This window comes from Roseovarius litoreus (assembly GCF_900142765.1).
GTDB classification, from domain to species: domain Bacteria; phylum Pseudomonadota; class Alphaproteobacteria; order Rhodobacterales; family Rhodobacteraceae; genus Roseovarius; species Roseovarius litoreus.
In genome coordinates, this window is record NZ_FRCB01000011.1 from 1 (window position 1) to 55,177 (window position 55,177).

The window sequence follows — 55,177 nt, forward strand, 5'->3', positions numbered from 1 at the left end:
GCGCATCAAGCGGTTTCGGGCGCAGGAAGGCCGCGAACCCAACCCTCATTCGGCCGATCCGTTGGAGAAGCGCCTTGCGGAAGCCCATGCCTATATCAAAACCAAAAAAGCCGAACGCCAGCGGGCGACTCATTCGGGAGCCTGAGACATATGCCGCGCTACCGATCTCTCGATGAAATCTTCGACGAGCCGGATGAATTTGGGCTGCTCGAGATCAAGGAGCGGAACCGCGGCGAGGCGGCAACGCCGGATGCTCGAAACGCCGAGATCGTCTCGCAGGTGAATGTATTTTACGAGTCGAATGGCCGAATTCCGGACGACAACAGCTTAGACCTTGAGGAAATGAAGCTCGGGACGATCTGGCGATCGATCCGGACCAGTCCAACGGCTGCGATGATGGAGGCTGATCGGAATCGGCTTCTTGGACATGGCCATCCAGTGACACGGACCGCAACCATTGCCGATGCAGAGGCTCTGCCTATGCCTGAGCCCGATTGGCGCGAAGACGTTGCCGACGAGGAAGTACCGACAAGTCTTGACGACATCTTCGGCGATGATGACTTGGACGTGCACGACGCGGTTCTGAACATACGAAATGTGACGCCAGCGTCAGAGCGCCAGTTGCCTGACCACCGGGCCGACATGTTCCCGTGTCCGGATTTCGAACACTTCGAAGGCGGCTTTGCCGAGATGCAGTCGAAGCTCGAGTCCGGAGATCGAAAGGTTCTCCCGGTTCAGGACAATGTAGAGATCACGGTCTACGAAGGCGATTTCTTCATCCATCGTGGTCTTCTGGTCTATGTCGCCGAAAAAACGGAACTGTCGCGCAGAAGCGGCAAACCAGATCACCGTTTGCGGATCATCTTCTCCAATGGCATGGAGAATGATCCTCTGTCGTCGTCATTTCGCAAAGCGCTCGCAGCAGATAAGACCGCACGGATTGTCGAAAGGGCTGGGTTTGGCCGGCTCGATCCAGAATGGGATCAGGATAGCATGGCGGTCACCGGCACAGTGTATGTGGCGCGAAGCCTGTCCAGAGTCCCGGAAATCGCAGAAGTATCAAAGATCCTGCACAAGGTCGGTGTGACCAGTCAGGATGTCCGGCGGCGCATCGCTGATGCGAAAAACGACCCAACTTTCCTGCTCGCGCCTGTCGAAATTGTCGCCACCTATGAGTTACACAATCTGGAACGCATGAAGGTCGAGGATCTTTTGCATCGCTTTTTTGATGTCGCGCGGCCGCAGGGTCTTGTGATCACCGACCGGTTCGGCAAGGCGGTCCATCCTCGAGAATGGTTCTACGTGCTTCCTGAGCATGTGAGCCAAGCCGTTCAGCTCATTCAAGAACGCAGGTTGCATGAGTACAGGTACGACAGTCAACGCCAGTTGATCGTCAAGGTGGAGCCGGGCAATTAGACGTGCTTCTCTATTGAAACAGGTTCGTTCGGAGTAGGGCGCGTGATCCGAGCTCAGAAGAAGGTGACCTCCCGCAGGCCTTGAAACGCGCCTTCTTTGAACGCGCCAGCTTTATGCAGCCGCGGGAAATCTGGAAGCCTGTCTACCTCGACTAACGGAAGCAAAATGTCAGCGCTGAACCATGGCATTTTTGCGGACCTACTTTCGTCATACATCTTCGAAAGTGCCCTGCCGACCGCATAAGCGCCGGCCAAGTCAATTTTGGAAACGCGTGTCCGATTTATAGGAAGCAGGCTCCCAGTTGTCGATTTACCACCGACATTGAAATAGATCAGGTCATGGCCCCACCCGAGGCGTATGATATGTGTCCGGTCGGACCGTTGGATTGAAACTCTCGGAAATAGGTCCCTGACCCAAACCTTATGTTCATCGCACCAGTCGAGGGCTTCCTTCAACATCGCTACGCTGCCTAGGTCTTTCTTCCAGATCGGACATGAGTGCTGAAACCCGGCGAATTTGACCCGCTTCTCACTTCTGATGTCGTTAGCAACGAAATCGCCTTCGCGTGTGACCTTTGGAGACCACATTTGCTCTTCGAGCGCGGCTGCGTCCTCCAAACCTATGTGCATGTCATCAATCGCAACTTTGGTATTCGCAGAAATGGCTCTGTGTCGTGCTTCAAGCAGTGTGATGGGCGGTAACGGTTTCCTCAGGTGTTGGTCGAGGATCGAAGGCCCATTGGGTCGAACGATATCGTCAGGAACATCCACTGGCCTGTCTGTTTTCACGTCGTGGTCGACCAGCCAACGGTACGGTGCGCCAAGGTCCATAGGATCATCATTCATGAGCGAAAGATGTGGCAGCCCCTTTTTCAGGAACGCCATGATTTCCCGCGTATCCTGACGTTCCGCGCCCATGAGCCGCCCTTGAAAGGTTTGCCGATCTGAATTGCTTTGGCGGGCTTTCAGTGCGTTTTCTATGCGCTCACGTTCGATATCGCTCAGCTGGCGTCGTAGATACGCGATAGAAACATCGACGTCACCGTAGTCGTCTCGCTCCTCAAGCGCGCTGCCGAATAGCTTCAAGGTGATGCGCTGCAGGCGATCGGAATCGCCGTTGATGACCTTGGCCCGGGCGAGAAGTTCAGAAATGATGGTCTGAACCTTATCGCGCCCGATACGCTTTCGCTTGGGTTCCAGTGCGAGGCGAGTCCCATTCGGCGTTAGCTGCCAATAAAACAAACTGTCAAAGATGTCGGCAGGCTCCAAGTACCCAGCCTCGGCCATCTGGCGCAAGATGAGGTCAGCATGATGGGCATCGCAATCCAGGGTCCGTATTGCCTCTTCAAGCCCGACAGATCTTCCATTGATTGCTGAGCGCAGGACTGCTTGGACCAGCTCCAATGGTACCGTTTTTACTGGCGAATGCTTATGGGACCCTCGCTCATTCATTGTTCAACGGCGTCGCAGAAAAAAACCTCATCAACGCCTCCCCAACCTTCCCAAACGAGCCAGCTGCGCCATCATTTGCGATCCGGTTCCGGTGGATGGACTGCCCCCTGCAGGTGTCACATTTGCCATTCCCGGCCGTTGCGGCATTTGTTGGGCCCCAAAGAACTGCCGTGCTCTGAGTGCTGCATATTCGGCTCCACTGGCACCACCAACAAGATACCGATTGTAAGCCTGCTGATTGCCCATCGCAGCGCGCGCAAAGCTGTAGCTTCCTGCCAAGCCCCCAGACAGCGCTGGCATCATAATGTTCCCTGAGATCGCGCGAACGATGAACGGCGTGGCGATGATGAAGCCCTTGGCCATGAGGACCATCATGAAGAAGGGGATGAGCGCGCCTATATTTGAGGCCCCTTCCGGGTCGCCGAGTTCACCAATGAGGGCGGATGATACACCTGTGATTGTTGCGAATACGCCAGCCACGACGATTGGGTAGAGCGCAAAGGAGACCAGTGCTGACAGCCAGCGCGCGAAGTAATCCTTGGTCACTTCGAAAAGGGAGAGGAAGATCATCACGGGTGCGATGCCAATGAGCAGCGCGATCATCAAACGCGACGCGACCAAGATAAATGCAGCGAGCCCTCCCAAGATCGACAACATCAACACGCCAACAATGTCGAGCATCGCGCCGGCCATCCAGTTGAGCTCAGACCCGGCCGCGTTAAGGTATTCTCCAAGCTCGGCGATGAGCCGGTCAAATTCTTCTGCAAATGTCCCCGATGGACCTGGAACGCCACCACCGACGGAGGCGACCAGCGCGCCCGCAATACTGTCGATCCCCGCGAGGATTGCGGACGAGAATGCGTTAAACTGCACCCAATTGGTTGCAAATATCCCGATGAGACCAATCTTGACCGCAAGCCAGAATGCCGTTCGCCCGTCCATCGCTTTGTACTGATAGATCATGTTCAGGAAAACGAGGATCACCACCAGCGTTGTTCCAAGAACGAGAAGCGTTCCCACCGTGGCAGCAACAGACCCGAACTGTGTCTCGGCGGCGGTGTTGAGATAGCCTTGGGAGGTTTCAACGAAGTAGGTGACGACACTCATCGCGGGGCTGCCTTACCAATTACCTACGGCGTCGCAGATGGCCTTGGCGGCAGTTCGGGCGGCATTGGCGCGGCGGTTGTAGACGTCCGAGGCTTCGAGCATCTCCCATCGTTCGGCACTGGCATAGTGATCGCGGAAGGTGGCCTCGGCCTCGTCCCAGGCTGGAAAGCGGATTTCGCAGTCACAACGGCGGGTCTCGACGACCCGCTCGAGGTTCTGGGCGCGGTAGATATCCTGGACCAACACGCGCTGATAGGCTTGGCGCAGGGGGATCGCCTGCATCCAGACGGGCTCGGCGGGCCGGTCCGGACAGACGTCAAAGCTGCGATCGAGGGTTGGCACTAGGTTGCGCTCGGCAACGGCGAAGGCAGGCGTCAGGCTTAGGGCCAGCGCGGCCAAGGTGAGGTGCTGCGCCTGCCTCATGCCGTGGCTCCAGCAGGTGTGGTTTCGCGCTTCAGGAAAACGGTGTGCCCGATATTGGCGAATTCCGAGGAGCTGATCGACACGACTTCCCAGCCTTCCGCACCTTTGGCATTCAGGCTGGCCTGCATGTCGGAAAGGCTGGTTTTGCGGGTCATTGGAAAGCTGAGGATGTCATATTCAAAGGTCTTCATTGGGAAGCTCCGATCTCTGTTGCGCCGGGGAGGTAGAATTCGGTGATGCCGCGTTTGCCGTCGTGGCGACCGGCCTGGATGATCACGTCAATGGAGTTCTCGATGTACTGGATCATGTCGGCATAGGTCATTGGGATCTCGGTCTTGAGCGCGGCGATGGCGAGACGCTGTACGGCAAGTTGCGGGGTTTCGGCATGCAGCGTGGTCATGGATCCGCCATGGCCGGTGTTGATCGCCTCGAGGAAGGTCATGGCTTCCTTTCCGCGCACCTCGCCCAGAATGATCCGGTCGGGGCGCATGCGCAGCGTGGCAGTGAGCAGCACATCGGCGGTCTGAAACTCCGCATCGCGATTGGCGATCAGGGTCACAGCATTCGGCTGGGTCGGTAGAAGCTCGGCGGCTTCCTCGATGGTGACAATGCGTTCCTCTGATGGCACGTGAGACAGGATCTTCCGCGCGGCGACGGTCTTGCCGGTGGAGGTGCCGCCCGAGACGATCATGTTGAGCTTATTGTCGACGCAGAAGGCCAGGGCATCGTCGATGACACCAGACGCCACGACCTCGCGCAGTTCGCGGGTTTTCTCGAGACGGAGTTCTTCGAGTTTGCGCTCTTTGCCATAGAGGAAATCAAGCGCGATCCCATCGAGCGGCAGGCTCGAGAAGAACCGCAGGCTGATCGACATGGCAGAGAGCACGGCAGGCGGGGTGATGACTTGGGCCCGGATCGGTCGCCCCTTGTAGGTGATCGAGACCGAGACGATGGGGCGGTCCTTGCTCATTGTTGTGTTGGCGGAAGAGGCGATCTGGTTGCCGAGGTCCTTCACTTCTGTTGCGGTCAACGCCTGATCCAGCTTCCGCATGAAGTGATCGCCCTGGAATTCTCCCCAGCAGCTGCCATCGGGATTGATGCAGATCTCGATGACATCGTCGCGGGCGGCGGCGTCGATCCGGTCGAGCGAGGTCTGGAGATAGCTCAGCGACATGGGCTCAGAATATCTCCAGATCGCGGTCGACCATCACCGTGACGCGGGCGCCCTGGTCGACATAAATGACGGGACCGATGGAGAGGTAGTCTCCGATCACAGAGTCCGTGGCATCGGCAAGATCGTCGCCCACGTCTTCGAGCACGTCCGCCGTGGTCTCGTCCTGAACATTTGCTGCAGCGGCGCTTGGCGCGGCGGAGATCAGCGAAATCAGCGCCGCCGAGCCGAAGCGCTCATCGAAGCGGGTATCGACAAAGCCGGTGACACCTGAGCGGCCCAGTTCATCTCCCCCGAAGGAGCTGATCTGGATGGTTTGATTGTCGGGCAGGATGATCCGGTCCCAGGCGATGGTGACCCGGCGCTGCGCGATATCGACGCCGGAGCGATAACGCCCGATAAGACGGGACCCGCGCGGGATCAGGAGGCGCGCGCCATCGAAACTGAACACGTCTTCGGAAACAACGGCCCGGGTCTGGCCGGGCAGGGAGCTGTCGAGCGCGGTTTCCATGACGGCCTGGATCATGGTGCCCTGGATGATCGTGTTGGAGGGATTGGCGATGACTTCTGCCTGTGTCACCGAAGTGGGCAGCGCGCCGTTCAGAACGAAATCCGTCACTTCGCCAAAGGTCCGCTCGGTCAGAGCCGTCTCATTTGCGCCAGAGGTGCCGCCAAAGGCGATGGTGGGCGAGGTGATGCGGCGTTCCTGAAACGCGCGCTCCTCAGCAGCGCGGCGTTCAAGTTCCGCGAGCCGTCGTGCTTCTTCCTCGCGGCGCAGCCGTTCTTCTTCCCGCGCGCGCAACTCGTCCTCGGTGGGCCCGGTGGGTGCGGGAAGTGGGCGGTTGGCCTCGAGCTGCGCAAGTTCGAGGTCCATGCGGAGTTGCTCCATCTCGCGATCGCGCGCCGTTAGCTCATCGCGAAACTGCTGCTGCGCGGCTTCCGATGCGGCTTGCAGGGCGGCGATTTGGGCTGTCAGCGCATCGATCGCTTCTGCGGCAACCGTGTCTTCCTCGACGACCGGCTCGGGCGCATTGCGCAACTCTTCGATCTGGGCCTGAAGAGCTGCGAGTTGCGCCAGAAGCTCGGCATTTGGTTCGACCGGTTCCGGCGCGACCAGAACCACCTCGGGCTCGGGCGGGGGCAAGGTCTCGATGGCGCCGAACCCGTCGCCTTCGTTCTGGAACACGTCCGGCGTGGCCGTGGGAAGGGCTTCCTCTTCCTCGGGTTGGGACATGAGATAGAGCAACGCACCGCCCGCGCCGATCACGAGGACGACGACCAAAGCGAGCAGCGGTGAGCGCCGTGGGGCAGGGGGCGAACCAGCGCCCTTGCCTTGTTCTAGAGCAGCGAGGCGTTTCTCGAGGTCTGCGTTTCCAGTATCGCTCATGATCCCATCCCCGCAGGCGGTGTGGCCTCGATACAGACCACCTCGTCCCCGATCCGCAGCACCCATTGCCTGTTCACCCCGGAGACCCGGATCACGCCGTCCTCGGTGGCTTGCGTGTTGACCGTCCGCTCGCGGCCATTCGCGTAGCGAAAGATTGCGGGGACGGGCGCGTTCCGCGGGAATTCGAAATACGTGAAGGTCCCGTCATCCCAGACGCGGGTCGGGGTGAACTCGGTACGTGCGCTGGCACCGTAGTTGTAGTTTGGCGCGTGGGCCGCGATGGCACGCGTGGGCCGTACATTGTCTTCGGGATAGCGGAACTGCACCACGTAGAAGGTCGGGCTGCGGGTCTCCTGGACGTTGAAGTAGTAGCTGCGGCGGTTGGTATAGACGGTCACGTTGGTATGGACGCCGCGTGCAACGGGCTTGATCGCGAAGGCCTGCCCGCCCGGCACGCCGTCGATCTCGAAGCCCTCCGTGTCGCCCGCTATGATCGAGCGGATGCTTTCGCCCTCGCCGAACTCGATGGTGGTCACATGGGTGAGCGACACGCTGAGGCGGTAGACCTGACCTTCTTGATATGTTGCCAGCCGCACCCGATTGTCATTGGGCCCGCCACGCGGGATGGCTTCGGCGAAAGCAAGGCCGGGCAACAGGGCAATCAGCAATATGAAAAGTCGAGCAGGGAACAAATTCAATTCTCCAATCTGTCGGAGCGGACGGAATATTCGAGGACCGTGAAGCCGAAGGGGTTGGTCCAGACCTCATCGATGGAGCGGCGGGTCTCGGGGCGGAACTCGAAGAGAAGCGTGGCAGTGAAGAGGCCTGTCTGAACGCCATTGATAGACGTCAGGCGCTTGCGCAGGCGGACCGTGGCGCGGTTGGTGCCGATCCGGTTGATGCTGAGGATTTCCACGTCGAGCCGGGCATTGGGGCCATAGACGGTCGGCGGGTAATTCTCGTTGGCGCTGTTCCAGATTTGGCGCAGCCCGCTCTCGGCGGCCCCGTCCGAGCGGCGCAGAACGCTGCGTATGCGCAGATCGTTGTCCAGCTGGTTATAGACCTCCCGATCGGTCACATAGCGGAAGACCTCCGCCTCGATAATCGCCTGGTTGGCCGTGACAGACGTCGCGCCCACCGAGGCCTCGGGCAGGGCAAAGCCGGTAGCGGGATCATAGGGGACAACGACGGGCGGGGGGTCGACATCGAGGATTGTGACAGCCGCGGCGCTCAGGCAGCCGATGACGCCGAAGACAAGGCCTATCAGGCCAAGGCGCTGCCAGAGCCGTTCGCGGCGCAGCGCACCATAGACCAGCTCTTCTTCGATGATTTCCTGTTCACTCGCCACCTGTCACAACCCTTGATCAGTCTGCCCGCAACTCGGGCAGCGTGAAGTCCATAAACCGCTGTTCCTCGGCGATGGTGGCGGCATCGATCACACCGCCGGTGCCGTCACCCACGGTTTGCACCGCTTCGAGCTGCCACATGGCGACGAGCGCGATCGCCAGTTCCGCCGTGATGCGCGTGTTGAGATCGATGCTTTCCTTAAGTTCGTCCATGTCATCGATCAGCCCGACGAGCCGGTCGATGCGCTCCAGCGATTGCCCTGCGTCTTCATAGCTGTTCTGGGCCGCGGCCGAGACGAGCGCGCCGGTCGTGGCTTGTGTTGCCACGCGGTTGGCCCCGGGATTGCCGCTGGTGGCCATTTCCGAGAGGGTGTCATCGTCAAATCCGAGATCGGCCAGCACCCGATCCATCTGGGTTTCGATCTCGCCCGCGCCTGACCCGGACAGGCCGGAAAAGTCCCCTGTCTTGATGGCTTCGATGGTGGCGAGGATGTCGCCGAACTCCTGATCGAGCAGGCCGTTCAATTCATCTTCCATCTCGGTGCGGATAATCTCGGGAAGCTCGGCAAGGCGGGTGAGCGCTTCGTAGGTTCTTTGCAGCTCCGCGAGTTGGTTCGTGAGTGTGGCGAGCTGTTCGCGGAGCTGCGTCAGCTGCTCGTTCTGCAGGATCTCGTCTTCGATCATCTGCCGGAGCTGCTGGATATTTTGCGCGATGTTCTGCGTGTCGACGACGGGCACGCCTTGTGCGAGGGCAGGGGAGAGAGTGCCGAGCTGCAGACCAACGCCGAGTGTCGTGGCCAAAGCCGTTCTCATGAATAAGTGTCCCATCAGTCTATCTCCCTGATCGTGAATTCCATGAACGCGCCCTCGGCCATACGGGCACTGGCCTGAGCCAACTCTTCGGCGGAGAGCACGCGAGTGCGGGCGGCCTGTAGCCGCATGCGGGCCGCGACGAGGCGCACGAGTTCGGCGCGGGCATAGGTGTTGAGCGCGATGCTCTCCTGTACATCCTCGGTTTCAGAGATCTGCTCGACGATGTCCGCGATGCGCAGGGCGGCCTGCCGGATCGCGGCGGGCGAGTTGTTGCCATAGAACGCCGCACCGTGCCCGGTGATCGAGAGGTTCGCATTGGCGAGAAGCGCCGGATCGATCGTGCCGAGCGCTTCGATCCCGCCGATGCGGCTCAGATAGAGATTGTAGCGTTCGGGGATGACCTGGACGTAGTGCTGGGTCTCGGCGAAGGGCGGTACGCCCCCATATTCGAAGACACGGCCGGGTCCGGCGTTATAGGCGGCGAGCGCGTTGATGATGTCGCCGTCGAATGTGTTGAGCTGGGTCGCGAGGTAACGCGCGCCGCCATGCACCTGCAGATAGGGGCTGTCATAGTATTCCGGGTTGATGCCAAGATCGCTGGCGGTGCCAGGCATGATCTGGGTGAGGCCGAAGGCGCCGACCGGCGAGCGAGCACCGATGGTGAAACGGCTTTCCTGCCAGATGAGCGCCTGCAGCAGAGCCCGCCATTGAACCGGCGAAAGACCCGCGCGGCCCACGCCTGCAAAGCCGCTCGTCTCTTGAGCGACGCGGATGATGAGCTGCTCGATGTTCTCGGAAGCGTCTCCGAACATCTGCGCTCCGCCGGGATTTGGATCGATCTCACCCGTGCCATAGACCGCCTCTACGGAGCGGTCCGGATCGCCGCTGCCGCTTTCCAGCCCCGAGACCATGGCGGGCAGGCCCTGACCGCCGAAGCTCGACTGGGCATCGAGGATGCGTTGGAGGGTTTCCAGCTGCTCCCGTTCGATCTCGGCAATGAGCTCGCGCACGGAAAGCTTGTCGGCTTGAGTGGCGAGGTCAGCCTCGCGATCACCAGTTTCGACGATGTCCCGTGCGGTCAGCCCGCTGTCATTGGTCGGCACACCTTGAGACGAGGCCAGACCGGGCAGCAGGCAAAGCGCCACGATATGAGGCAGACTAGACTTCAATGTCGCCCTCCGGCGCGCCGAGCGGTACGAAGTGGCAATCCTGGGCTGTCGCTGCCGTCGAGGCGAGAAAGGAAAAGCAATTGGCCTGCGGCTCCCGATACTGGGTGCAGGAGGCCAGCGCGCCGAGCGCAGCCAAAGCGATAAGAATACGGATCATGAAAGCCTCCAGAAGTCCGGGCGGTCGCGGTAATCGGCGCCGACAAGCGCTTCTCCCTTTTCCATGCCGCCAAGGATCGTGAGATTGGGCCCGAGAGCACTGAGATCGGCATCGACGACGATTGAGCCCTGATCGTCGCGGATCAGCGCCAAACGGCTGTTGCTGCCCGTGTTGAGAAGGACGTCGAGCTCCTTCTCCGTGAGGTTCAGCATGGCGTAGTCCGAGGCACTGGCGCGGATATTGGGCAGCAGGATCTGCGTCGGCACCGCCTCGACGATGGTCTTGCCGGTCCGGGTGCGCTCAAGCTGGCTGGCATATTGCGTCATCATCACCGCGACGGTGTTCTGCTTGCGCGCTGTCACCAGCCAGTTCGACAGCCGCTCGGCGAAATACGCGTTGTCGAGCGCCTTCCAGGCCTCGTCGATCACGATGATGGTGGGGCGGCGGTCCTCGATCTCGCGCTCGACCCGGCGGAAAAGATAGGACAGGACCGCCATCCGTTCCTTGTCGGCCTCGCTGTCGAGAATGCCGGTCAGATCGAAGCCCACGACATCGCCTTTGAGCGAGAACGTGTCCTCAAGGCTCTGCCCGAAGATCCAGCCATAGCGGCCGTCTTCGGTCCACTCGAGCAGGCGCTGGTGCAGATCGCCGCCATCATCGGTGGACACAAAAAGCGATGCGAAATCCCGCCAGTTCCGCAGGGCCGGGTTTGTGGCCTGCGCGTTCTGGCGCACGACTTCCTGGATGCGGTTGGTCTGCGCGGGCGTCAGGGGCTTGTCGGCGCGGTAGAGCAGGGTTGTGAGCCAATCCGAGAGCCAGGCGGTGCCGCGCGCATCGGTCTCGGTCCAGAGCGGGTTGAGGCCCGTGGGCTGGCCGGCGTTCAGGGACGCGTAGCGCCCGCCATTGGCGCGCACCGCCATCTCCATACCGAGACGGTAGTCGAAGACGAAGATCCGCGCCCCTGCGCGACGGGCCTGGGTCATCAGGAAGGCCGACAGCACCGATTTGCCCGACCCGGGCCGCCCCATGATCAGGGTATGCCCGCTGGTGGGTTCTTTGTCGGGCGATCCCTGCTCGTGATAAGAAAACCGGTAGGCGCTCTGCTCCGGCGTGGGCAAATAGGTGATGACCCGGCCCCAAGGGGTAAGTGCTGCAGGTTTGCCGAGCTGTGTCCGGTGGAAGGCCGCAAAATCCGCGAAGTTGCGGTTGGTGACGGCGCTGGCGCGAACGCGCTTTGGCTGGTTGCCGGGGTGCTGGCTGAGGTAATGGGCCTTTGCGGCGACCCGCTCGCCGATCATCTTCACGCCTTCGGTCGCGGCGGCGTTCACGATTTCGGCGCTGAGCGTCTGCAGCTCTTCGAGCGTTTCGCAGAAGAGCGTCACGACCATATGGTGTTCGCCGAAGCTTTGGCGCTTGGCCTCGAGATCATCGGCGGCGATATCGAGGGCTTCCAGGAGCGAGAGGGCCGCGTCCTGGCTGGCCTGCATCTGGCGCTTTTGCCGTTTGATGCGGCCCGCCATGAGGTTCGAATTGATCGGCGTGAAGGAATGGGTGACGATCATGTCGACCGGCAGGTTCAGCATGTCGAACATGGTGCAGGAGGTGCCTTCCGAGTATTCCCCGATGGTGAAACTCTTGCCGTAGCGGTGGCCCACGACGCCCTCGGAAAGCTCGAAATGGTCGCCGTGAAAGGTCACGCGGGTATTGGCGACGTTGACAGACAGAAAGCCGTAGGTGTTGGCCGGATAGAGCGGCAGCTCGGTGCCCGTGTTGAGCGCGCCCAGAAACCCCACCAACTCTCCCGATCCGGCTGACAGCAGGCGCGGCTTGAGCTCGGTAAGCCCCGAGAGGAAGACGTTCACGGCCTCACTGAGGCGCTGCAGGCGTTTGCGGGTCTCCTCCTTCAGTCGGTCCGGCGCGCTGCGGCCGAGGTGCGGCAGGAGGCTTTTCGGAGGCGGGCGGTGAATGACGGTGAGCGTCAGTGTTTTGTCGCGGAGCCCGCTGGTCTCGAGTTTCGCGCGCCAGCGCCGGTCCACCTCGCCCGCGAAGCTGTCCTCACGGATGGGGTCGAGATCAGGTTTGATGGCCTTGGAGACCTTGTGGACGTAATAGCTGAATTCCGGGCCGAGCTGCGCGACGATGCGGGCAAAAAGCGCCGTCACCTTGTCGAGATAGGCATCGTCCGTCGTGTAGCTGTTGATCCCCTCGAGCCGGATGCAGCGGAAGAGTTCGTTCACCCGGGTCCGCACGGTCTGGTCGTCAACGAGGCTCACATAGGGCAGCATATGCGCGAGGCGGGTCTCGCGCGCGTACCAGTCCGGCGTCATTGTGCGGGCATCGAGCGCAGCATCACGGGCGTCATCACGGGGCATAGCTGTCCCCGCCATGGATGCTGCGGTTTCGCGTGGGTGGCGTTTCCTGCAGCGCCGTCATCATCACGTCGATGAAACGCGGGTCCCAATCGGCGGCCTTCCACAGTACCGGATAAAGAAGGGCGGCCACGCCCAGCACCCCGATGTGCTGGACCCAGACGAACAAGAGCACCGAGCCAAAGAGCCAGACCATCGCATACATGATGGGCAGGCCCAGAAGCTTGGGCGGGCGCACGAGGCCGAGAAATAGAGGCGCGCGCTCAGCCACCGGCAAAAACCGCGGCAACGATGGTGGGGGCGGCCGCAACACCGGCGATGCCCACGAGGACCCAAAGCGCTTGGCGCAGGTCGATGATGTTGAAGAACCAGCTCAAGAAAACGCCGAGGACCGCGAGTGTGGCGATGACCACACCAAGAGGTCCGGTCAGCGCATCGACAATGCCCTGCAACAAGCTCTGGATCGGGGAGAGATCGATGCTCTGTGCAACGGCGGGCTCGGCAATGAACAGGAATAGCGCCAGCGAGGCGACAAAGAGGTTTGAAAACCAACTTGTTTGGAAAAAGCGGTATCGCCAATGCACTGCCGCGCTGCGCGCTCTCGTGACATTGCCGATAAGTGTTTTGAGGAATGATTTCCAAAAAGGTTGGGACATCATGAATTTGATCCTTCCAATCGGGCCACGACGGCCATGACGCGGGCCACGTGGTTCTGGGTTTCTCGGTAGGGGGGAACGCCGCCATACTGGCGGACCGCATCGGGTCCGGCGTTGTAGGCCGCGAGCGCGAGGCTTGGATCGCCAAACGTTTCCAGCATCATCGCGAGGTAGCGCGCGGAGCCGTCGAGGTTCTGCAGCGGATCACGCGGGTCGACGCCCAGATCACGCGCCGTCTCTGGCATCAATTGACCAAGGCCAATGGCACCTGCACTTGAAATCGCATCCTGCCGGTAGGCGCTCTCAACCTCGATATTGGCCCGATAGAGAGCCAGCCAATCCGTCACGGAAAGCCCCGCGCGACGCAGGCCGGGATGGCCGGCATAGCGCAAGGCCGTGGTCTGAATCCCGGAGAGGACATCGGCGCGGGGCAGGGGTGCCGGACCGACACGGGCTGCAAAGCGCATCGCTTCTCTCTCTGGCACAGTTTCATCGCTGCCGAAAATCGCAAGTTCGTCGGCAGCCGATCCCTGACCGATGCCATCATTGTAGTTCCGAGCAAAACTGCTCTGAGACCGGGATGGGGTCAGAGATCCGTCGCCCTCCATGACCAGGACCATTTGCGCTGAGGCAGGTGCTGCGACCAGCCAGAGGCAGACGAGGTTAGTTGTCAGCGGCCTTGTCTGATGGGGCTTTGTCTGACGGGGCGAGTTTATGCGTGCGGCTTGTACCCGCCTTAAGCGGCAGGTCGACATGTGCAAAGCCAAGGCCAATGAAGAAAGACACCACGCCGGAGATCGTCTTGAACTCGCGAATCTTGATATCGTTGTAGGTCGTCCGCGTGCGGGCGGTGACGAGGAGCTTTTCCACCCCGTCATCAGAGACAACGCGCATGATCCAGACCCCGTAATAGCTGGGGCCCTTCTTATGTGCCGACTCCTGGCACAGGATTTCTGCGCTATAGCCGCTTTCCACGAGCTCGCGGAACCTGGCTTCCGTAACCACATTTGGTGCTTCGATGTCCCAGTTCATGGCCCGGCTCACGCTTTCTCCAATGGCGCAATCCCGGGCATTCCTACTTGAAGCCCAGAGTTACGATAGTATACTATCAACCGCAAGATGTAATATCGTGCCTTAGCTGTAGTTTGGTTACGCAAACACTAGTCACGGCCAGTGTCCGCGATCAAGGAGATAACAGGTTTGAGAAACCCAAGGTTGACATGCCTGCTCCCATTGCAAGCTATGGCCCTTCTGATCTGCGTTCCTGGGCCGGTTTTGGCGGAATCCTGCTTCGCCCCGGTCCGTCCTTTCCTGCCAAGCGATTCGCAGGCGGCGCGGGACTATGCGGACATCATCCGCGGGGACTTCGAAGATTACATTCAGGATATCCAGAGCTACTTCCGGTGCCTCGACGGCGAACGCGCCCGCGCGTTCGAGGAAGCGAGGGAGGTCAGTGAGGACTACGGCCGATTTCTACAATTGGTAGGGGATTGATGGGCAACCTCGGGAGCATCAGACTTGCAGCCCATGGAAACCAGACGCCGATAACACCCTCATATATCTACTTTTTAGATAACAGATTTCATCCGCTAGCGACGTCACAAAAGGTATGTGACGCGTGGCAAAGACAATCAGAAGCAAGGGACAAGTGGCACTCTGTCAGGCGTTGGTCGACGCCCGTGTCAAAGCGGGCCTTGGTCAGAAAGACCTGGCAGACAGGCTCAGATGCCACCAGTCCCTTATTGCCCGCCTTGAGAGCGGCCAGCGCCGGGTCGACGTTGTCGAGCTGGTCGTCTTGGCGCGCGCCATCGGCTTTGACCCGTTCGAGGTTCTGGCGATCGTTGAAGCCGCCACGGAGCCCGACCACAGGATTTGAAGCCAATGAATTGTTGAGAACACGGGAACCCACTTTCCCGGTCTGATGATCATTTCCTCATCGAGGACCAGGTAGCCAACATCAAAGAAGCCCGGCGCGCGGTCGTAGTGAACGCTCTGCAATCCCACGCCGCAATTCGCAGCGCCACAGTGCAGGAAGTCAGTAAACAGTGAACGATGATAGGGGTGAGGGCGTCGCGATCGCCAATCTGATCGGTACCGATGGGTGCAGTGTTGTTGGTTGGGTTTATCGCTGGAGTACAGGCTCACATGCGGTGATGTGGGACGTCCAAGGGCCCCAGCCGGTATCGGAAACCCGGCCGGATATAAGTGACGAACAGAAGCAAGAAATCGACTTCGATGCGCTGACGAGGATCGGAAGAAGCGACGACGGGTGAACAGAGCGAACCCGCGGTGTTTGCCTAAACGCCAAACAGCATGTGGACCGCGAAGCGTATGCGGTGCGGTCGTGCAAGCCAAAGAAGCCGTCTTCCATGACAAATCTACGTGGCGGCAGGTCAGTAGTTCACCTGCTCGAACCCGTAGTTGCCGTCATAGTCACGCCAATCGACGAAGACGGATCGGTGATAAATGCCAGGGCAATGCTCGCCCCAACGTTCAAGTCCCACATGGGCCTCGGGCATGGCAGTTATCGAAGATCGCTGCCATGAGAAATCGCCTTGGGTCCCGTAGGTGCCGAGGACCACGGTCGCGCTTCGGTTACAATCCCCATCGCGCCCGGACTCGTGCTGTCGTGCATACCGTACATCGAAGACGCGGATGGACCGCACGAAATTGAACTCTGGCCCGCTGATATCGATGTCCGCGCGGTCCTGAACGAGCCGCAGGGCGAGGTCGGTGGGAACGAGATTATCTACTAGCAAGGATTGAAGCGGTCGACGGCTGTCCGTTCGGTACAAGGCATCAAAGATGCCGCCAGCGTTGTTTTGTAACCGATCGTTCTCGTAGGAGGCGCCCATGGGACAGCGCCAGATTTGCAGCGGTGGTTCGACCGGCCAAGGTGTAATCCGCCGGATAAATTCGGCGCGGGCTCGGGCGCAAGGGACGGAAGCAGGCCAGCCGCCAGACAGGCACAAGAGGATCGCGCAATCGATCGGGTATGTCTGCGCGCGGGCAGGTATTGGCAGCGAAGAACCTGTCACGGTCAAAGCGACTGCGACCGAGGGGAGGAGCTTCTTGAGTAAATGGCGCATGCTGTGGAGCCTCCGTGATAGGAGTTCAGCATACATACAATAATATACTATCGCAACGCTAAGTATAAAGTCGCATAATGAAGTTTATGTAAAATGTAACCCTAAGCCTTTGGTGCTGCGCTTTGATCTCAAGTTGCACGTGTTTTGCACATAGGCGGACGTTAAGCTCTTCAGGGCTATGGTAAATCTGCCCACTCCTCCAAGGTCTCCTCGACGATCAGCAGCTTCCCCGGAGCCTTCCAGCGGCGCCGGCGGCCGCCATCAGTGATGATCTCATAGTCAGACATAAGCACGTGCTTGGGCATATGCCTAAACCTCCATGGTTATGCCTGAGTGTCCGGTGTAGACGGAAGCCTTTTCACCTCAGAAAGACGAATAAAAGATCCCGGCGATCAGCCAAAATCAGACCAGTTCGTGAGCCGGCGCGGTCACCTCGTCTATCCACGCCATCAGTGCTTCGGGTTCGGGCGGCAGCTGGATTGCCAGCCCTTCCGCGAAGGTCTCGAAAGCCGGTCGGTTGAGCGCATTGAGACCAACCAGAACGGGAACGTCCATCGCGATCGCCTCGGCGATCACGTTGCGGAACCCTCGTCCCTCGGCCTCGTGTTTGCCGAACTTGTTGACGATCAGGAGGTCCGCCCCGGATGAGAGATCGGCCGCGACCAACCCGACCGCCGTTTCCAGCGCGGTTGGGTCGAGGCGACACCCCCGCGCCTGCGGGCCGAGGTCCTGACTGATGCGCAGAACGGCACCATCGGGCAACACTCGCACGTCCATGTCGCAGGGGCCGGCATCACAGCGCTCGCTGTTGATCTGGACAGTGCCGCAACATCTGAGACCGCGAGCCGCGAGGTCGGTTGCCAGCCGTTCAAGAACCAGGTCGGTATCGCCGCGCCCCGGCGCCATCGTGTAGGCAAGTTTCATATCTGGACTCCTCAGGATTGGCAGAACGGCTGGAATTCGACTAGCGCACCGGCTGGCAGGCTCTCGGCGTCGGCCGACAGGAACATCAACCCGTCGGCCAGGGAAAGCAGTCCGACACGAGCGGAATGCGTGGCATCCTCGAAACTGACGATCTCGCGACCCTCTGCATCAAAACCGGCCAGAGTGACGGGTCGGAGTTCGCAGCGCCCGGGCTTGCGGCGGATTGGGCTTGCGGTCACGACATGGCGCCGGGTTGGGATGGGTCCCTCGCCGCTCAGGGCACGGATCAGCGCCAGTCCGAAGACCTGCCATGTGACGAAGGCCGATACCGGGTTGCCAGGCAATCCAAGCCAGTGCGCCTTGCCGATGCGCCCGACCGACACCGGCTTGCCGGGTTTGATCGCGACGCCGCTGAACAGAGTTTCGCCGCCCAATGCCATGACGGCCGGCTTCACATGGTCTTCCTCGCCCACCGAGATACCGCCCGTGGTGATGACCAGATCGGCCTGCGACGCCATGTCGCCCAATTGACGGACAAGCCCTGCAAGACTGTCAGCACCATGGGCAGAGGCCACGATTTCAACGCCCGCACAGGCAAGGCTTGCCGTCAGCATCGGCGTGTTGACGTCCCAGATCTGGGCGGCCTCGCGGGCGCCTCCGGCGCGCCGAACCTCGTCACCGGTGACCAGCAGTGCTACGCGCATCCTGCGCCGAACGCGCAGGATGCCCGCGCCGGCGGCGGCGCAGGCGGCGATCTCCCTCGGGCCGAGCCTCTGCCCCTTGTCGAGGACGGTTGCGCCGCTGGCCATGTCACTGCCCGCACGGCGAATGTTCAAACCCGGTTCAGGTCGGCGCGACAGATGAATGACGTCCCCGTCACGCTGTACATCCTCCTGCATCACGACAGCGTCCGCGCCACTTGGGATTGGCGCGCCCGTGAAGATCCGGGCCGCCACGGCTCCGGCAACCGGTGTCGTCACCGCCTGTCCGGCAGGCACGCGCGCAACGACCGGCAGCACCCAGGGTCCGGGGCCAGTCAGGGCCGATGTCGCGATCGCATAGCCATCCATCGCCGCATTATCGAAAGCCGGTGCCATGGATCGGGACCGGACCGCCTGAGCGAGAATGCGGCCAAAGGCGCGGTCGAGCGACACGGCCTCGGTCCGACCGACCGGTGCAGTGTGCGCCGCAATCCGGGTAAGCGCCTCGTCGATGCTGATCAGCGCGTGAAGCATGTCCTGACTGTCACAGCCGCAGCCCGGTGACGCGATGGCTTGATGGATGGTCATTGTGCTGCCTCCTGTGTGGATTGGGCAGCCTGGAAGTGCCCGGGCCCAATGCTGCAATCGAGATCTCGCAGGCGCCCGTCCTTGAGCCCGTAGATCAAGCCGTGCACGCGGACATCGGCTCCGCGACGCCATGCCCTCTGAAGGATCGGCGTTTCGCAGACACGCCGAACCCCTTCGACGACGTTCAGTTCGGCCAGTCGGTCACGTTGTCCTTCGAGATCGGGTTCGCGCCCCAGATCGACCGCGTAAGCGCGAGCCAGACGCCGAATCGGCTCGAGCCAGTGATCGGCCAGACCATGGGGCAGATCCTCGGTCGCGGCCTTGACCCCGCCGCAGCCATAGTGGCCGCAAACGATGATCTCGCGCACATGCAACGCATCGACCGCGAACTCCAGCGCCGAGAGCAGGTTCATGTCCGAGGAATGAACGATGTTGGCGACGTTGCGATGGACGAATACCTCGCCCGGATCGAGCCCCGCGACCACGTTGGCCGGAACCCGGCTGTCCGAACAGCCGATCCAGAAGAACTCGGGCGCCTGAAGGGCCGCAAGGCGGGTGAAATAGTCGGGTTCCTCGGCGTGACGTTGTTGCGACCAAGCCACGTTGCGCGCCAGAAGATCATTCAGCATCGGTCGTCTCCGGGGAATCTGGCAGCCCGCGCCGCGTTCGCATGTGTTTCGACAGGGTCTGCAGATCGGCCCGAGTCAGCCGGGCGCGGGCAATCGGCAGGAGGATCGCGTTTTCGGCAACGAGGTGGCGGCGCACGTGCCCCGCAAACCTGGACAACACGGCGCGCTCCTTGGCGGTCAGATCGGCCCCCCTGTCGAGGCAACCAGCCAGCATCGCACGCACTTCAGGCAACAGACGCATCGCCTCATCCTGATCAGCCCTGATCCGGTCGATCGCACCCTCGATCGCATCCTCCTCCGTGCAGCGCCGGGCAAGAAGCGGGAACAGATCTTCCATCTCGTCGCGCAGGTGGACGTTCAATTCCTCGTTCAGAAAGCGCAGCACCGTTGTCGCTGCCTGGCGATCGAGAGCGTCCGCCGATGCCAGCCCGTCGATCACTGCGCAAATCTGACGTTCGCGCAAGTGATCTTCACTGATGAAATCCAGAGGATTTGCAAGCAGGCTCGGGCTTGTCGGTTTATCACCGCTCCCACGCAGCAATGGCTCTGACGGTTGCATGACACGTCCTTTCGCGTGGTTCAGATCGGCGCAAGGCTTGCGCCGGTGATCTGTGCGCCTTGGGCCAGAGATTCGACGAAGTCCCGTGATGCCCGCGCCCAGGCCGCCTTTTCCAGCGCCTGCGCGATTCTGGGGCGGACGGTCTCATAGGGCAGAACCTGACCTGGTGCTGTGGCGTTCAGGCGGATGATGTGCCAGCCGTGCCGAGAGAGAACGGGTGTGGGGCTGATGCCGCCCTCGGCCAGGGTGCGCAACGCCGCTTCGAACTCGGGCACGGTGTCGCCCGGGCCAAGCTGGCCCAGATGCCCAGCCGAAGCCTTGGAGCCGCAATCGCTTTCACGGGCAGCGGCGGAAAACCCTTTGGCATCACCGTCAAGCCGCGCCAGCAGGGCAAGGGCCCGCGCCTCGGCCATGGCGCGTTCGGCGTCGTCGCGCGGATCGCAGGCACACAGGATATGCGAGACATCCCAGAGCGGCGCGGATCGGTAACGGTCGGGGTCCTTTTGCCATTCCGCACGGACCGCGTCCTCGGCAATCGGCTCGATTTCCAGCGCTTCATCCAGAAGGGCACGGATCAGGGCTTCGTCTTCGGTCTCGAAGCGGCTTGGCGCCAGTTCCAGCGGGTCGGGCGTCAACCCCCGGCGCTTCGCCTCTTGCAACAGCAGTGCGCGGATGGCCAGCGCCTGCGCCGCCTTGCGCCAGGCGATGCCCGGCTTGTCCTTCGGGCCAGTGTGGTTCTGGGCCTCGGCGGCGATTGCCGCCGAGGGGATGGTCTCATTGTTCACGACGACATCGGGAAACAGGGCCACGTTCATCTGGCTCACTCCGCTGGCGTCGTGGAGGTGGGACCGCGCTTGGCTTGCACCTTGTCATAGGCGCGGCGGCGGTCTTCGAGCGGGCGATGCCGACGCGAGCGCACGATCTGGTAGCCGGGCCGCGTCAGCAGGTAGCGAAAAGGAGCGGCAAAGCCCGACCAGATGTGCACCAGCCGCGTGAAGGGAAACAGCGCCGTGATGATCAGGCCGAGGAAGATGTGCAGCTTGTAGAGCCAGTGCACGTCAACCACCGTGACCCAGGCGTTGATGTTCCAGCTGACCACGCTCTGCGACCAGGTCATGAAGCGGACCATTTCCGACCCGTCCATGTGCTGAAGCGTCTGGGTGATCGTCAGAAGGCCGATAGCCAGCTGCAGCCAGATCAGGACCATGATGAGAACATCGGGGAAGGTCGATGTCACCCGGATGCGCGGATCGACGAGGCGACGGTGCAGCAGCATGGTCGAGCCGATCAGGGCCGCGATCCCGGCCGGTCCGCCGATCAGGACTGCCATCCATTGCTTCAGCGCATAGGGAATGCCGATCGCATCCAGCACCCAGATCGGTGTGAACAGACCGACGAGGTGGCCGAAGAACACGGTCAGGATACCGACATGGAACAGGATCGAGCCCCAGATCAGCTGCTTGCGGCGCAAGAGCTGGCTCGAGGAACTTTTCCAGGTGAAGGGGTCCCGTTCATAGCGCACGATCGACCCCACGAGGAAGATCGTCAGCGCGACATAGGGCATGACCCCGAATATGACGAAGTTGATGTCGAAGTCGCCGAACATTTCATGCGCTCCTGTTCAATGGTTTCGGGGTCGGTTTGTCCATCGCCGCGAGCATGTCGCGGACTTGCGGGCAACCTGCGTTCGGATCGGGGCCGAATGTAACCTCGGTTTCCTCCCAGACGGCATCAAGCGCCGCGAGGTCGGTCGGGTCATCATCCGGCTGGGCCAGCATGTCGGCCACCGCTTCCGCGTCGGCGCGGGTTCCGGAAAGCTGCAAGAGGGAGGCGAACGCAGCAGCATACCCGCTGTCGCGCCGCCCGAGGCGGGCCGCGAGAGCATCAAGGATATGCGCCGCGTCCGCCAGAGTCTCCTGCACTTCTGCGAAGGGACGCGTCGACAGGAATTCCAGCAACACCGGCAGGTGGTCCGGCAGTTCCGAGGTGGCGGGCTCGAACCCGCCCTCCCGGTAGGTTTCGATCAAGCTGACCATCGCGCCGCCCCTGTCGCGGCTTTCGCCGTGGACGTGCTCAAAAAGATTGAGCGACAGCGTCCGCGACCGGTCGAAGAGCATCACATAGCTTTCCTGCAGGTCGTAGAGGTCGGCCTTTGCAAAGCCATCGGTCAACCTGCGCAGCGCAGCCCGTGTGTCGGCGGCGATGCGGGGATCGGCGGCGATGACGCCCCCGATTTCGGGCATGGCCTCCTGAAGCTCCCGCGAGGGATAGCTCAGGATCAGCGACAGGGCCTTGAGTGTGCGGTCCATCATCAGAAGGTCTCCTGCGGAAGGGCGAATTTCTTTTTCTTGCCGCCGAACAAGGTGGTCTTGCCGGCCTCGCCGGTGGAACAGCCGTTGCCATCGGTAAAGCCGCAGCCGCCGCGGATGTCGGCGCCATGCTCGTTCTGCTCGCGGTGCGCCGTGGGGATCGCGAAGCGGTCCTCGTAATCGGCGATGGCCATGATCTTGTACATGTCCTCGATAACCCGGCCCGACATACCTACACGGGCGGCGATCGCCTCGTCCCGCACGCCATCCACGCTGAGCGCCCGCATGTAGAGCCGCATCGCGGACATGCGTTCCAGCGCGTGAACGATGGGCTCCTCGTCCCCCGCCGTCAGCATGTTGGCGAGGTATTTGACGGGGATGCGCAGAGACCGCACGTCGGGCATCTGGTCGCTCATCGCGATCTGGCCCGCCTGAGCGGCGTTCTGGATCGGGCTAAGCGGCGGGATGTACCACACCATCGGCAGCGTCCGGTATTCGGGGTGCAGCGGGAAGGCCACCTTCCAGTCCATCGCCATCTTCCAGACCGGGCTGACCTTAGCGGCCTCGATCCAGTCCTCTGGCACACCGTCGCGGCGGGCCGCGGCGATCACCTCGGGGTCGTTCGGATCGAGAAACACATCCAGTTGCGCGCCGTAGAGATCGGTCTCGCGTTCGGCGCTGGCCGCCGCCTCGATCTTGTCGGCGTCATAAAGGATCACACCCAGATAGCGGATACGGCCGACGCAGGTTTCCGAGCAGACCGTCGGCTGGCCGGACTCGATCCGCGGATAGCAGAAGGTGCACTTCTCAGATTTGCCGGTATCCCAGTTGTAATAGACCTTCTTGTACGGGCAGCCTGAGATGCACATCCGCCAGCCGCGGCATTTCTCCTGGTCGATCAGGACGATGCCGTCCTCCTCGCGCTTGTAGATGGCACCCGAGGGGCAGGAGGCCGAGCAGGTCGGGTTGAGGCAATGCTCGCAGAGCCGCGGCAGGTACATCATGAAGGTATTTTCATACTCTCCATAGATCTCCTTCTGCACGTTCTCGAAGTTGTAGTCGGCCGACCGCTTCGAAAACTCACCGCCGAGGATTTCCTCCCAGTTCGGGCCCTTCTCGATCTTCTCCATCCGCTCGCCGGTGATCTTCGAACGCGGCCGCGCGGTTGGGAACGCGGTCATGTCGGGCGCGGATTTCAGGTGGTCGTAGTCGAAATCGAACGGCTCATAGTAGTCGTCGATCTCGGGCATCGACGGGTTGGCGAAGATGTTCGCCAGGATCCGCCACTTCGATCCCTGCTTGGGATGTAGCTTGCCGCTGGCGGACCGTGCCCAGCCGCCGTTCCATCGCTTCTGGTTTTCCCAGTCGGTCGGATAGCCGGTGCCGGGCTTGGTCTCGACGTTGTTGAACCACGCGTACTCAACGCCTTCGCGCGTCGTCCACACATTCTTGCAGGTAACCGAGCAGGTGTGACACCCGATGCATTTGTCGAGGTTCAGGACCTTGCCGATTTGCGCACGAACTCTCATTCCGCTGCCTCCACGTTCTGGGTTGCGGACCGGCTTGCGGGTTTGTCGAGCCAGTCGATCTTCTTCATTTTCCGCACGATCACGAACTCGTCGCGGTTGCTGCCCACGGTGCCGTAGTAGTTGAAGCCGTAGGACAGCTGCGCATAGCCGCCGATCATGTGCGTGGGTTTCAGCGTGGCGCGGGTCACCGAGTTGTGGATGCCGCCGCGATTGCCGGTCTTTTCCGAGCCGGGGGTGTTCACGATCTTTTCCTGAGCGTGGTACATGAAGAGCGTCCCCTGCTTGATCCGCTGGGACACCACCACCCGCGCAGTCAACGCGCCGTTGGTGTTGTAGGCCTCGACCCAGTCGTTATCGACAAGGCCCGCCTTCTGCGCGTCCACTTCGGACATCCAGACCACCGGTCCGCCCCTGTTCAGCGTCAGCATCAGCAGGTTGTCGGTATAGGTGCTGTGAATGCCCCATTTCTGGTGGGGCGTGATGAAGTTCAGCACCACGTGCGGGCTGCCCTCGGCCGCGTCGTTGTTGACGGCCGCGGTGATGGTCTTGAGGTCGACCGGCGGGCGGTAGCTGACGAAGCCCTCGCCAAAGGCCCGCATCCATTCATGATCCTGATAGAGCTGCTGGCGGCCCGTCAGGGTGCGCCACGGGATCAACTCGTGGACGTTGGTGTAGCCGGCGTTGTAGCAGACCTCCTCGCTTTCGATCCCCGACCATGTGGGGCTGGAGATGATCTTGCGCGGTTGCGCCGCGATATCGCGGAAGCGGATCTTGGTGTGGTGCGCGCCCTCGGCCAGGTGGGCATGGTGGCGACCGGTGGGTTTTTCCAACTCCTCCCACGCCTTCACGGCCACTTCGCCGTTGGTCTCGGGCGCGAGCATCAGGATCATCTCGGCCGCGTCGATGGCGGTTTCCAGCCTCGCGTGGCCCTTTGACACGCCTTCGTCCTGGACGACGCCGTTCAAGTCGCACAGGTGTTTCACCTCGACCTTCGTGTCCCAGGTGATCCCCTTGCCGCCGTTGCCGAGTTTCTCCAGCAGCGGACCGACCGAGGTGAACTTCTTGTAGAGGTTGGGATAATCCCGCTCGACCGCGATATAGTTCGGCGCGGTCTTGCCCGGGATCAGGTCACATTCGCCCTTCTTCCAGTCCTTCACATGGGCCTGAGCGAGTTCGCCGGGGGTGTCGTGCAGCAGCGGAAGCTGGACGATATCGGTTTCGACACCCAGAACCTCGGGTGCCACTTCCGAGAACTTGCGGGCGATCGACTTGAAGATCTCCCAGTCCGACTTCGACTCGTAGGCCGGGTCCACCGCCGCCTGAAGCGGGTGGATGAACGGGTGCATGTCCGAGGTGTTGAGGTCGTCCTTTTCGTACCAGCTGGCGGTCGGCAGGACGATGTCGGAATAGACCGCCGTCGTGGACATGCGGAAGTCGATGCAGACCAGCAGGTCGAGCTTGCCCTTCGGCGCCTCGTCATGCCAGACGGCCTCCTTCGGCATCACGCCGCCTTCCTCGCCCAGGTCCTTGCCCATCACGCCGTGATCGGTACCGAGCAAGTGCTTGAGGAAATACTCGTGTCCCTTGCCCGAAGACCCGAGCAGGTTCGACCGCCAGACGAACAGGTTGCGCGGCCAGTTTTCCGGGGCGTCCGGATCCTGGCAGGACATTTCCAGATCGCCGGATTTCAGCTGTTCGGCGACGTAGTCCTTGATCTCCTTGCCCGCCTTCTTGGCAGCTTTCGAGACCTCCAGCGGGTTGGTTTTCAACTGCGGGGCGGACGGCAGCCAGCCCATGCGCTCGGCCCGGATGTTGTAGTCTATCAGGGAAATGTCCCAATCGCCGTCGGGCGCCGTGGGCGACAGGATTTCGCCCGCCCGCAGGGTCTCGTAGCGCCACTGGTCGGTATGGGCATACCAGCAGGATGTCGAGTTCATGTGCCGCGGCGGACGGTTCCAGTCCAGCGCGAAGGCCAGCGGCTGCCAGCCGGTCTGCGGGCGCAGCTTTTCCTGCCCCACGTAGTGCGACCAGCCGCCGCCCTCCTGGCCGATGCAGCCGCACATCACCAGCATGTTGATGATGCCGCGATAGTTCATGTCCATGTGGTACCAGTGGTTCAGACCGGCCCCGAGGATGACCATGGACTTGCCATGGGTCTTTTCGGCGTTGCCTGCGAACTCCCGCGCGACCGCGATTATCTTTTCAGCAGCCACGCCGGTGATCTTCTCGGCCCAGGCCGGGGTGTAGGGGCTGTCGTCGTTGAAATCCTTGGACACCCAGTCACCGCCAAGGCCCCGGTCGAGACCGTAATTGGCGCAGAAGAGGTCGAACACCGTGGCCACCAGCACTTCCTTGCCGTCGGCCAGTTTGACCTTCCGCGCGGGGATGTTCCGGGTCAGCACCTCGGGATGGTCGCACTTGACGAAGTCGCCCGTGGCCGCGCCGCCGAAAAAGGGGAAGTCGACGCCGACAACCTCGTCGTGGTCGCCATCGAGAATCTGGCTCAGGCGCAGTTTGGTTTCCGCGCCTTTCGCCTGTTCTTCAAGGTTCCATTTTCCCTCTTCGCCCCAGCGGAAGCCGATCGACCCGTTGGGAGCGACGACCTTGCCCGATGCCTCGTCGAAGGCGACGGTCTTCCAGTCGGGATTGTTCGACTCGCCCAGATTGCCGTCGAAATCGTCGGCGCGCAGCATGCGGCCCGGCACGAGGTGCCCGTCCTTTTCGTCGAGCCGAACGAGCATCGGCATGTCCGTGTACTTGCGGGCGTAGTCCTCGAAATACGCGGCCTGCCGGTCGAGGTGGAATTCGCGCAGGATCACATGGCCCATTGCCATCGCCAGCGCCGCGTCGGTGCCGGCCTGCGGATTCAACCAGATATCGCCGAACTTGGCCGCCTCGGAATAGTCGGGGCTGACCACGGCGGACTTGGTGCCGCGATACCTCACCTCGGTATAGAAATGGGCGTCAGGCGTGCGGGTTTGCGGCACGTTCGAGCCCCAAAGCATCAGGAACCCGGCATTGTACCAGTCGGCCGATTCCGGCACGTCGGTCTGTTCGCCCCAAGTCTGGGGAGAAGCGGGGGGCAAGTCGCAGTACCAGTCGTAGAAGGACATGGCCGTGCCGCCCAGAAGCGACAGGTAGCGCGAGCCCGCGGCATAGCTGACCATCGACATCGCGGGGATCGGCGAGAAGCCGAACACGCGGTCTGGACCGTAGGTCTTCGCGGTATAGGCGTTGGCGGCGGCGACGATCTCGGTCGCCTCGTCCCAGCTTGCCCGCACGAACCCGCCCTTGCCGCGCGTCTTGGTATAGGAGGCACGCAGGATTGGATCGTTCTGGATCGCGGCCCAGGCGACGACCGGCGTCATGGTCTCGCGCATCTTGCGCCAGGCGCGCATCAGGCTGCCCCGGATCAGCGGGTTCTTCACGCGGTTGGCGGAATAGAGATACCAGCTGTAGGACGCTCCCCGCGCGCAGCCGCGCGGCTCGTGGTTGGGCAGGCCAGCCCGGGTGCGCGGATAATCGGTCTGCTGCGTTTCCCAAGTCACGATGCCGGACTTGACGTAGATCTTCCAGGAACACGACCCGGTGCAGTTCACCCCGTGGGTCGAGCGGACGATCTTGTCGTGCCGCCAGCGGTTTCTGTAGGTGTCCTCCCAGTCGCGGTTCTCGCGGGTGGTCTGACCCCAACCGTCCGAGAATTGCTCCAGTTCCTTGCTCTGGAAGAAGTTCAGTTTGTCGAGCAGATGGCTCATTGGGCTGTCCTTTCGGGTGTCTGGGTGCGGGCGGCGGACTGCGCCGCCCGGGAATTCAATTGGATCATTCAGCGGGCTGGGCTGCGGTGCCCTGCGGTGTGCGGCCATGTTCGATGTCGTGGAGAAGGCCGCCGGGGCGCGTGTAGACCGCCCAGGTGATAACGACGCAGATGACGTAGAAGATCAGGAAGCCCCAGAGCGCCCCCACGGCGGACCCGGTCATCGCGATGGACGTCCCGTAGGCCTTGGGGATGAAGAAGGCGCCGTAAGCCGCGATCGCCGAGGTGAAGGCCACGATGGCCCCGGATTCCATCGCGATCTGCCGCTTGCGTTCCTCGACGCCCAACTGCGGCATCAGGCGCGGAATTTCACGTCCCATGATCACCGGGATCATCTGGAAGGTGGAGGCATTGCCAACACCGGTCAGGAAGAACAGGGCCATGAAGCAGGCAAAGAAGCCGATGAAAGATCCGAGCCCGAGGAAAGTGATCACGCCGAAGGTGGCCACGATCATCAGCGCGAAGGTCCAGAAGGTCACGCGACCACCGCCGAACTTGTCCGAGATCCAGCCGGTTCCGGCGCGGCTGAGCGCACCGACCAGCGGCCCAAGGAACACGTAGTTGAGCGCGTTCACATCCGGGAAGGCCAGCCGCGTCAGCAGCGGGAAGCCGGCTGAATACCCAATGAAGCTGCCAAAGGTGCCGGTGTAGAGGATGCACATCAGCCAGTTCTGCTTGCGTCCGAAGATCACCGCCTGGTCGGCAAAGCTGGCGCGTGCGTCCGCGATGTCGTTCATGCCCAGCCAGGCCGCGATGGTCGCCGCAAGGATGAAGGGCACCCAGACGAAGCCTGCGTTCTGCATCCAAAGCTGCCCACCGTCGGACAGGGTCACGGGCTCACCGCCGATGGCTCCGAACACACCCGCCGTGATGACGATGGGCACAAGGAACTGCATGACCGAGACGCCGAGGTTCCCAAGACCCGCGTTCAGCGCCAGCGCGTTGCCCTTTTCGGCCTTCGGGAAGAAGTAGCCGATATTGGCCATACTCGACGCGAAGTTGCCGCCGCCGAACCCGCACAGAAGGGCCAGGACGAGGAAGATCAGGTAGGGCGTCTCGGGGTTTTGCACCGCATAGCCGATGCCCATCGCGGGCAGAAGCAGCGAGGCGGTCGACAGCGTCGTCCACAGCCGCCCGCCGAAGATCGGCACCATGAAGCTGTAGAAGATACGGAGCGTGGCGCCCGAAAGGCCGGGCAAGGCCGCCAGCCAGAAAAGCTGTCCCGGGGTGAAGTCGAACCCAATGGCGGGCAGACGGGCCACGACCACCGACCACACCATCCAGACCGAGAAGGCCAGCAGGAGCGCCGGGATCGAGATCCAGAGATTCCGGCGTGCGACGGCGCGGCCCTTTTCGGCCCAGAATTGCGCGTCCTCGGGCCGCCAATCTTCCAGCACGCGCGGCATGGCGGTGCGTTCGGGATGGTGGATGTCCTGCATCTCGGGCAGCTGCGGCAGCGCGTCGAGGACTTCGCCATGCGCCGCACGCTCCATCGCCCGGACCGACAGGTGCATCCAGCTCAGCGCGATGGCGACCAGTCCGAAGAGCAGCGCGAAACACGATGTATAGATGCCCGTCAGGTCCAGCAGCGCACCGAAGGCAATGGGAAGGACGAACCCGCCAAGTCCCCCAATCATGCCGACAAGCCCGCCGACCGCGCCCACATGGCCCGGGTAATAAACCGGGATGTGCTTGAAGACAGCTGCCTTGCCGAGGCTCATGAAGAAACCCAAGCCGAACAGCGTCACTATGAAGGGCCACAGACCCATCTGGGTCGAGAAGGCGATGGCACCGTCCTTGCCCTGGATGACGTAGTCCGTCGGCGGGTAGCTCAGCATGAACAGGAACAGCAGGGAAAAGCCGAAGGTCCAGTACATGACCCGGCGCGCGCCGAACTTGTCCGACAGCACGCCACCATAGGCCCGGAACAGAGAAGCTGAGAGGCTGAACGAGGCAGCCGCCATGCCTGCGAAGCGCACGTCGATGCCGTAGACGTCGATCAGGTAGTGCGGCATCCACAGCGCGAGGGCTACGAAGGCGCCGAACACAAAGAAATAGTAGAGTGAGAACCGCCAGACCTGCAGGTTCTTGAGCGGTGCGAACTGTTGGGCGAGCGACGGGGCCTTGGCGCCCGTCTTGCGGCGTTCAACCAGTTCGGGGTCGTCCTTGGCCAGAAGGAAGAACAGCACGCCGATGATCGCGAGGCCCGCCGCCCAGACATAGGCGACACCGTGCCAGCCATAGGCGACCATCACGAAGGGGGCCACGAACTTGGTGACCGCCGCGCCGACGTTGCCCGCACCAAAGATCCCGAGCGCCGTGCCCTGGTGGCCAGCGTCATACCACCGGCTGACATAGGCCACGCCGATGATGAACGACCCACCCGCGAGGCCGATGCCGAGCGCCGCGATCAGGTACATGATGTAGCTGTCCGCCAGTGTCAGCGCCCAGGTCGCAAGCGCGGTCAGGATCATCTGGCTGGAGAACACCAGCCGTCCGCCGTATTTCTCGGTCCAGACACCGAGAAACAGGCGGGTGACCGATCCGGTCAGGATCGGTGTCGCGACCAGCAGGCCGAACTGGGTGTCGTTCAGTCCAAGCTCGGCCTTGATGGCGACACCGATGATGGAAAAGATCGTCCAGACCGCGAAACAGGCGGTAAAGGCGATCGTGCTCAAGCTCAGGGCGCGTGTCTGATCGGCGCGTGAGGCTGTTGCAACGGTCTGCATGGCGGGTCTCCGGCAAAATAAGTCTTTCACCCCTGCGTGGGGATCAGTGCCAGACCTGACGCCACAACGACGCTCGTGACTTGATCTAGATCACAAAATTGGGAAAATACTAGCGAAATAAATGGCTTACAGAAATATGTCATCCAGTGCGCGGTGGCAGATCAAGGTTAAAGCGGCGAATGTCAACTGGTGGGTTGACATTTATCAATTGATTTGCTGACAATTGTTAAGCGCGCAAAGTCAGGGGGGACGAAATGCCCGATTCAGAATACCGGGATATTCGAAAACTCGATCTCTTTGCGCAGATGGCGGATGATAATTTCACGTCCTTGATGCGTGGCGCCTATGTGCAGAATTTCCCTGCGCAGATCGAATTGATCACTGAAGGAGAACCGAGCGATTTTCTTCATATCGTCATTTCGGGTTCGGTGGATCTGTTTTCGGCCTGGAATGGGCGGGATACCAGCATGGCGACTGTCCGCCCGATCTCGACCTTCATTCTTGCCGCGACCATCAAGGATGCGCCCTACCTAATGTCGGCCCGCACGCTCGAGAAAAGCAGGATCGCGCTGATCCCAAGTCAGGACGTTCGCGCGATCTTCGACGCCGACAGCAACTTTGCCCGTGCGATCGTCACGGAACTGGCGCAGTGCTATCGCTCTGTCATCAAGGCGCAGAAGGATCTGAAACTCAGAACCTCGCTCGAGCGGCTCGCGAACTACTTGCTCAGGCAACAACGGCACGCCGGCGGCCGGGCTGCGTTCGAGCTGAATTTCGAGAAGCGGCGCCTGGCCTCTGTGCTGGGCATGACCCCTGAAAATCTCAGCCGCGCCTTCAAGGGGCTGCAGCCCTATGGCGTGACCGTGACCGGCACCCGCATCTCCATCGACAATCAGGCGGACCTTGAGCGCTTTGCGAAACCAAATCCACTGATTGATGACTTTTCAACCTGAGGGACTGACAGATGACAAAATCCATGCCTGGCGCCGCCGGAGATCTCGCCGAGGAATATCCCAGTGTCTGGAAAGCCTACGCCGCCTTGGGCAAGGCGACCGCCGATTGCGGCCCGTTGACAGACCGCGAGAAGCGCCTCGTCAAACTCGCCCTCGCGATTGGCGCGGGCTCCGAAGGCGCGGTGCATTCCCACACCCGGCGCGCCATATCGGAGGGGATTGAGGCTGAGGCGATCATGCAGGTCGCGATGCTGGCCATCGGCCCGCTTGGCCTGCCCCGTGCCGTCGCCGCGAAGACCTGGATCGAAGATATCGAGGATTAGAACTCCGTTCGGCTGAGCGGTCTGTCACCGGGCCTCGGGACGCAACCGCTCTTCCTTTTGCAGGTCTTCGATAAGTCGATGGTTGGGGCAAAACCCCGGCGGCTTGCCACCGTCTGCGGTCTTGTCGAGCCAACGTCCGCAAGTCTCGTCCGCATTGCAGGAAACGCAGGTTTCGACACTGTGTCGCGCGACGCTTTCCAAATCCTGCGCTGCATGCAAAGCCGCCAAGCTCACTCCGCTTTTTGCAAACATGCGCCGACGCAACCGCATTCTTTTTTCGAAGGCTTCAATGGTGAGAGTATCGCTGTCCAATTTCAGCACGACGCGCCTCCAAGTTTATCCTTGAATTCATACCATAGTCGGCATCGCTTGTCGCCTCGTTCCGCAGCGTAGCCGACAACTTCATGCAAGTGGGTCGACGCCGAAAAGCCATGGGTGGAGCCAGAGCAACGCAACATAAAGGCCAATTCCAATCGCCATTCGGGTCGCGAGACGTTGCCACGAGACAGGCAGGCAGAGGAACGGCGCATCCGCCACGCGATCACGCATCCGTTGCCACTCCGGCCCCATCTCGCGGCGCTTGCGCCGGTCGATCAGTCGGCCTCCCAGCAGCGCGAAGGCGGCGAAGGTGCCGAACAGGATCACATGGGCCAGATCTCCGTTGGGCACGACATGGGCCGCCGCCCAAAGCGCCAACGCCAGCAGCAGCGGATGACGCCACACCCGGACGATGCCGGGCCGTGCCGGGTCGAACTGGTCGTTGCGTGCACCCCCGAACGAAAACGGGTTGGGCCGGCCGATGGAGAGCGCAAGGATCAGGCAGACCGGCCCCATGAACGTCAGGGGGACATGGACCTGCCATGGCGCCCAGTCCCAAAGAGCCACATATGGCGCGCGACCCGCCGCCGCGATCAACCAAGCCAGCGCCGCGAGCGACAGGGCGGAGTAGGCGATTGTGAAGCCAGAAGCGCCAAGCCGCGCCTGAAGCCAGGGCCGCAGTGGCGGTCGCACGGGCAAGGAATGTGACAGGAAGAACACGGCATAGGCCAGGGCGAACTCGAACCATCCCATCGATGCGCGCCTCAGACCCGCTTGGCCGCGGGAAGGCGCAGCAAGAGCGCACCGTAGATGACGGCAAAGCCCCCGAAGGCGACGATCCACGACAGCCCGGCCACGGTATGCAACGGTCCGGAGACCTCGGGGACTACGCCGCCCGCGACCCGCGTAAAGACGGACAGGACCAGGGCCAGATAGATCGCGACCGTGCCCGCCCCCGCCGTCAGAGCCTGCCCGGTATGGCCCAGCGTCGCGCGCGTCATCACAGCCAGTGTCATCAACCCGATTGCGCCCGCCATCCAGAAATGCTGCGCACCCGCCATCCCGAACGCCCCCGGCACCAGGATTTCTGCCGCCAGCGCCAAGGCCCCCAACGGCACGAAGGCATAGCCCGCGTGCAGCACCGTCACCAGTGGCTCGGCCAAGGTCCGGTGCCCGGCCCAACGGGCCAATCGCAGGGCATGCAACACGCCTGCCAGCGCAAGCGCCAGCCCGGTCAGCGTCCCGAGAGGCAAGACGACCCATAGCACAAGCGCCACCAGAAGTGCCGCCAGCGCCGCCTTGTCGAAGGACTGCATCGGCGACACGGGCAAGGCGGTGCTGCGCCGTTTCACCAGCCAGTTGCGGGTGAAGGACGGTACCACACGGCCGCCGATGAAGGCGATCATCATGATGCCCGCCCCGAGGCCCAGCCGCAGGCCGTAGCCATGGGCCGCGTAGTCGCCCTCTGCCGCCTCCCAGTGGAAAAGTGCATTGCCGATGATGAAGACCCCCAGCATCGCCAGCACGATCAGGTTGCGCCAGTTCTTGCCCGCCACGATCTCCCGCGCGATCAGGAGCGCAAATACAACCGGAAACGCGAGATCAGCCACGGCTACCAGCAAAGCAGGCATGCCGCCCGAGACCGCAACCGCCACACGCCCTGCCAACCAAAGGCCCGCGAGCATCCCGAGACGCCAACCGACGATCGGCAAGCGCCCCGTCCAGTTTGGCACCGCGGTCAGCAGGAACCCCGCGACGACGGCGCCCAGATAACCGAACAGGAATTCATGCGCGTGCCATGACACGGGCTCGAAAGCGGTGGGCAACGTCAGGTGCCCCAACAGCATCGGCACCCAAAGTGCCATCGCCAGCGCTGCCCAGACCGCCGCGCCGAAGAAGAACGGGCGGAACCCGAAGGTCAGGATCGCGGGTCCGGTCCAGGCGCGCATCTGTTCGGTTGTGGTGGTCATCTGTGTGTCCTTGAGTCCGGCCTTGTTGCCGCGGAGCCGTCCTCGGTCAGGATCAGGTCGAGCGGGATGTCATGGGGTTGCGGAAAGATCGTCGGCAGGCGCGCCACATCGCGCGCCTGCCCGGGATGAACGCCAAGCGGGTCGAAATACGAAGGGCATACCTCTCCAGCCATGCAAGGCGGCGAGGTATATGTCCCGCCCTTGGTCACCTTGCGGTCTCGAACCGGGGGAATAGCACGTCGTTCTCCAACGCAATGTGCGCGGCCAGTTCATCAAGCAACGTCGCCGTGCCGCCATAAAGCGACCGCCACGACCCGCAAGCATGTTCTGGTGGTGTCAGATCACCTGTCAGCTTGCGGATCCGCGCGATGGTCGCGGCGTGGTCGTCATGGTCGGCGCGCATGACCGCAATCGGGTGTTCGATGCCCGCCCCGCCGCCCGCGCGCATCGCCGGGAACAGGATCAGCTCTTCCTTGGCCATGTGGTCTTCCATCTCGCGCGCCAGCGTGGCCAGGGCACGGGCGAGACCCGTAGGGGCGTCCGGATCATCGGCGTGAACCTGTTCGACACGCTCGGCCAAGGGTACGAGCGAGGCCAGATCCGCCCGGTGCATCTCGTGATAATGGGTCAGGATGTGGTCGATCAGGGCGCCGGTTTCCTGCGGCGCTTCTGGGGTAGCGGTGGCGGTGGCATCGTCGTGCATGGCACGTTCCTTTTGCGATGAGTCGTCGAATTGAATTGGTATTTGATTTACCGATTAAACTCCGGTAATACGCATTGTAAATACCAAATCAGGAGCGCGACCATGCGCCTCACGTCCTTCACAGATTACGGGCTTCGCGTGCTGATGCGCATGGCGGGCACCCCCGATCGCGCCTTCACGGCCGCCGACCTTGCCGCCGAGTTCCGTATCTCACGCAACCATCTGGCCAAGGTGATCTCGGCGCTTGCCGCGGCAGGTCTTCTGGAAACCCGGCGCGGCGGCGGCGGCGGCGCGATGCTGTCCCGCGCGCCCGAGGACATCCGTTTGGGCGATGTGGTGGCGGTGCTGGAGGCCGATCAGGCACTGGTCGAGTGTTTCGCCTCCGACACCAACGCCTGCACCCTGACCCCGCACTGCCGGTTGAAGGCTCGGCTGGCCCATGCCGAGGCGGCTTTCATCGACGAGCTAAACCGCAGCACCCTGGCCGATTGCGTCTATCTGCCGGAAGACGCCTGACGGGTCAGCAGTTGTCGGGCCATCAGCGCGATCGCGCCCCAGACCGCGCTGCGCAGGGCCATGGCGTAAACGGTGCGCATCTCGAAGGCTCCACCCTGGGCGACATGCAGACCGAAGGCCACAAAGACCAGCAGCGTTGCGGCGAAAATCGCGAGAGACAGAGGATAGGCCCATCGCCGCCCCTGCCACAGACCCAGGCCCGCTACGACATACGCCAGTCCAGCCAGTGTGTTGAACCACAAGACGAACAGGACGACCGCCCCCATCTCGAGCGCACCAAGCAGCGTGGTGCCGCCAGAAACAACCGTCAAAAGGCCGAAGGCAATCGCAACTCCACCCGTAATGCGCAGCAGTCTATCCTGTTTTTTCATCGCAAACGTCCTCCTGAGCGTTTAGCAGCGCCAACTGCACGTCGAACAATCGCAACCCCTCTTGCGGGAGCGAAAAGCCCCGCGCGCCGAGCGTCCAGCGGATGGCGACACCCTGAACCAGCGATGTCAGCAGGATGGCGGCATCCTCCGGGCTGACGTCGCGCTTCAGGTCGCCCGCGGCCTGAAGATCATTGATCACGGCAACAAGGCGGCTCTGGAACGCGCCCAGAAGCCCGCGAAACACGTCGCGCAGGGCTTGATTGTCCACCTGCAACTCGCGCGAGAACAGGATAGACGGCAGCGCAGGCGTCGCGGATATGGCCGTCAGTTGCGCACCGATCAGCGCCTTCAGGCGCGCATGCGGCTCGCTGGCCCCGCCCTCGGCTGCGACCCAATCACGCTGCAAGCGGTCCGCGATATCCTCCGCCACCGCCAACCAGAGCGCGCCCTTTGTGGGGAAATGCCGGAAGATTGCAGGCTGACTGAGGCCTATGGCGCGCGCGACATCCGTGGTGCTGAGCCGGTCCGGGCCGATTTCATCGGCCAGTCGCAGAACCTCAGCCACGATCTGCGCCTTTCGCTCTTCCGCGCTTTGACGGCCCGACATGCATCACCTCTTGTTAGTTATAACTAACTAACATATACTGTTGACAACCGCAACCTCTATCCCGAGTCGCGCGCCCGGATCGAAAGGACCCCCGCCATGCCCGTCACAACCGCCCCGACCGGCTATTCCCGCCTGCAGATCGCGCTGCATTGGCTCGTCTTCGCGCTGATCGCGCAGCAATACATCTTCAAGGATGCGATGTCGGCTGCCTGGGACCGCATCACCGACGGGCTGGAGGCCGGGTTTGACCCGCTCGTGCTGGCCCATGTGGCGGGCGGCGCGCTGGTGATGATCTTCGCGCTATGGCGGCTGACGCTCCGCACCCGGCGGGGCGTGCCCCCGGCGATCGACGCGAGCAAGCTGCAGGGCATCCTCGCCAAGCTCACCCATGTGGGCCTTTACGCGCTGATGATCCTGATGCCCGTCAGCGGCTCGGTCGCGTGGTTTGGCGGGGTCGAGGCGGCGGCTCAGGGGCACAACGTGATGAAGATCGTCCTGCTGGCGCTGATCGCTCTGCATGTGGTCGGCGCGCTCTACCATCAATTCGTGTTGCGTGACGGGACGCTGGCGCGGATGCGCCGGGCACAGGGCTGAGTCCCATGCGCCTCGCCCCCCTCCTTGCCGTGCCGCCTATAGCTCTTGGGATCGCCGCAGCGGTCTGGATGATCGCCTCGGCCCCCGGCCCCGCGCAGATTGACGGGCGCGCGCCCGCCCTGCCCGTCCGGGTAATGACCGTCGCGGTTGAGGATATCCGCCCGACCGCCACGGCGTGGGGTAACCTGCGGGCGGCCGACACTTGGGTCGCCGTGGCCGAGGTGCAGGGCGAGGTGATCTGGCGGCACCCCGACCTTGAGCCCGGTCGCCTGATCCCCGATGGGACCGAGGTTCTGCGCATCGACCCCGCCGATTACGAACTGGCGCTGGCGCAATCGCAGGCCGATCTGGCAGCACTTGCCGCCGAGACCGCACAACTGACCGCCGAGGCGGCCAACACGGGCCGCATCCTCGAACTGGAACGTGCCCGGCTGGCGCTGGCCGAGGCCGAACTGACGCGCACCCGGACCCTCGCCCAACAGGCCACAGTTCCGCAATCGCGCGTCGATGAGGCCGAGCGTGCCACGCTTCTGGCCCGCCGCACGGTCGCGGAACTGGAGAACACGCTCGCCCTGATCCCATCGCGCGAGGAGAGGATCGCGGCGCAGGTCGCACGCAGCGAGGCCGCCATCGACCGCGCGCGCCGCGCGCTCGACCGCACGACCCTGACGACGCCGTTCGACATGCGCGTGACCGAGGTAAATGCGGAGCTGTTTCAGACCGTCAGCCCCGGTCAGGTGGTGATCCGCGGCGACGGGATCGCAGCGGCCGAAGTCGTGGCCCATCTGCCAATCGACAGCTTTCGCCGCCTGCTGGGAGATGCGCCCGAAGGCATCACCCTTGCCGACATGATGCGCGACATGCCCGCCACGCAGATCGAGGTGACGCTCAGCCCGCTGTCGGACCCGACACAGATCTGGACCGCCCATGTGGCTCGGATCGAGGGCGCGCTGGATGCCCGCGCGCGCACCGTCCCTGTCGTCGTCAGGGTTGACGACCCCTATGAGGGCGCGGACCCGCCCCGCCGCCTGCCGCTGGTGCCCAACATGCAGGTGCAGCTTTCCTTTTCGGGCGCTTCCATGACAGGCCTCATCGCGATCCCCGAGGCGGCGTTGCATGGCGACATGGTGCGTATCCTTGGCCCCGACGACCTGCTGGAATTGCGCCCCGTCACCGCCGGTTTTGCACAAGACGGCTCGGTCATCATCACCGATGGGCTCGCCCCGGGCGACCGCGTCGTGATCGACGACATCGCCCCGGCCATCCCCGGCATGGCCCTGACGCCAATCGAGGCCGCGCAATGATCCGCTGGTTCACCGGCCACCCGACGGCGGGCAACCTGCTGCTTTTGCTGTTCCTCGCCGCCGGGGCCTTTGCCGCGCCGGGTCTCTTGCGCGAAACCTTCCCGGATTTCCGCGCTGTCGAGGCCGAGATCACCGTGCCCTACCGGGGCGCTGCCGCCGAGGATGTCGAAGGCGCGATCTGCGCGCCGCTGTGGGACGGGGTGCAGGGTGTCGAGGGGCTGGAAACCTTCACCTGCACCGCACACACCGGCCGCGCGCGGGCCGTGGCAACCATGGCGCCGGGCAATGACGCGCTGCGTTTCGTCAACTCACTGCGGACCGAGGTTTCGGCCATCGACAGCTTCCCTGACCGTGCCGATCCTGCGGTCGTGCGCGAATTGCACCGCTCCGATCCGGTCACCTCGGTCGCCATCTCGGGCGATCTGCCACTGGGCGAGTTGGACCTTTATGCCGACGGCCTGTCGGACCAATTGACTGCCCTGCCGGGTGTTGCGCGCGTGACGCGCGGGGGCCTCGGCGCCCGGACACTGTCCATCACGACAGACCGCGCCGTGCTCGACAGCCACGGCCTGACGCCTGCCGCATTGGCCGCCGCCATCGCCGCGCAGAACATCGACCTGCCCGCCGGAACGCTGGAGGGTCCAGGCGCTGACCTGACCCTGCGTTTCACCGCCGAGCGCGATACAGCAATCACCCTTGCGACCATCCCCGTGCTGGTCCTGCCGAATGGCGCGACCCTGACATTAGGAGATGTAGCCGTGATCGAAGAAGGCTTCGAGCCGCCGCAGGACCGCGCCCTTGTCGATGGCACCCCGGCCATCGTGATCGACGTCGCCAAGGCACTTGATGCCGACGCGCTGCGCGTGCTCGACGGGGTCGCGGCGCTGGTGGCCGAGGAAACCGCACGCCTGCCCGACACGATCATGGTCGAGGTGGTGCAGGACGTGACATCCATCATCCGCGACCGGCTGGTGATGCTGGTGCAGAACGGGGTGATCGGCCTTGTGCTGGTCGTCGCTGTCATGAGCCTGTTTTTCCGACCCGGTTTTGCGATTTGGGCCGCAATGGGCCTGCCCGTGGCCTTTGCTGGGGCCTTCGTCTGGATGGCGCTGACAGGGCTCAGCCTGAACATGATGACACTGGTGGCGCTTCTGATGGCGATCGGGATCGTGATGGACGATTCCATCGTGATCGCGGATTCCATCGCTGTACACGCCGCCAAGGGAGCCACGGTCGGGACCGTGGCGGCTGGTGTGGCCGCCGTGGCACCCGGCGTGATCTCGTCATTTCTGACGACGCTGGCGGTGTTCCTGCCTCTGGCCTTTCTGGCGGGCGAGTTGGGTGCCGTGCTCGAAGTCCTGCCGGTGGTCCTGCTGGCCGCACTCGCCGCCTCGCTGGTCGAGGCGTTCCTGATCCTGCCCCACCATCTGAAAGGCGGGATGAAGGATACCGCCCCATCTCGGTTCCGCCTCCGCTTCGATGCTGGCTTCGACGCACTGCGCGAGCACGGTGTGGGCCGTCTGGCCGATGCCGCGATCCGCTGGCGCTGGCTGGTCGCGGGGCTGGCCATCGGGGCCTTGATCCTGACGGTCGGCGCCTTGGGCGGTGGTGTGGTCAAGCGTGAGGCGATGCCCGAGATCGACGGCGACGTGCTCGAGGCGCGGCTGATGCTGCCTGCCGGCACCCCGCTGGCGCGCACGGGCCAAGCCGTCACACAGGTCGAGGCGGCCCTTGACCGCGTGAACGCCCGCCTCACCCCGGACCAGCCCGAGGCGCAACCGCTTGTCATCCGCCGCATCACCCGGCTTGGCCGCAACCTCTCGGCGGGCGAGACCGGCGCCCATGTCGCCACCGTCGCGGTAGACCTTCTGGGCGCGGAGACGCGCACCAGCACGCTCGACGAGATCGTCACGCTCTGGCGCGAAGAGATCGGGCCTCTGCCGGGAGTGTCCTCGCTGATCCTGACCGAGCCGGGAATCGGTCCGCAGGGCATTGCCGTGGAACTGCGCCTGACCCATCCCGACCTCGCCACGCTGGAGGCGGCAGGTCGTGCCATGTTAGCGGAACTTGAAACCTATGCCGGTGTGCGCAACGCGATTGTCGACCTGCGTCCGGGTGCACCGGAGCTGCGACTGAGCCTCTCGCCGGGTGCCGAGGCGCTGGGGCTGACCGCCACGGATGTGGCAGGCCAGCTTCGCGCGGGCTTCCTCGGCACGCAGCTTGCGGAAATCCGGCGCGGCGATCTGGCCTGGGATATCGAGGTTCGGCTGGCCGATGAGGACCGCACCACCCGCGCCGACCTGAACCTCTTCGAGATTGCCCTGCCCGGTGGCGGCACCGTGCCGCTGTCGAGCATCGCCACGATAACCGAGGTGCGCGGCTGGGGCACCGTCACACGCCGCGACGGGCTGCGCACCCTGACCGTTTCGGCCGATGTGGATGGGCGCATCGGCAATGCCGACGCGATCACTGCACGGCTGGCCGAGGGCTTCCTGCCCGATCTGGCAGCCTCCACCCCCGGCCTTGGCTTTGACATCGGCGGGCAGGCCGCGAATTCCGCCGAAACCGTCGCCTCGATCCTGCGCGGCTTTCTGATCGGACTGGTGGGCATCTACATCGTGCTCAGCTTCCAGTTCCGCAGCTATGTCGAGCCGCTGATCGTGATGATCACCATCCCGCTGGCGTTTCTGGGCGTGATCTGGGGGCATGTCCTGATGGGCTACAACATCTCCATGCCGTCGCTGGTGGGGGCGGCCTCGCTCGCGGGTATCGTGGTCAACAACGCGATCCTGCTGGTCGGCGTCATCAACGCCCGTCGCGCCGAGGGGCTGTCCGCCGCGTTGGCTGCTGGCGAGGCTGTGCGGTCGCGGTTCCGCCCGATCTTCGTCTCGGTCTCGACCACGATCATGGGGATGGCACCGCTGCTGCTGGAGACCTCGACCCAGGCCCAGACGCTCAAGCCGCTGGTGATCTCCGTGGTCTTCGGTCTGCTTGCCGCAACGGTCCTGATCCTTTTGGTGCTGCCCGCGTTCTATGCAGCACTCGAGGACGTGCGGCCAAGGAAACAGGGCCATCTCGCCGTTCCAGAAGGTCGCTGACACCACCGGCCGCCTCAAGAAACATGATTGTTCGAAACCTGCGGTGACCTTGGCGACTTGTTGAGCTCAGTTCGGGCGGTACCAGTCGGCATTCGCCAAGGGGACGCCCGCAAGGCATCGAACGAAATTTCGGCCAAGACCGCTCTGTCAGGGCCTGTAGGCCGCGTCCTGCTGCCAGCCGGTAAAGCCGCTCTGCAGGACGACGACGTTCGAGCGCCCTGCCACCCGCAGCGCGAAGGCCGCTTGGGCCGACAGGCTGCCAGTGTTGCAGAACAGGATGGTCATCCGGTCCTCGGGGATCTGGTCGATCCGGTCGAGCACCTCGCGCCACTCGATGTTCACCGCGCCGGGGATCGTGCCTTCCTCGAACTGGCCCGCGTCGCGGGTGTCGACGAAGAGCGCGGCTTCAAAAACGGTCTGGTCGAGCTGCTGGGGCAGGATGATGCCGGCCTCGTATTCCGAGAACATCATGTATTCCTGCATGGCGTCGATGGCCGCGTCCTGCGCCAGAGTGGGCGCTGTGTGCAGCCCGAACGCGACGGTCGCTGCCGCCACAAGGTGTTTCAGGGTCATCCAGGGGTTCCTCCGTTTCGGTTTTCTGTTTTCTTGGCCGGCCTCAGAACACCAGCACCTTGTCGGCGACGAGCGTGTCCTGGGCGAGTTCGTCCATGGTCGATCGGCTCGTCCCCTCCATCATGTCGCCCTCGGCGAGGCCGCGGGCATCCATGCAGGTGCCGCACATCAGAACGCGCCCCCTGGCGGTAAGGACGCGGCCGATTATGCGCTCGAGATTGTAGTAGCCATCGGGCGTCTTCTGGCCGGCCTTGGCGCAGAGCACCGCGTCGGCCATCAGGAAGACGGTGATGTCCGCTTCAGGGTCGTTCTTGGCCAGCGCGTGGGCCATGCGCAGGCCGTTGAAGCTGCGCTCGGTGCCATAGGGTGGGTCGTTGGGAAGGATCAGGTGGTTCACTCGACGCGCTCCTTCGCCGTGATGCGTGGGTCCAGCGCGTGGCCCGAGGCCGGGCCGCGCAAGGGCTGGACCAGCATCCGGTCGAGCCAGAGGTCGCGGCGGGTGCGGAACTGTTCGATGCCGATCTCTATCCCCTCATGTCCCTTGGCGGGCTGGGCGATGTAGGTGCCGAGCAGCCGGTCCCACCACGGCAGGTTGAAGCCATAATTCGAGTTGGTCTCGCGCGGATCGACGGAATGGTGGACGCGGTGCATGTCCGGCGTCACGACGAACAGGCGCAGGACACGGTCCAAGGGGCGCGGCAGGTCGATATTGGCGTGATTGAAGAGTGCTGTGGCGTTGAGGATCACCTCGAACATCAGCACCGCGACGGCGGGCGGACCGAGGGCCGCGACCACCGCCAGCTTGATCCCCATCGAGATGAGGATCTCCACGGGATGAAAGCGCAGCCCCGTGGTTGCGTCGAAGTCGAGATCGGCGTGGTGCATCCGGTGCAGCCGCCAGAGCCCGGGCACGGCGTGGAACATCACGTGCTGAAGGTAGATCGCCAGATCGAGCACCAGCATGGAGACTACAACCGCAACCCAGACCAGCACGTCGATGTTGTTAAACAGACCCCAGCCACGCTCTTCGGCCATGACCGCGAGCCCGACGGCGATGATCGGGAAGGTCAGCCGCAGGATCGCGGTGTCGAGCACCACGAGCGCGAGGTTGTTCGTCCAGCGGATGACGCGCGGGATCTCGCGCCGACGGCGGGGCGCCGCCACCTCCCATAGCGCCATGGCGACCAGGACGCCGAGAAAGGCGACAAGGCGGATGGTCGGTTCGGCGGCGAGGATGGTCTCGGACATAGGGCGCGGGCCTTGGGGCTTGTGGGGCGCGAAGGACTCGCTATTATTCAATCCATCGCTTGAATGATCTACCGTTTGGAGACGTCCCGTGTCAATCAGCCCGAAGCTGGCTCTGCTCGAAGAATACGCACTCGTCGCACGCGCCCTGTCGGCTCCGGCCCGGCTGTCGCTTCTCGAACAACTGGCGCAAGGGGAACGCGGTGTGGAAGCGCTTGCGGAAAAGACCGGCCTCACCATCGCCAACTGTTCGCAGCATCTGCAGCAGCTCCGCCGTGCGGGCCTCGCCACCAGCCGCCGAGACGGCAAGGCGGTGATCTACCGACTGACCGACGCGAAGACGCTTCAACTGATGGACCTTCTGCGCATCGTTGCGGAGCGGAACCTCGCGCAGGTCGAGCGCATCCTGCGGGGCCTCTCGGGCGGCGAGGACGCCCCCGAACCGGTCAGCCGCGCGGACCTCGCCGCACGGCTCGCGGAAGGCTCCGTCACCGTGCTCGACGTGAGACCGGCAGACGAATACGCTGCAGGCCACATTCCAGGCGCGCTGAACGCCACTCTGGCGCAGCTAGAGCAGATCCTCCCCAGGCTCGAGCTGGACGCCGAGATCGTCGCCTATTGCCGCGGCCCCTACTGCGTCTACGCCCACCAGGCCGTCGCAACGCTGCGCCGCCACGGGCTCAACGCGCGGCGACTGGAAGGCGGTCTGCCGGAATGGCGCGAGGATGGAAGGCCCGTGCTCATCGACGCGGAATGAGTGGTCCTTTGCTTGGGCAAGCCCGCGCCGCGTCGCACCCAAGCTACGCCACTGTTTTCCGTTTGCGTAAACACGTAGCAGGCCAGCGTGAAGGCGAAGCCATTCCGTTCACCAGCAGTCCACATCATTGCACGGGACCCGGCTTACGAGGGCGGATTGCTAAAGTGTGCGACGGGACACGATATCACGCGATCACAACATGAACATGTGCTGCACACGACGTCGCTCAAACCATTGAAATCCTACCGCAATCTCTACCATCCATCACTGGACGATCTGTCAGCCTGTCGCTTTCCACATCCTGTAACGCCCCTGCCCTGTCACCTCGCAGATCAAAGCGCTCGCTTCCATCCATGCCAGATTGCGCTGGACGGCGGCGCGACTGGCTCCGGTCATGGCCTCAGCCATTGGGGCAGAGACCAACGGCCACTCTGTGAAGACCTTGCGCAACGCGACCGGCGTACGGCCCGATAATTGTTCCATGGAGTTTTCTGCCCTCCAGGTCCACGATTCAATATCGTCAAGTGTTCGCATCGCCTTCAGAATCGCACTGCTCATCCCATCCAACCAGCGGGCCAGGCGTTCGGGTGGCAAGCCCGTGGCACGCAGCCCCCCTGCCCCGCCCATAGCGAGCGGTGCGAAGATGGCGCCGCTTCCGTCGCTGACCGCGATCCTGGACGCGGTGACGGCGGCTTCCATCTGGTCGCCGTGCCGTCCGAGGCCCGCCAGGCTCCAGAGATGAAAACCCATGCAAGACCGCGTGATTGGATGCAAGTCGCCCGCAGCTGCCATGACGTCCAGCCATCCGCCCGAGCGATCTTCGAAACGCTCAGTGCTGTCTTCAATGTTGTCAGGATCTCGGCGATCCAGGAAGGCGGCCAAGTCACCTTTTGGTTCAGGACCGCCTGTCAGGCGCCGAACAGCCCATCCAACTCTTGCCAGGGCATTTGGGTCATCCTGTGCGCCCGAGAGCCGCATCGATACCCAGAGCGCCAGACGATCACAATTCACCCGATCCCCTGCAAACCAGCTGAGGTCCGCCGCCTCGATATGAGCGAGGCGATGCCGCCACCCTGCCGGGCCACGCAGCAGCCGGTCATCCAGAGCTCCCAGGCGTCCAGCCACTCCTGCCAGTCGCGCAGCGTGAACGCTTTCTGCCTTTGCCCAGTCTTCGATGACAGCAGTGTCAGGCGGTTCCGCCCGAGGCCCGGGAGGCAAATCATCCGGTTCATCCTCGAGTGGCCCTGGCAGAAACCAGAGATCGTCTTCGTGAGCATCTTCTTCCTCCTCCGTCATGACGAGAGGGTCGTCGAAATCATCAAGAAAAGTAGATGTTTGCGGCTTCATATGCGCAAAATACTAATATTAAGCACATTACCCAAGCGGTTTTGTGGCCATTGCCCATTCTCTTTGCATATTTCGCGCGCGCGACCGTCGGCGGAACCTCTCAGATCGCGCTCAGCGCAAGGAAACCAAGGGATTGTGCATCAGCACGACGAGAGAACACTTGCTTGCAATCGTTTACAAACGGTCGTTTATTTGCAATATATAAAATTGCAAACGGCTCTTTTCCATGCCCCTGATAGGCTATGCGCGCGTCTCCACAGAGGATCAGACCCCCCTGCCCCAGTCCGAGGCCCTTCAATCTGCGGGTTGCATAGAGATCTTTGAAGAGCACGCCTCAGGTGGCAATCGGGCGCGACCGGTGCTTGCACGTGTGCTGGAGCGGATTGGTAAGGGCGACACGCTGGTCGTCGTGCGGATCGACCGGCTTGCGCGGTCTTTGTCGCACTTGCTTGAGGTGATCGAAAGACTGGAGGGCAAGGGGGCGTTCTTCCGCTCGCTGCAGGATCCAATCGACACCGCCTCCCCTCAAGGAAAGTTCACGCTGCAGGTTCTGGGCGCCGCGGCCGAGTTCGAACGCGCTCTGATCCGCGAGCGTACCAAGGCGGGCCTTGCCTCGGCACGCGCCAAAGCTCGCGTTGGTGGCAATCCCGGGCTTCGCACCAAGGACCCCGCCGCACTGCGCAAGGTGCGGTTGGCACGACAGGACGGCTACATGGCGCGCCTGAACGAAACCGCGCAGGATTGGGTGCCACATGTGCGCCGCTTGCGCCCCGATATGGCATGGGAAGACGTTCTGCGGATTATCAATGGCCCCCTACCCCACAGCCGCCATTGGACGCAAAGCCGCCTGCTCCGCGCCGTGAAAGCATATGTGCGGGACGGGTTCCTGCCCGATGAAGTGCTTGGACGCGCTGGACGTCGCGAAACCGACGATCGCCTGCCTGCGATTGTTGCGGCCATCAAAGGTTCGGACCCGGATATCACGCTACAGGCGATCTGCGACCGGTTGGAAGCCATGCGTGAGCGGACTCCACGGGGACGTACAAGCTGGCAACCGTCATCCGTCAGGATGCTGTTGGAACGGGCGGAGCGACTTGGGTTGCTGGTCAGGCAAATGGATTGACGATGCGCAGCCGATCCTCGACCAGCAATCCGTCGTGCATGTCCTCAGTCCACAACGTCGTGCACCCAGCGATCAGCGCGGCAGACACGATCATCGCGTCATAGACCGATAACTGGTACTTCTCTGCCAACGCGCGACCGACTTGATGGGTTTGAACCGTTAAGCCCTCGACAGGGCATAAGGACTTAATACCCTCAAGAAACGCTCCGGTATCTTCCCAACTGAGCCCAGCTTTCCGTCGGCAATTGACCATCGCTTCGTTCAGGACCTGAACGCTGATCCGGGGTCCCTGCCCCAGAATTTCCTCCGCCCTCTCAGCCTTTGGACCATCGTCGAGCAGATAGAGCACAACATTCGTGTCTGCGAATTCAGCGCTCATGCGCGGCGTCGCGGCTTAGACGCGCGTCCTTGGGCAGTTTTCCGCGAAACCGCCTTAGCCCTTGTAGAACTTCATCGGCGCGAGGTTGGCGTCTCACAAGAATGGTTCCATCGTCCTTTACCAGGTCTACCTGATCGCCTTCCTTTAAGCCGAGTTCCCTCACAAGATCCGCGGGTAGCCGGACGGCAAGGGAGTTTCCCCATTTGGCAACTTGCATCTTGTCCTCTCACGCATGGATAAACATCCAATAATGTATATCCAGAACTGCCAAAAGGCAAGCTCTGGTGCGCTCAAAGCCATGATGGAGCCCTCCGACAAGAGTTCTCCCCTGTCCCTTTTCGTGAGATGCGGTGCGTTACACTATGCAGCAGGAAGCCTAACAGCCTTGTGTTCGGTGACGACCCGCCCACTAGATGTGGAAAAACCTTGCGCGAATCCGACTCTTGCGCCAATAGTCACGGAAACGAGGCAAAAAACGTCAATTTCCGTGAACACGCCAAAGACGCGATGTCTCGGAAGCGAGAGGGCAGATGGATAATACCTTTGTGCATGAGGATCTCAACGCGGTGATCCGCCAGCATTCGGAATGGCTGGCGAACCAGTTGCATTCGCAACGTGAGAGCCTGTTTCCACCCGATGCCGAGAAGACCATGCGCAAATTCACCTCTGGTGAGGCTGCGGCGCTGCTCGGCGTAAACGATTCCTATCTTCGCAAACTCAACTTGGATGGCAAAGGGCCTTCTCCCGAGCTTACCGCCGGCAACCGTCGTCTTTACTCGGCGCAGGATATCCAGGCGCTGCGTGTGCTCCTTGAAAAAACCGCTCGCAAGCCGGGCGATTACGTTCCCGGACGACGAGAAGGTGATCATCTTCAGGTCATCGGCGTGATGAATTTCAAGGGCGGGTCCGGAAAAACAACAACCTCTGCCCATCTTGCCCAACGGCTTGCCCTGCGCGGATATCGTGTGCTGGGCATTGATCTTGACCCACAAGCTTCCTTCACCGCGCTGCACGGCGTTCAGCCGGAATTGGACCTCGAAGATGGTGGCACTCTCTACGATGCGATCCGCTATGAGGACCCGGAGCCGATCCGGTCGGTCATCCGCAAGACCTATATCCCCAATTTGGACTTGATCCCCGGCAACCTCGAACTGATGGAGTTCGAGCACGACACCCCGCGCGCGCTGGCGCAGGGCAATGCCGGACTTTTCTTCTTCCGCGTGAAGGAGGCGCTGGCCCAGGTCGATGAGGACTACGACGTGGTCGTCATAGATTGCCCTCCGCAGCTTGGCTTTCTGACCATGTCCGCCCTGTCCGCGGCCACGGGCGTTCTGGTGACCATCCATCCAGAGATGCTCGATGTGATGTCCATGTCGCAATTCCTCCGCATGACAGCCGACCTCATGGACGTGATCGCCGAGAGCGGCGCTGACATGTCTCATGACTGGATGCGCTATGTTTTGACCCGCTACGAGCCGCAGGATGCGCCGCAGAACCGCATCGTGGCTTTCCTGCGAACAATGTACGGCGAAGCCGTGCTGAATTCGCCCATGTTAAAGTCCACAGCCATCTCAGATGCGGGCCTGACCAAGCAGACACTTTATGAAGTGGAACGCAGCGCGTTCACGCGTTCCACCTATGATCGCGCGATTGAGAGCCTGAATACGCTGAATGACGAGATCGCCGACCTAATCCAGAAAACCTGGGGGCGCACATGACCAGTGGCAAGAAGAAGCGCATGTCAATGCTGGACAGTCTCGCGGCAGCTGGGGCCCCCTCCCCTGCCCCTCAGACAGGTGCTGTGACACCGATGATGACCTCGAATCGCGCCCTTCGGTCTGCCCGCGACGCGGTCGATTCCCATCATGTTTGGGAACTGGACCCGGCGAGCATCGAAGACGGGCGTATGGCGGACCGGCTTGACCCGGCCGATGTACTGGATTTGCGCGATGCGATTGAGGCGAACGGTCAGACTGTTCCGATCCTCGTGCGACGTGCGCCGGGTGAAGATGATCGCTACCGTTTGGTCTATGGGCGACGCAGGCTGGAGGCGATCCGTCAGTCCGATAAGGTTACCAAGGTTCGCGCGTTAGTCACCAACCTGGATGACGACAGCGCTCTGCGTGCTCAGATTTCGGAGAACATGGGGCGGCGCGATTTGTCTTTTATTGAAAAGGCCCTGTTCGCAAAAGACCTTGTGTCGTCCGGCTTCGGAAATCAATCTCAGGTTGCAGAAATTCTTACCGTCACGAAGTCGTCCATATCTATGGCGATCGCGATCGCGGACATGGTCGGGTCGGATCTGGTACGCGCCATTGGCGCCGCCCATGGCATTGGCCGACCCCGATGGGAATCCCTTGGTCGGGCCATCGACGAGAATGGTCTGGACCGCGAGGACCTTATCGGGATCGCGAAAGAGGCACGTGAAAATGCCGAGACCTCCATGGTGGTGGATGACGTTGCCTCTACCAATGACCCGTCCATCCAAGCGTTCCTGGCCGTAGAAAAGGCTGTGACCAAGGCGATTAAACCGGCCAAGTCGCCCTCCCCTGCCCCACCTTCCAGCGTCCCGCTGAAGATCGGCGGCAAACGCGGCGGCACGGTGAAACGCACTGCCAAGGGCCTATCGATCGAGTTGGCGGGTGGCGACTTCGCCGATTGGGTCGAGACGCAAGTGCATGACATGATTGAAGACCTTCACGAACGCTGGAAGCAGCGGTCGGAAGACTGAGGAAGAGCAGAAATCAAAGAAGGAGGCACGAAAAGGCAAAAGAAAAGGTCCCGCAAAGCGACCACTCCACGAGACCCTAACTTGTTTCTAGCACCTTCAAGGTAGTGTCCGGAGCTATTTTCCGCAAGTCCAAAGTGATTCGCGGACCGGGATATTTTTGTCTTTGTGAATGACAAAATGGACTACACGCCCGTAACGCCGTTCCGGCGAACGATAGATGCTGCCATCCTGAAACATCAGGCAGCGACCCAGGAAGACCTGCCCCCAGCCGGCGCCAACAAGTGGGAGGTCCTGAGGGAGCTCGCTGCCGCTCGAGTCGCGTTCGGCTTGTCCGATCGGGATTTGACGGTGCTTCAGGCGCTGGTCAGCTTTCACCAAGCGACAATTCTCGGAGGCAATGACAGCGAATTGATTGTACATCCGTCCAACAAGGCGATTTGCGAGCGCCTGAACGGCATGCCCTGCTCGACGATGCGGCGCCACCTCTCCAACCTTGTGCAGACTGGCTTTGTTGTCCGGCGCGATAGCCCCAATGGGAAGCGCTATGCCCGCCGCTACGGCGACGAAAAGGTTGCGTTTGGGTTCGACCTCTCTCCGCTCGTTCGACGCTTCCAGGAGGTTTGTGAGGCCGCTGAGACCGTCCGGGCCGCAGAAGAGCGGTACAAGCGCCTACGTGCCACTGTGAGCCTCATGCGGCGTGACCTCGCAGGGCTGGCCGAGTACGGGCGCTCACTTCGTCCGGATCAAGGCGTCTGGGACCAATTCTCTGATCTTGCGGCCCTAACGGCCCGAGATCTTCGCAGAAAACTCGAAATGGAAGACCTTAGGCGCATCGAAGACGCTTTGGGGTCAGCTTTAGATCACGCCCGAAGCCTTCTGGATGGCTGTGAAACAGAAAATATGAGCACCAATGATGCTGTTTCTGAGCAGCACTATCAGAATTCAAATAAAGACTCTTATGATCTTGAGCCTCGCTTAGAAAAAGCGCGGGACGGAGGCGCTGTGCGCGAAACTCCAGAAGTTGCCAATAGTCCTCTGTGTTCTGAAGATGAGGGCAACTCAACGGCAACTATTGACGATCAACTGATGCCGAACATACCGCTTGGTCTCGTCCTCGCCTCCTGTCAGGAATTCAAAGCGTATTCCGAGCAGCCCGTGCGCCACTGGCACGATCTGGTCCGGGTGGCTGATGTGGTCAGGCCCATGATGGGTATTTCCCCGTCCGCGTGGGACGAGGCCAAACGCTATATGGGTCCCGAAGAAGCGTCTGTTGTGATCGTTGCAATGCTTGAACGGTTTGCGGATATCCGATCACCTGGAGGCTACTTGAGAACCCTATCTTCAAAGGCAGCAATTGGGGAGTTCTCCTGCGGTCCGATGATCATGGCCTTGATGCGGCGGGATGCTGCATGATGAGTTCACAGCTGTGAACTCGGCTGACAAGTAGGATAGCTCGGGATAGTTCACAGTTGTGAACTTCTTTCCAACACGGTCAGAGGCTGCGCTCGCGGACTTGGCCAGAAACAGGGTCCTTCGGTTGCCAGTCACGCCGGCAGGTCACCATCGCCAAACAGGTTAGGGAAAAGACGTTCCCGATAATCCAACGGAAACGCCAACCGAACCGGCGTCTTCGGCGAGGCGGACGTCATGTATCCGGCGGCGGTCAGTTTACTCAGCGTGTTGCGAGCCGTGCGCTCGGATGTCTTGAGCACAATTTGCGCGTCACCTCGTTCCAGTGCCCCATGCCGAAGAACCGCCGAGATCAGTTCCGGCGCTCGCTTGTCATCAATGGTATCTGCAACAAGACGACGATACCGTTGGTCCAGTCCGCCAAGATCGAACAATCTTGCTGAGAAGGTGATCTGGTCGAGCGTCACCTTTAGGAACCATTCACTAAACGTCTTCAGTGCCGCTTCTGACAGGTTCCCCCGTCCGTCGCGGTCTTCGCGGCGAGGACTGTCGGCCAGATCCATCATCCGGTTGTACTCGCCCCGATCGGTCAGCCCGCGGGCCAGCCCACGTGATACGGACCAGAGCCCCAAGCCACCAATCCCCGCTGTGAGGGCCATGGCATGAGACATCAGTCTGCTGACACGGCCGTTACCATCCGGGAAGGGGTGGATGTAGTTCAGCCGGTGATGTGCAGACGCGATCGCGATGATCCGTCCGCTCGAAGACCGCGCCGCAATCTGAAATCGTTTGTCGAAATGGTCCATGAATGCCGCGACGCGCGACGATGAAGGAGGTAGGTGGCGCCCGACCGCAACTTCCCGATCATCATCCTGGCGCATGCGTCCCGGAACGATGGGCTCTTGTGTGCCGTCGGGATGTTCGATGACCCGAAACTCATCCGGCATCTCGTCGTAGAAGCTCTTATGGACCCAAGTCAGGAATTCGACGGATGTGGGGCGGGGCAGGGTGCCCTTGCGATGCATCTCGTCGATGGTCCGTTGAACGATGACGTGCGCCCGGGCCTCAAGGGCGAGGGGACGGGTTTCTTCCTCAAGCTCGGCACCAGCCAGCGCCCTTTCGATGTCGCGGGGGCGCGTGTTGTGTCCTTCGATCAGGTTGGAGTAGTAGCAGTTCATCACACGGACGAGATCGGCAAGTTCGGCTGCGCTGTCAGGATGCAACCCTTGTCCCAGCCCGGTGGCTTCCCTCTGGATGTCGACCGAAAGGTCTGCCAGTTCTGTAGGAATATGCTCCTCGAAGAAGCAGGGTTCGATCCTGGCGGGTGTTTCCAGCATTTTGCCGATCTTCCATGTTTGCAAAGTAATTGAAAAATAAACACATTTCGTATTTTCAAGCAAGGTTTTGCCGATATGCGTTGCCGATCTTGGTTGCCGATCTAGAATTGCTGCATGAAATCAATGGCTTCGGCAGATGTGCCGGGCTTTCGGTTTTGTTGTGTGCCCAAAGGGGCCGGGAAAAGTAAAAGTGTTCTTCGGGTTTTTTGACTGACGGATGAGGGCTTTTGGGGTCCCTCGGATGGGTCCGGGCCGGGTTCCGGTCTGTCTTTCCTTATGAAGGGCATTCCGATGCAAACAGGTGTCTTGCGCGTGTTACGCGCGACCGCTGCCTCGTGGTGGCGACACAAGGAACTACGCCGAACCGGCCAGACGGGCCAGGCACTGCAGCTCGAGCGCGAGACCGTCCTGCGTGATCTCGGCTATCTCAGGCAGGCGGCGACGCTGCCGAATGCCCATGTGATCTGCGGAGAGGGCGGCACGTTCATCCATCTTGGTTGGACCACCGTTTCGACCTTCGCGCCGATCGAGCGCTTTCCCTTGGCCACTCTTGCGGTCGCACGAGGGACCCCGTTCATCGATATCCGACCCGTCACCGATGTGATTGCCTTTGCGAACCTACCGCGGGTGGCGCGGGACGGATCGCCCGACCCTGAACCCTGGGGTCCTGGCAAGTCCGTCTCGCTGACCACCTACGTCGACATGGTCGAAGTGCTTGGTGCCAAGATCGCCAACGATCCGCGGCCCCGTCGGTCAACCTGATCCCCAATCTTCTCGCCAACACACGAAAGGACGCCAACCATGGCCCGATCCCGCACGCCCAAATTCGATGCCTCCGAGGCCATCACAAACGAAATCATCCGCATCATCGAGCGTGGCGTCCTGCCGTGGCGCAAGCCATGGACCGCAGGGGGCAGCTCTCGTCCCCTGCGTGTGGGCGGTGAACCCTACCAGGGGGTGAACAACTTCCTGCTGACGATGCGGACCGTGATGGCGGGCCACAGCTCGCCCTTCTGGATGACGTTGCCGCAGGCCAATGCGTTGGACGCAAAGGTCCGCAAGGGCGAGAAATCCTCTGTCGTCGTCTATTACGGTCAAAGCCGGAAAGACGCGGGCGGCGATGAGCATGACCGCAGCGACGGGGATGATCACTCCGAGGAAGCCCGCATCTTTCGCTTTCAGAAATCCTACCGCGTGTTCAATGCCTGCCAGATCGAGGGCCTGCCCGACAGTTTCTTCCCCGACCCGGAGCCCGCGCCCGAGCATCCTCCGTCCGAGCCCATCCCGCACATGCAGGCGTTTTTCGATGCCATCGACATCACGACCGTCTTCACGGGCACGGAAGCGTACTATTTGCCGCCCGTGGACAAGGTCTACATGCCGTCAATCTCTAGGTTCGAGAATCCACGAAATTTCTACGGGGTCTGGGCCCATGAGCTGGCCCATGCCACAAAAGCCCCGCATCGGCTGAACCGTGACTTCGGGTTCTCGAAGTTTGGCAACACGTCCTATGCGCGCGAGGAGATCGTCGCGGAATTGACCTCGGTGTTCCTGGGTCAGACGCTCGGCTTCACGGCGCATACGCTCGAGATGAATGCCGCCTACCTCCACAACTGGTTGCGCGTTCTTCGGTCGGACAAGGGCGCGATCTTCCGGCACGCCGCGGACGCGCAGCGGGCCTGCGACTATCTGATCGCCAGATCGGAGACGGGCAGGGCAGGGCGCAGTGCCGAGGCCGCCTGACCACACGGAGAACGGAGACTCGCATGTCACGCAAGGAACCCAAGACGCTGCGGGTGGCCTGCTTCGAAGACGGCCGCCGCAAGATCATCGTCTTCAAGCGCGGTGCCTATTGGTGGAGCCCGTCCGAGGGCGCTTATCCGCTCTCGGCGGCACTTGAGAGCATCAAGGAACAGGGCGGCTGGATCGAAACCATCCCCAACCCGAACTACAGAGCCAGAGGGCTGTTCGGGTAAGGCGCCTTCAGCCTCGATTCATCCGCCAAGCGTAAAAGTGAAAGCGGGCTTTGGGAAGGGTGTTTCAACTTCTCAAAGGAGATCCCCATGCCCATGACCGTTCAACCCCAGCCAGACCGTCCGGATCCGAGCGTGATCGCGGCGCAGAACGACGCGTTTCGCAAGCTTGCCTGCCTCGGAGTTCCGCCCGCCCAGCCCATCCAGGGCCGCATGCATGTCACCCGCTCGCTTATGGAGGCCGGTGACGGCTTCATGGCCGAGGCGGTGAAGGCAACTGGCGAGTTTGCCACGTTCGAGCCTGAGAATGATCCTGTAGGCTGGCACGATTTCGGGGCGGTCGAGATCCGGGGCGAGACCGTGTTCTGGAAAATCGATCTCTATGAGGCGGATTCCGACTTCCGCTACGGCGCCGAGGCCCCGGATAATCCTGCCACCACCATGCGTGTGCTGACCATCATGCTGGCGCGCGACTGGTAGGGGAGGGGACACCCCTCCTGACAGCCCAGGCGATGAAGGCCCGCTGCCCCAAAATGGCAAAGCGGGCCTTCTGTCGTTGTGATCCCTGAAGCCGGGGATTGGTCACGCGCGTGAAGGCGCGGGCCACACCTCACCCACCTGGAAGGATATCCCATGACCACAAGCTTTGCCCCTCTCACCGTCGCCATCGGCGATCTGGTCCCGCATCCCGCCAATGTGCGCAGCAACGCGCCGGAAACCTATGACCCCGAGAACATCGCCCATCTGAAAGCCAGCATTGCTGTTCTGGGCTTGCTCCAGCCGCTCCTGGTCCAGAAGCTTGACGGCAAATATGCTGTCCTCGCCGGTGGCCGGCGCCATGCCGCGCTGAAGGAACTGGTTGCCGACAAGGCCGCCAAGGGGTTCACGGCGAAGACCAAGGTGGAATGCCGCCTTGTCCCTGACGACTGCGATGTCACCACGGCCCTGTCGCTCGCAGAGAACATCACGCAAGCGCCGATGAATGCCATCGACGAGTTCGAGGCCTTCGCCCGGATGATGGAAGTCGACGGACAGACGCCTGAAACCATCGCAAAAACCTTCGGCACCACGATCGCCGCCGTGAAAGGCCGGTTGCGCTATGGCCTGATCCACCCCGACATCCGCGCCGCGGCCCGGGCTAAGACGATCACGCTCGACACGATGAAGGCCTTTGCGGAGCATCCGAGCCAGGAGGTGCAGCGCGAAGTA

60 protein-coding genes (1 of these 60 cut by a window edge) are annotated in these 55,177 nt (G+C 62.2%); 19 read left to right on the forward strand and 41 right to left on the reverse strand.

Going from position 1 to position 55,177, the window contains the following annotated elements:
* Positions 1–150 precede the first annotated feature (150 nt).
* Positions 151–1,416, forward strand: a complete 1,266-nt coding sequence (locus tag F3H35_RS16590) for a GIY-YIG nuclease family protein (RefSeq protein ID WP_149780665.1) — start codon at positions 151–153, stop codon at positions 1,414–1,416.
* A 53-nt stretch (positions 1,417–1,469) separates the two neighbouring features.
* Here the strand turns inward: F3H35_RS16590 and F3H35_RS16595 are convergent, their stop codons facing one another.
* The 16 genes from F3H35_RS16595 to F3H35_RS16665 all read right to left on the reverse strand — a co-directional run bounded on the left by F3H35_RS16595 (position 1,470) and on the right by F3H35_RS16665 (position 14,497).
* The gene (locus tag F3H35_RS16595) at positions 1,470–2,819 is read right to left on the reverse strand and encodes a hypothetical protein (RefSeq protein WP_149780666.1); all 1,350 of its coding nucleotides are present in this window, start codon (positions 2,817–2,819) and stop codon (positions 1,470–1,472) included.
* 78 nt (positions 2,820–2,897) lie between these two features.
* Positions 2,898–3,974, reverse strand: a complete 1,077-nt coding sequence (locus F3H35_RS16600; protein ID WP_149780667.1) for a type IV secretion system protein — start codon at positions 3,972–3,974, stop codon at positions 2,898–2,900.
* A 12-nt stretch (positions 3,975–3,986) separates the two neighbouring features.
* Complete coding sequence (locus tag F3H35_RS16605; RefSeq protein WP_149780668.1) at positions 3,987–4,397, reverse strand: hypothetical protein; 411 nt, start codon at positions 4,395–4,397, stop codon at positions 3,987–3,989.
* Entirely contained in the window at positions 4,394–4,588 is a 195-nt protein-coding gene (locus tag F3H35_RS16610; RefSeq protein WP_149780669.1) for a DUF4177 domain-containing protein, read from the reverse strand. The genes F3H35_RS16605 and F3H35_RS16610 overlap by 4 nt, the downstream gene beginning before the upstream one ends.
* On the reverse strand, positions 4,585–5,571 hold the full coding sequence (locus F3H35_RS16615; RefSeq protein ID WP_149780670.1) for an ATPase, T2SS/T4P/T4SS family: 987 nt from the start codon (positions 5,569–5,571) through the stop codon (positions 4,585–4,587). Before F3H35_RS16615 ends, F3H35_RS16610 begins: the two co-directional genes overlap by 4 nt.
* Before the next feature lie 4 nt (positions 5,572–5,575).
* Positions 5,576–6,955, reverse strand: coding sequence for a TrbI/VirB10 family protein (locus tag F3H35_RS16620; protein ID WP_149780671.1), 1,380 nt, complete (start codon positions 6,953–6,955; stop codon positions 5,576–5,578).
* The gene (locus F3H35_RS16625) at positions 6,952–7,647 is read right to left on the reverse strand and encodes a TrbG/VirB9 family P-type conjugative transfer protein (protein ID WP_149780749.1); all 696 of its coding nucleotides are present in this window, start codon (positions 7,645–7,647) and stop codon (positions 6,952–6,954) included. Before F3H35_RS16625 ends, F3H35_RS16620 begins: the two co-directional genes overlap by 4 nt.
* A gap of 2 nt (positions 7,648–7,649) precedes the next feature.
* Positions 7,650–8,303, reverse strand: a complete 654-nt coding sequence (locus tag F3H35_RS16630) for a virB8 family protein (protein WP_149780672.1) — start codon at positions 8,301–8,303, stop codon at positions 7,650–7,652.
* Positions 8,304–8,319: 16 nt separating this feature from the next.
* Positions 8,320–9,129 (reverse strand): type IV secretion system protein, encoded by an 810-nt coding sequence (locus F3H35_RS16635; protein WP_149780673.1) that lies wholly within the window; start codon positions 9,127–9,129, stop codon positions 8,320–8,322.
* Positions 9,129–10,283, reverse strand: coding sequence for a lytic transglycosylase domain-containing protein (locus F3H35_RS16640; protein ID WP_188130015.1), 1,155 nt, complete (start codon positions 10,281–10,283; stop codon positions 9,129–9,131). Before F3H35_RS16640 ends, F3H35_RS16635 begins: the two co-directional genes overlap by 1 nt.
* On the reverse strand, positions 10,273–10,440 hold the full coding sequence (locus F3H35_RS18940; protein ID WP_188130016.1) for a hypothetical protein: 168 nt from the start codon (positions 10,438–10,440) through the stop codon (positions 10,273–10,275). Before F3H35_RS18940 ends, F3H35_RS16640 begins: the two co-directional genes overlap by 11 nt.
* On the reverse strand, positions 10,437–12,812 hold the full coding sequence (locus F3H35_RS16645; protein ID WP_149780674.1) for a VirB4 family type IV secretion/conjugal transfer ATPase: 2,376 nt from the start codon (positions 12,810–12,812) through the stop codon (positions 10,437–10,439). Before F3H35_RS16645 ends, F3H35_RS18940 begins: the two co-directional genes overlap by 4 nt.
* Positions 12,802–13,080 carry a type IV secretion system protein VirB3 gene (locus tag F3H35_RS16650; RefSeq protein WP_043772477.1) on the reverse strand — a complete coding sequence of 93 codons (279 nt, stop codon included), beginning with the start codon at positions 13,078–13,080 and terminating at the stop codon, positions 12,802–12,804. Before F3H35_RS16650 ends, F3H35_RS16645 begins: the two co-directional genes overlap by 11 nt.
* Complete coding sequence (locus tag F3H35_RS16655; protein WP_149780750.1) at positions 13,073–13,393, reverse strand: TrbC/VirB2 family protein; 321 nt, start codon at positions 13,391–13,393, stop codon at positions 13,073–13,075. Before F3H35_RS16655 ends, F3H35_RS16650 begins: the two co-directional genes overlap by 8 nt.
* 71 nt (positions 13,394–13,464) lie before the next feature.
* Entirely contained in the window at positions 13,465–14,085 is a 621-nt protein-coding gene (locus tag F3H35_RS16660; protein ID WP_149780675.1) for a lytic transglycosylase domain-containing protein, read from the reverse strand.
* A 43-nt stretch (positions 14,086–14,128) separates the two neighbouring features.
* On the reverse strand, positions 14,129–14,497 hold the full coding sequence (locus F3H35_RS16665) for a hypothetical protein (RefSeq protein ID WP_149780676.1): 369 nt from the start codon (positions 14,495–14,497) through the stop codon (positions 14,129–14,131).
* Between the two features lie 210 nt (positions 14,498–14,707).
* On the opposite strand from F3H35_RS16665, the gene F3H35_RS16670 reads away from it, so the two are divergent.
* Together F3H35_RS16670 and F3H35_RS16675 are read left to right on the forward strand one after the other, a co-directional pair.
* Complete coding sequence (locus tag F3H35_RS16670) at positions 14,708–14,959, forward strand: hypothetical protein (protein WP_149780677.1); 252 nt, start codon at positions 14,708–14,710, stop codon at positions 14,957–14,959.
* 124 nt (positions 14,960–15,083) lie between these two features.
* Complete coding sequence (locus tag F3H35_RS16675; RefSeq protein ID WP_017470289.1) at positions 15,084–15,341, forward strand: helix-turn-helix domain-containing protein; 258 nt, start codon at positions 15,084–15,086, stop codon at positions 15,339–15,341.
* Positions 15,342–15,858: 517 nt separating this feature from the next.
* Here F3H35_RS16675 and F3H35_RS16685 read toward each other — a convergent pair.
* The 11 genes from F3H35_RS16685 to F3H35_RS16735 all read right to left on the reverse strand — a co-directional run bounded on the left by F3H35_RS16685 (position 15,859) and on the right by F3H35_RS16735 (position 30,336).
* Complete coding sequence (locus tag F3H35_RS16685) at positions 15,859–16,554, reverse strand: hypothetical protein (protein ID WP_223228454.1); 696 nt, start codon at positions 16,552–16,554, stop codon at positions 15,859–15,861.
* A gap of 402 nt (positions 16,555–16,956) precedes the next feature.
* Positions 16,957–17,478, reverse strand: a complete 522-nt coding sequence (locus F3H35_RS16690; RefSeq protein WP_149780678.1) for a DUF2478 domain-containing protein — start codon at positions 17,476–17,478, stop codon at positions 16,957–16,959.
* Between the two features lie 11 nt (positions 17,479–17,489).
* A complete protein-coding gene (locus F3H35_RS16695; RefSeq protein WP_149780679.1) occupies positions 17,490–18,767 on the reverse strand; it encodes a molybdopterin molybdotransferase MoeA in 1,278 nt (425 codons plus the stop codon).
* On the reverse strand, positions 18,764–19,396 hold the full coding sequence (locus F3H35_RS16700) for a carbonic anhydrase (RefSeq protein WP_127562659.1): 633 nt from the start codon (positions 19,394–19,396) through the stop codon (positions 18,764–18,766). The genes F3H35_RS16695 and F3H35_RS16700 overlap by 4 nt, the downstream gene beginning before the upstream one ends.
* On the reverse strand, positions 19,386–19,955 hold the full coding sequence (locus F3H35_RS16705; protein WP_149780680.1) for a hemerythrin domain-containing protein: 570 nt from the start codon (positions 19,953–19,955) through the stop codon (positions 19,386–19,388). Before F3H35_RS16705 ends, F3H35_RS16700 begins: the two co-directional genes overlap by 11 nt.
* A gap of 20 nt (positions 19,956–19,975) precedes the next feature.
* A complete protein-coding gene (locus F3H35_RS16710) occupies positions 19,976–20,770 on the reverse strand; it encodes a peptidylprolyl isomerase (protein WP_149780681.1) in 795 nt (264 codons plus the stop codon).
* Positions 20,771–20,775: 5 nt separating this feature from the next.
* Positions 20,776–21,561 carry a respiratory nitrate reductase subunit gamma gene (narI, locus tag F3H35_RS16715; RefSeq protein ID WP_149780682.1) on the reverse strand — a complete coding sequence of 262 codons (786 nt, stop codon included), beginning with the start codon at positions 21,559–21,561 and terminating at the stop codon, positions 20,776–20,778.
* Between the two features lies 1 nt (position 21,562).
* Positions 21,563–22,264, reverse strand: a complete 702-nt coding sequence (gene narJ, locus F3H35_RS16720) for a nitrate reductase molybdenum cofactor assembly chaperone (RefSeq protein WP_149780753.1) — start codon at positions 22,262–22,264, stop codon at positions 21,563–21,565.
* 2 nt (positions 22,265–22,266) lie between these two features.
* A complete protein-coding gene (gene narH / locus F3H35_RS16725; protein WP_149780683.1) occupies positions 22,267–23,793 on the reverse strand; it encodes a nitrate reductase subunit beta in 1,527 nt (508 codons plus the stop codon).
* Entirely contained in the window at positions 23,790–27,548 is a 3,759-nt protein-coding gene (locus F3H35_RS16730) for a nitrate reductase subunit alpha (protein ID WP_149780684.1), read from the reverse strand. Before F3H35_RS16730 ends, narH begins: the two co-directional genes overlap by 4 nt.
* 64 nt (positions 27,549–27,612) lie before the next feature.
* The gene (locus F3H35_RS16735) at positions 27,613–30,336 is read right to left on the reverse strand and encodes a nitrate/nitrite transporter (protein ID WP_149780685.1); all 2,724 of its coding nucleotides are present in this window, start codon (positions 30,334–30,336) and stop codon (positions 27,613–27,615) included.
* A 254-nt stretch (positions 30,337–30,590) separates the two neighbouring features.
* On the opposite strand from F3H35_RS16735, the gene F3H35_RS16740 reads away from it, so the two are divergent.
* The gene (locus F3H35_RS16740) at positions 30,591–31,289 is read left to right on the forward strand and encodes a cyclic nucleotide-binding domain-containing protein (protein WP_149780686.1); all 699 of its coding nucleotides are present in this window, start codon (positions 30,591–30,593) and stop codon (positions 31,287–31,289) included.
* Positions 31,290–31,312: 23 nt separating this feature from the next.
* Positions 31,313–31,612 (forward strand): carboxymuconolactone decarboxylase family protein, encoded by a 300-nt coding sequence (locus F3H35_RS16745; protein ID WP_223228455.1) that lies wholly within the window; start codon positions 31,313–31,315, stop codon positions 31,610–31,612.
* Positions 31,613–31,636: 24 nt separating this feature from the next.
* On the opposite strand, the gene F3H35_RS16750 is transcribed toward F3H35_RS16745, so the two are convergent.
* The 5 genes from F3H35_RS16750 to F3H35_RS16770 form a co-directional block, all read right to left on the reverse strand.
* A complete protein-coding gene (locus F3H35_RS16750) occupies positions 31,637–31,933 on the reverse strand; it encodes a DUF6455 family protein (RefSeq protein WP_149780688.1) in 297 nt (98 codons plus the stop codon).
* A gap of 81 nt (positions 31,934–32,014) precedes the next feature.
* Positions 32,015–32,683 carry an NnrU family protein gene (locus F3H35_RS16755; protein WP_149780689.1) on the reverse strand — a complete coding sequence of 223 codons (669 nt, stop codon included), beginning with the start codon at positions 32,681–32,683 and terminating at the stop codon, positions 32,015–32,017.
* A gap of 11 nt (positions 32,684–32,694) precedes the next feature.
* Positions 32,695–33,900, reverse strand: a complete 1,206-nt coding sequence (locus tag F3H35_RS16760; RefSeq protein ID WP_149780690.1) for an NnrS family protein — start codon at positions 33,898–33,900, stop codon at positions 32,695–32,697.
* Positions 33,897–34,073 (reverse strand): hypothetical protein, encoded by a 177-nt coding sequence (locus tag F3H35_RS18945; protein WP_188130017.1) that lies wholly within the window; start codon positions 34,071–34,073, stop codon positions 33,897–33,899. The genes F3H35_RS16760 and F3H35_RS18945 overlap by 4 nt, the downstream gene beginning before the upstream one ends.
* A 32-nt stretch (positions 34,074–34,105) precedes the next feature.
* The gene (locus tag F3H35_RS16770) at positions 34,106–34,603 is read right to left on the reverse strand and encodes a hemerythrin domain-containing protein (RefSeq protein ID WP_149780691.1); all 498 of its coding nucleotides are present in this window, start codon (positions 34,601–34,603) and stop codon (positions 34,106–34,108) included.
* Between the two features lie 102 nt (positions 34,604–34,705).
* On the opposite strand from F3H35_RS16770, the gene F3H35_RS16775 reads away from it, so the two are divergent.
* Entirely contained in the window at positions 34,706–35,119 is a 414-nt protein-coding gene (locus tag F3H35_RS16775; RefSeq protein WP_149780692.1) for an RrF2 family transcriptional regulator, read from the forward strand.
* On the opposite strand, the gene F3H35_RS16780 is transcribed toward F3H35_RS16775, so the two are convergent.
* Together F3H35_RS16780 and F3H35_RS16785 are read right to left on the reverse strand one after the other, a co-directional pair.
* Positions 35,098–35,490, reverse strand: a complete 393-nt coding sequence (locus F3H35_RS16780) for a hypothetical protein (RefSeq protein ID WP_149780693.1) — start codon at positions 35,488–35,490, stop codon at positions 35,098–35,100. The two genes, F3H35_RS16775 and F3H35_RS16780, sit on opposite strands and share 22 nt — an antisense overlap.
* A complete protein-coding gene (locus tag F3H35_RS16785) occupies positions 35,474–36,097 on the reverse strand; it encodes a TetR/AcrR family transcriptional regulator (protein WP_149780694.1) in 624 nt (207 codons plus the stop codon). The genes F3H35_RS16780 and F3H35_RS16785 overlap by 17 nt, the downstream gene beginning before the upstream one ends.
* A gap of 96 nt (positions 36,098–36,193) precedes the next feature.
* On the opposite strand from F3H35_RS16785, the gene F3H35_RS16790 reads away from it, so the two are divergent.
* From F3H35_RS16790 to F3H35_RS16800, 3 genes are read left to right on the forward strand one after another with little or no spacing between them, the layout of a single operon-like run.
* The gene (locus F3H35_RS16790) at positions 36,194–36,691 is read left to right on the forward strand and encodes a cytochrome b (RefSeq protein ID WP_149780695.1); all 498 of its coding nucleotides are present in this window, start codon (positions 36,194–36,196) and stop codon (positions 36,689–36,691) included.
* Between the two features lie 5 nt (positions 36,692–36,696).
* Positions 36,697–37,995: an efflux RND transporter periplasmic adaptor subunit gene (locus F3H35_RS16795; RefSeq protein ID WP_149780696.1), complete on the forward strand. Its 1,299-nt coding sequence runs from the start codon at positions 36,697–36,699 to the stop codon at positions 37,993–37,995.
* Positions 37,992–41,093 (forward strand): efflux RND transporter permease subunit, encoded by a 3,102-nt coding sequence (locus F3H35_RS16800; RefSeq protein ID WP_149780697.1) that lies wholly within the window; start codon positions 37,992–37,994, stop codon positions 41,091–41,093. Before F3H35_RS16795 ends, F3H35_RS16800 begins: the two co-directional genes overlap by 4 nt.
* Positions 41,094–41,240: 147 nt before the next feature.
* Here F3H35_RS16800 and F3H35_RS16805 read toward each other — a convergent pair whose 3' ends face one another.
* The 3 genes from F3H35_RS16805 to F3H35_RS16815 are packed head-to-tail and all read right to left on the reverse strand — an operon-like array spanning position 41,241 to position 42,914.
* Positions 41,241–41,666 (reverse strand): rhodanese-like domain-containing protein, encoded by a 426-nt coding sequence (locus F3H35_RS16805; protein WP_149780698.1) that lies wholly within the window; start codon positions 41,664–41,666, stop codon positions 41,241–41,243.
* 43 nt (positions 41,667–41,709) lie between these two features.
* The gene (locus F3H35_RS16810) at positions 41,710–42,063 is read right to left on the reverse strand and encodes a DsrE/DsrF/TusD sulfur relay family protein (protein ID WP_149780699.1); all 354 of its coding nucleotides are present in this window, start codon (positions 42,061–42,063) and stop codon (positions 41,710–41,712) included.
* Positions 42,060–42,914, reverse strand: a complete 855-nt coding sequence (locus F3H35_RS16815) for a sterol desaturase family protein (protein WP_149780700.1) — start codon at positions 42,912–42,914, stop codon at positions 42,060–42,062. Before F3H35_RS16815 ends, F3H35_RS16810 begins: the two co-directional genes overlap by 4 nt.
* 88 nt (positions 42,915–43,002) lie before the next feature.
* Here F3H35_RS16815 and F3H35_RS16820 point away from each other — a divergent pair, with 88 nt between their 5' ends.
* Entirely contained in the window at positions 43,003–43,668 is a 666-nt protein-coding gene (locus F3H35_RS16820) for an ArsR/SmtB family transcription factor (RefSeq protein WP_149780701.1), read from the forward strand.
* Positions 43,669–43,947: 279 nt separating this feature from the next.
* On the opposite strand, the gene F3H35_RS16825 is transcribed toward F3H35_RS16820, so the two are convergent.
* Complete coding sequence (locus F3H35_RS16825; protein ID WP_149780702.1) at positions 43,948–45,015, reverse strand: hypothetical protein; 1,068 nt, start codon at positions 45,013–45,015, stop codon at positions 43,948–43,950.
* A 226-nt stretch (positions 45,016–45,241) separates the two neighbouring features.
* Here F3H35_RS16825 and F3H35_RS16830 point away from each other — a divergent pair, with 226 nt between their 5' ends.
* A complete protein-coding gene (locus F3H35_RS16830) occupies positions 45,242–46,138 on the forward strand; it encodes a recombinase family protein (RefSeq protein ID WP_149780703.1) in 897 nt (298 codons plus the stop codon).
* On the opposite strand, the gene F3H35_RS16835 is transcribed toward F3H35_RS16830, so the two are convergent.
* Positions 46,122–46,517: a PIN domain-containing protein gene (locus tag F3H35_RS16835; RefSeq protein WP_057821969.1), complete on the reverse strand. Its 396-nt coding sequence runs from the start codon at positions 46,515–46,517 to the stop codon at positions 46,122–46,124. The two genes, F3H35_RS16830 and F3H35_RS16835, sit on opposite strands and share 17 nt — an antisense overlap.
* On the reverse strand, positions 46,507–46,734 hold the full coding sequence (locus tag F3H35_RS16840) for an AbrB/MazE/SpoVT family DNA-binding domain-containing protein (RefSeq protein ID WP_009815510.1): 228 nt from the start codon (positions 46,732–46,734) through the stop codon (positions 46,507–46,509). Before F3H35_RS16840 ends, F3H35_RS16835 begins: the two co-directional genes overlap by 11 nt.
* 313 nt (positions 46,735–47,047) lie before the next feature.
* On the opposite strand from F3H35_RS16840, the gene repA reads away from it, so the two are divergent.
* From repA to repC, 3 genes are all read left to right on the forward strand, one after another.
* Entirely contained in the window at positions 47,048–48,235 is a 1,188-nt protein-coding gene (gene repA / locus F3H35_RS16845) for a plasmid partitioning protein RepA (RefSeq protein ID WP_027263652.1), read from the forward strand.
* Positions 48,232–49,248 carry a plasmid partitioning protein RepB gene (repB, locus tag F3H35_RS16850; protein ID WP_149780704.1) on the forward strand — a complete coding sequence of 339 codons (1,017 nt, stop codon included), beginning with the start codon at positions 48,232–48,234 and terminating at the stop codon, positions 49,246–49,248. Before repA ends, repB begins: the two co-directional genes overlap by 4 nt.
* Before the next feature lie 177 nt (positions 49,249–49,425).
* Positions 49,426–50,661 carry a plasmid replication protein RepC gene (gene repC / locus F3H35_RS16855; protein WP_149780705.1) on the forward strand — a complete coding sequence of 412 codons (1,236 nt, stop codon included), beginning with the start codon at positions 49,426–49,428 and terminating at the stop codon, positions 50,659–50,661.
* Positions 50,662–50,792: 131 nt separating this feature from the next.
* Here the strand turns inward: repC and F3H35_RS16860 are convergent, their stop codons facing one another.
* The gene (locus tag F3H35_RS16860) at positions 50,793–51,995 is read right to left on the reverse strand and encodes a Fic family protein (RefSeq protein WP_149780754.1); all 1,203 of its coding nucleotides are present in this window, start codon (positions 51,993–51,995) and stop codon (positions 50,793–50,795) included.
* Between the two features lie 276 nt (positions 51,996–52,271).
* On the opposite strand from F3H35_RS16860, the gene F3H35_RS16865 reads away from it, so the two are divergent.
* The 5 genes from F3H35_RS16865 to F3H35_RS16885 all read left to right on the forward strand — a co-directional run.
* A complete protein-coding gene (locus F3H35_RS16865; RefSeq protein ID WP_149780706.1) occupies positions 52,272–52,757 on the forward strand; it encodes a hypothetical protein in 486 nt (161 codons plus the stop codon).
* 39 nt (positions 52,758–52,796) lie between these two features.
* The gene (locus tag F3H35_RS16870) at positions 52,797–53,738 is read left to right on the forward strand and encodes an ArdC family protein (protein WP_149780707.1); all 942 of its coding nucleotides are present in this window, start codon (positions 52,797–52,799) and stop codon (positions 53,736–53,738) included.
* 23 nt (positions 53,739–53,761) lie between these two features.
* The gene (locus tag F3H35_RS16875; protein ID WP_149780708.1) at positions 53,762–53,971 is read left to right on the forward strand and encodes a DUF6330 family protein; all 210 of its coding nucleotides are present in this window, start codon (positions 53,762–53,764) and stop codon (positions 53,969–53,971) included.
* A gap of 87 nt (positions 53,972–54,058) precedes the next feature.
* Positions 54,059–54,448: a DUF3768 domain-containing protein gene (locus tag F3H35_RS16880; RefSeq protein WP_149780709.1), complete on the forward strand. Its 390-nt coding sequence runs from the start codon at positions 54,059–54,061 to the stop codon at positions 54,446–54,448.
* 153 nt (positions 54,449–54,601) lie between these two features.
* Positions 54,602–55,177: the 5' portion of a ParB/RepB/Spo0J family partition protein gene (locus F3H35_RS16885; RefSeq protein WP_149780710.1), read on the forward strand. Its footprint extends 1,407 nt past the window's final position; 576 of the gene's 1,983 nt are visible here — the first part of the coding sequence; it begins with the start codon at positions 54,602–54,604; its stop codon lies beyond the right edge, outside the window.

Coding starts and splice junctions, on each gene's coding strand:
- F3H35_RS16860 (WP_149780754.1), bottom strand. CDS start 51,995: ATGCTGGAAACACCCGCCAGGATCGAACCCTGCTTCTTCGAGGAGCAT.
- F3H35_RS16775 (WP_149780692.1), top strand. CDS start 34,706: ATGCGCCTCACGTCCTTCACAGATTACGGGCTTCGCGTGCTGATGCGC.
- F3H35_RS16730 (WP_149780684.1), bottom strand. CDS start 27,548: ATGAGCCATCTGCTCGACAAACTGAACTTCTTCCAGAGCAAGGAACTG.
- F3H35_RS16635 (WP_149780673.1), bottom strand. CDS start 9,129: ATGGGACACTTATTCATGAGAACGGCTTTGGCCACGACACTCGGCGTT.
- F3H35_RS16705 (WP_149780680.1), bottom strand. CDS start 19,955: ATGCAACCGTCAGAGCCATTGCTGCGTGGGAGCGGTGATAAACCGACA.
- narH (WP_149780683.1), bottom strand. CDS start 23,793: ATGAGAGTTCGTGCGCAAATCGGCAAGGTCCTGAACCTCGACAAATGC.
- F3H35_RS16880 (WP_149780709.1), top strand. CDS start 54,059: ATGCCCATGACCGTTCAACCCCAGCCAGACCGTCCGGATCCGAGCGTG.
- repB (WP_149780704.1), top strand. CDS start 48,232: ATGACCAGTGGCAAGAAGAAGCGCATGTCAATGCTGGACAGTCTCGCG.
- F3H35_RS18945 (WP_188130017.1), bottom strand. CDS start 34,073: ATGGCTGGAGAGGTATGCCCTTCGTATTTCGACCCGCTTGGCGTTCAT.
- F3H35_RS16745 (WP_223228455.1), top strand. CDS start 31,313: ATGCCTGGCGCCGCCGGAGATCTCGCCGAGGAATATCCCAGTGTCTGG.
- repA (WP_027263652.1), top strand. CDS start 47,048: ATGGATAATACCTTTGTGCATGAGGATCTCAACGCGGTGATCCGCCAG.
- F3H35_RS16710 (WP_149780681.1), bottom strand. CDS start 20,770: ATGAACGTGGCCCTGTTTCCCGATGTCGTCGTGAACAATGAGACCATC.
- F3H35_RS16615 (WP_149780670.1), bottom strand. CDS start 5,571: ATGTCGCTGAGCTATCTCCAGACCTCGCTCGACCGGATCGACGCCGCC.
- narJ (WP_149780753.1), bottom strand. CDS start 22,264: ATGGACCGCACACTCAAGGCCCTGTCGCTGATCCTGAGCTATCCCTCG.
- F3H35_RS16870 (WP_149780707.1), top strand. CDS start 52,797: ATGGCCCGATCCCGCACGCCCAAATTCGATGCCTCCGAGGCCATCACA.
- F3H35_RS16685 (WP_223228454.1), bottom strand. CDS start 16,554: ATGCGCCATTTACTCAAGAAGCTCCTCCCCTCGGTCGCAGTCGCTTTG.
- F3H35_RS16790 (WP_149780695.1), top strand. CDS start 36,194: ATGCCCGTCACAACCGCCCCGACCGGCTATTCCCGCCTGCAGATCGCG.
- F3H35_RS16835 (WP_057821969.1), bottom strand. CDS start 46,517: ATGAGCGCTGAATTCGCAGACACGAATGTTGTGCTCTATCTGCTCGAC.
- F3H35_RS16780 (WP_149780693.1), bottom strand. CDS start 35,490: ATGAAAAAACAGGATAGACTGCTGCGCATTACGGGTGGAGTTGCGATT.
- F3H35_RS16605 (WP_149780668.1), bottom strand. CDS start 4,397: ATGAGGCAGGCGCAGCACCTCACCTTGGCCGCGCTGGCCCTAAGCCTG.
- F3H35_RS16690 (WP_149780678.1), bottom strand. CDS start 17,478: ATGAAACTTGCCTACACGATGGCGCCGGGGCGCGGCGATACCGACCTG.
- F3H35_RS16590 (WP_149780665.1), top strand. CDS start 151: ATGCCGCGCTACCGATCTCTCGATGAAATCTTCGACGAGCCGGATGAA.
- F3H35_RS16815 (WP_149780700.1), bottom strand. CDS start 42,914: ATGTCCGAGACCATCCTCGCCGCCGAACCGACCATCCGCCTTGTCGCC.
- F3H35_RS16805 (WP_149780698.1), bottom strand. CDS start 41,666: ATGACCCTGAAACACCTTGTGGCGGCAGCGACCGTCGCGTTCGGGCTG.
- F3H35_RS16795 (WP_149780696.1), top strand. CDS start 36,697: ATGCGCCTCGCCCCCCTCCTTGCCGTGCCGCCTATAGCTCTTGGGATC.
- F3H35_RS16770 (WP_149780691.1), bottom strand. CDS start 34,603: ATGCACGACGATGCCACCGCCACCGCTACCCCAGAAGCGCCGCAGGAA.
- F3H35_RS16760 (WP_149780690.1), bottom strand. CDS start 33,900: ATGACCACCACAACCGAACAGATGCGCGCCTGGACCGGACCCGCGATC.
- F3H35_RS16755 (WP_149780689.1), bottom strand. CDS start 32,683: ATGGGATGGTTCGAGTTCGCCCTGGCCTATGCCGTGTTCTTCCTGTCA.
- F3H35_RS16800 (WP_149780697.1), top strand. CDS start 37,992: ATGATCCGCTGGTTCACCGGCCACCCGACGGCGGGCAACCTGCTGCTT.
- F3H35_RS16830 (WP_149780703.1), top strand. CDS start 45,242: ATGCCCCTGATAGGCTATGCGCGCGTCTCCACAGAGGATCAGACCCCC.
- F3H35_RS16610 (WP_149780669.1), bottom strand. CDS start 4,588: ATGAAGACCTTTGAATATGACATCCTCAGCTTTCCAATGACCCGCAAA.
- F3H35_RS16660 (WP_149780675.1), bottom strand. CDS start 14,085: ATGGTCCTGGTCATGGAGGGCGACGGATCTCTGACCCCATCCCGGTCT.
- F3H35_RS16600 (WP_149780667.1), bottom strand. CDS start 3,974: ATGAGTGTCGTCACCTACTTCGTTGAAACCTCCCAAGGCTATCTCAAC.
- F3H35_RS16875 (WP_149780708.1), top strand. CDS start 53,762: ATGTCACGCAAGGAACCCAAGACGCTGCGGGTGGCCTGCTTCGAAGAC.
- repC (WP_149780705.1), top strand. CDS start 49,426: ATGGACTACACGCCCGTAACGCCGTTCCGGCGAACGATAGATGCTGCC.
- F3H35_RS16665 (WP_149780676.1), bottom strand. CDS start 14,497: ATGAACTGGGACATCGAAGCACCAAATGTGGTTACGGAAGCCAGGTTC.
- F3H35_RS16735 (WP_149780685.1), bottom strand. CDS start 30,336: ATGCAGACCGTTGCAACAGCCTCACGCGCCGATCAGACACGCGCCCTG.
- F3H35_RS16700 (WP_127562659.1), bottom strand. CDS start 19,396: ATGCTGAATGATCTTCTGGCGCGCAACGTGGCTTGGTCGCAACAACGT.
- F3H35_RS16670 (WP_149780677.1), top strand. CDS start 14,708: ATGGCCCTTCTGATCTGCGTTCCTGGGCCGGTTTTGGCGGAATCCTGC.
- F3H35_RS16825 (WP_149780702.1), bottom strand. CDS start 45,015: ATGAAGCCGCAAACATCTACTTTTCTTGATGATTTCGACGACCCTCTC.
- F3H35_RS16840 (WP_009815510.1), bottom strand. CDS start 46,734: ATGCAAGTTGCCAAATGGGGAAACTCCCTTGCCGTCCGGCTACCCGCG.
- F3H35_RS18940 (WP_188130016.1), bottom strand. CDS start 10,440: ATGATCCGTATTCTTATCGCTTTGGCTGCGCTCGGCGCGCTGGCCTCC.
- F3H35_RS16865 (WP_149780706.1), top strand. CDS start 52,272: ATGAAGGGCATTCCGATGCAAACAGGTGTCTTGCGCGTGTTACGCGCG.
- F3H35_RS16645 (WP_149780674.1), bottom strand. CDS start 12,812: ATGCCCCGTGATGACGCCCGTGATGCTGCGCTCGATGCCCGCACAATG.
- F3H35_RS16695 (WP_149780679.1), bottom strand. CDS start 18,767: ATGACCATCCATCAAGCCATCGCGTCACCGGGCTGCGGCTGTGACAGT.
- narI (WP_149780682.1), bottom strand. CDS start 21,561: ATGTTCGGCGACTTCGACATCAACTTCGTCATATTCGGGGTCATGCCC.
- F3H35_RS16620 (WP_149780671.1), bottom strand. CDS start 6,955: ATGAGCGATACTGGAAACGCAGACCTCGAGAAACGCCTCGCTGCTCTA.
- F3H35_RS16740 (WP_149780686.1), top strand. CDS start 30,591: ATGCCCGATTCAGAATACCGGGATATTCGAAAACTCGATCTCTTTGCG.
- F3H35_RS16785 (WP_149780694.1), bottom strand. CDS start 36,097: ATGTCGGGCCGTCAAAGCGCGGAAGAGCGAAAGGCGCAGATCGTGGCT.